The sequence below is a fragment of the Pedobacter sp. ASV1-7 genome (assembly GCF_040203335.1).
Lineage (GTDB): Bacteria > Bacteroidota > Bacteroidia > Sphingobacteriales > Sphingobacteriaceae > Pedobacter.
On record NZ_JBEHBV010000014.1, the window covers coordinates 1 to 41,979 of the forward strand.

General features: G+C 37.0%; 34 protein-coding genes. 25 read left to right on the plus strand and 9 right to left on the minus strand.

The features are described from left to right. The 4 genes from ABDJ41_RS22725 to ABDJ41_RS22740 form a co-directional block, all read right to left on the minus strand. Positions 1–1,154 (minus strand): hypothetical protein (locus ABDJ41_RS22725; protein ID WP_349788224.1); only part of this gene is annotated, 1,154 nt, incomplete at its 3' end. A gap of 308 nt (positions 1,155–1,462) precedes the next feature. Continuing rightward, positions 1,463–1,732: a hypothetical protein gene (locus tag ABDJ41_RS22730; RefSeq protein WP_349788451.1), complete on the minus strand. Its 270-nt coding sequence runs from the start codon at positions 1,730–1,732 to the stop codon at positions 1,463–1,465. 167 nt (positions 1,733–1,899) lie between these two features. Next, entirely contained in the window at positions 1,900–2,508 is a 609-nt protein-coding gene (prfH, locus tag ABDJ41_RS22735; RefSeq protein WP_349788452.1) for a peptide chain release factor H, read from the minus strand. A gap of 11 nt (positions 2,509–2,519) precedes the next feature. Beyond that, positions 2,520–3,920, minus strand: a complete 1,401-nt coding sequence (locus ABDJ41_RS22740) for an RtcB family protein (protein ID WP_349788453.1) — start codon at positions 3,918–3,920, stop codon at positions 2,520–2,522. A 443-nt stretch (positions 3,921–4,363) separates the two neighbouring features. Between ABDJ41_RS22740 and ABDJ41_RS22745 the strand changes: the two genes are divergently transcribed. The 5 genes from ABDJ41_RS22745 to ABDJ41_RS22765 all read left to right on the plus strand — a co-directional run bounded on the left by ABDJ41_RS22745 (position 4,364) and on the right by ABDJ41_RS22765 (position 9,933). Further along, complete coding sequence (locus tag ABDJ41_RS22745; RefSeq protein ID WP_349788454.1) at positions 4,364–5,011, plus strand: hypothetical protein; 648 nt, start codon at positions 4,364–4,366, stop codon at positions 5,009–5,011. A 298-nt stretch (positions 5,012–5,309) separates the two neighbouring features. Next, the gene (locus ABDJ41_RS22750; protein ID WP_349788455.1) at positions 5,310–7,748 is read left to right on the plus strand and encodes a TonB-dependent receptor; all 2,439 of its coding nucleotides are present in this window, start codon (positions 5,310–5,312) and stop codon (positions 7,746–7,748) included. 11 nt (positions 7,749–7,759) lie between these two features. Further along, the gene (locus tag ABDJ41_RS22755) at positions 7,760–8,734 is read left to right on the plus strand and encodes an NAD(P)-dependent alcohol dehydrogenase (protein ID WP_349788456.1); all 975 of its coding nucleotides are present in this window, start codon (positions 7,760–7,762) and stop codon (positions 8,732–8,734) included. 63 nt (positions 8,735–8,797) lie between these two features. After that, the gene (locus tag ABDJ41_RS22760; protein ID WP_349788458.1) at positions 8,798–9,442 is read left to right on the plus strand and encodes a Crp/Fnr family transcriptional regulator; all 645 of its coding nucleotides are present in this window, start codon (positions 8,798–8,800) and stop codon (positions 9,440–9,442) included. Between the two features lie 104 nt (positions 9,443–9,546). Then, entirely contained in the window at positions 9,547–9,933 is a 387-nt protein-coding gene (locus tag ABDJ41_RS22765) for a hypothetical protein (protein ID WP_349788459.1), read from the plus strand. A 754-nt stretch (positions 9,934–10,687) separates the two neighbouring features. Here ABDJ41_RS22765 and ABDJ41_RS22770 read toward each other — a convergent pair. Continuing rightward, positions 10,688–11,215 (minus strand): hypothetical protein, encoded by a 528-nt coding sequence (locus ABDJ41_RS22770; protein ID WP_349788460.1) that lies wholly within the window; start codon positions 11,213–11,215, stop codon positions 10,688–10,690. Between the two features lie 569 nt (positions 11,216–11,784). Between ABDJ41_RS22770 and ABDJ41_RS22775 the strand changes: the two genes are divergently transcribed. After that, positions 11,785–12,456 carry an energy transducer TonB gene (locus tag ABDJ41_RS22775; RefSeq protein ID WP_349788461.1) on the plus strand — a complete coding sequence of 224 codons (672 nt, stop codon included), beginning with the start codon at positions 11,785–11,787 and terminating at the stop codon, positions 12,454–12,456. Between the two features lie 53 nt (positions 12,457–12,509). On the opposite strand, the gene ABDJ41_RS22780 is transcribed toward ABDJ41_RS22775, so the two are convergent. Continuing rightward, on the minus strand, positions 12,510–12,911 hold the full coding sequence (locus ABDJ41_RS22780) for a class I SAM-dependent methyltransferase (RefSeq protein ID WP_349788462.1): 402 nt from the start codon (positions 12,909–12,911) through the stop codon (positions 12,510–12,512). Between the two features lie 125 nt (positions 12,912–13,036). Here ABDJ41_RS22780 and ABDJ41_RS22785 point away from each other — a divergent pair, with 125 nt between their 5' ends. The 3 genes from ABDJ41_RS22785 to ABDJ41_RS22795 all read left to right on the plus strand — a co-directional run bounded on the left by ABDJ41_RS22785 (position 13,037) and on the right by ABDJ41_RS22795 (position 17,011). Beyond that, on the plus strand, positions 13,037–14,296 hold the full coding sequence (locus tag ABDJ41_RS22785; protein ID WP_502930359.1) for a DUF6934 family protein: 1,260 nt from the start codon (positions 13,037–13,039) through the stop codon (positions 14,294–14,296). 138 nt (positions 14,297–14,434) lie between these two features. Continuing rightward, positions 14,435–15,679 (plus strand): OmpA family protein, encoded by a 1,245-nt coding sequence (locus ABDJ41_RS22790; protein ID WP_349788464.1) that lies wholly within the window; start codon positions 14,435–14,437, stop codon positions 15,677–15,679. Positions 15,680–15,754: 75 nt separating this feature from the next. Continuing rightward, the gene (locus ABDJ41_RS22795; protein ID WP_349788465.1) at positions 15,755–17,011 is read left to right on the plus strand and encodes a hypothetical protein; all 1,257 of its coding nucleotides are present in this window, start codon (positions 15,755–15,757) and stop codon (positions 17,009–17,011) included. Positions 17,012–17,218: 207 nt separating this feature from the next. Here the strand turns inward: ABDJ41_RS22795 and ABDJ41_RS22800 are convergent, their stop codons facing one another. After that, the gene (locus ABDJ41_RS22800) at positions 17,219–18,094 is read right to left on the minus strand and encodes an AraC family transcriptional regulator (RefSeq protein ID WP_349788466.1); all 876 of its coding nucleotides are present in this window, start codon (positions 18,092–18,094) and stop codon (positions 17,219–17,221) included. Between the two features lie 220 nt (positions 18,095–18,314). Between ABDJ41_RS22800 and ABDJ41_RS22805 the strand changes: the two genes are divergently transcribed. The 16 genes from ABDJ41_RS22805 (at position 18,315) to ABDJ41_RS22880 (ending at position 39,580) form a co-directional block, all read left to right on the plus strand. Beyond that, the gene (locus tag ABDJ41_RS22805) at positions 18,315–18,701 is read left to right on the plus strand and encodes a RidA family protein (RefSeq protein WP_349788467.1); all 387 of its coding nucleotides are present in this window, start codon (positions 18,315–18,317) and stop codon (positions 18,699–18,701) included. A gap of 7 nt (positions 18,702–18,708) precedes the next feature. Further along, a complete protein-coding gene (locus tag ABDJ41_RS22810) occupies positions 18,709–19,668 on the plus strand; it encodes a 3-hydroxyacyl-CoA dehydrogenase family protein (protein WP_349788468.1) in 960 nt (319 codons plus the stop codon). Positions 19,669–19,676: 8 nt separating this feature from the next. Then, on the plus strand, positions 19,677–20,930 hold the full coding sequence (locus ABDJ41_RS22815; protein WP_349788469.1) for a sugar MFS transporter: 1,254 nt from the start codon (positions 19,677–19,679) through the stop codon (positions 20,928–20,930). A 26-nt stretch (positions 20,931–20,956) separates the two neighbouring features. Beyond that, the gene (locus tag ABDJ41_RS22820; protein WP_349788470.1) at positions 20,957–22,267 is read left to right on the plus strand and encodes an aspartate aminotransferase family protein; all 1,311 of its coding nucleotides are present in this window, start codon (positions 20,957–20,959) and stop codon (positions 22,265–22,267) included. 15 nt (positions 22,268–22,282) lie between these two features. Next, positions 22,283–23,200 carry a 3-hydroxyacyl-CoA dehydrogenase family protein gene (locus tag ABDJ41_RS22825; protein ID WP_349788471.1) on the plus strand — a complete coding sequence of 306 codons (918 nt, stop codon included), beginning with the start codon at positions 22,283–22,285 and terminating at the stop codon, positions 23,198–23,200. Positions 23,201–23,209: 9 nt separating this feature from the next. Beyond that, positions 23,210–24,292: a dipeptidase gene (locus ABDJ41_RS22830; RefSeq protein ID WP_349788472.1), complete on the plus strand. Its 1,083-nt coding sequence runs from the start codon at positions 23,210–23,212 to the stop codon at positions 24,290–24,292. 20 nt (positions 24,293–24,312) lie between these two features. Further along, entirely contained in the window at positions 24,313–25,671 is a 1,359-nt protein-coding gene (locus tag ABDJ41_RS22835; RefSeq protein WP_349788473.1) for a neutral/alkaline non-lysosomal ceramidase N-terminal domain-containing protein, read from the plus strand. A 23-nt stretch (positions 25,672–25,694) separates the two neighbouring features. Further along, complete coding sequence (locus tag ABDJ41_RS22840; RefSeq protein ID WP_349788475.1) at positions 25,695–26,546, plus strand: fumarylacetoacetate hydrolase family protein; 852 nt, start codon at positions 25,695–25,697, stop codon at positions 26,544–26,546. 9 nt (positions 26,547–26,555) lie between these two features. Beyond that, positions 26,556–27,671 (plus strand): D-TA family PLP-dependent enzyme, encoded by a 1,116-nt coding sequence (locus ABDJ41_RS22845; protein ID WP_349788476.1) that lies wholly within the window; start codon positions 26,556–26,558, stop codon positions 27,669–27,671. Between the two features lie 31 nt (positions 27,672–27,702). Continuing rightward, positions 27,703–28,593 carry a 3-hydroxyacyl-CoA dehydrogenase family protein gene (locus ABDJ41_RS22850; RefSeq protein ID WP_349788477.1) on the plus strand — a complete coding sequence of 297 codons (891 nt, stop codon included), beginning with the start codon at positions 27,703–27,705 and terminating at the stop codon, positions 28,591–28,593. 274 nt (positions 28,594–28,867) lie between these two features. Beyond that, on the plus strand, positions 28,868–32,023 hold the full coding sequence (locus ABDJ41_RS22855; protein ID WP_349788478.1) for a SusC/RagA family TonB-linked outer membrane protein: 3,156 nt from the start codon (positions 28,868–28,870) through the stop codon (positions 32,021–32,023). 11 nt (positions 32,024–32,034) lie between these two features. After that, positions 32,035–33,885, plus strand: coding sequence for a RagB/SusD family nutrient uptake outer membrane protein (locus tag ABDJ41_RS22860; protein ID WP_349788479.1), 1,851 nt, complete (start codon positions 32,035–32,037; stop codon positions 33,883–33,885). Positions 33,886–33,931: 46 nt separating this feature from the next. Further along, positions 33,932–35,563, plus strand: a complete 1,632-nt coding sequence (locus ABDJ41_RS22865; protein ID WP_349788480.1) for a right-handed parallel beta-helix repeat-containing protein — start codon at positions 33,932–33,934, stop codon at positions 35,561–35,563. A 43-nt stretch (positions 35,564–35,606) separates the two neighbouring features. Then, complete coding sequence (locus tag ABDJ41_RS22870) at positions 35,607–36,824, plus strand: DUF5000 domain-containing lipoprotein (RefSeq protein ID WP_349788481.1); 1,218 nt, start codon at positions 35,607–35,609, stop codon at positions 36,822–36,824. A 44-nt stretch (positions 36,825–36,868) separates the two neighbouring features. Then, complete coding sequence (locus ABDJ41_RS22875) at positions 36,869–38,506, plus strand: right-handed parallel beta-helix repeat-containing protein (protein ID WP_349788482.1); 1,638 nt, start codon at positions 36,869–36,871, stop codon at positions 38,504–38,506. 6 nt (positions 38,507–38,512) lie between these two features. After that, entirely contained in the window at positions 38,513–39,580 is a 1,068-nt protein-coding gene (locus ABDJ41_RS22880) for a glycoside hydrolase family 20 protein (protein ID WP_349788483.1), read from the plus strand. Positions 39,581–40,509: 929 nt separating this feature from the next. Here ABDJ41_RS22880 and ABDJ41_RS22885 read toward each other — a convergent pair. Both ABDJ41_RS22885 and ABDJ41_RS22890 read right to left on the minus strand, forming a co-directional pair. After that, the gene (locus tag ABDJ41_RS22885) at positions 40,510–40,749 is read right to left on the minus strand and encodes a hypothetical protein (protein ID WP_349788484.1); all 240 of its coding nucleotides are present in this window, start codon (positions 40,747–40,749) and stop codon (positions 40,510–40,512) included. A 26-nt stretch (positions 40,750–40,775) separates the two neighbouring features. Then, the gene (locus ABDJ41_RS22890; protein WP_349788485.1) at positions 40,776–41,942 is read right to left on the minus strand and encodes a hypothetical protein; all 1,167 of its coding nucleotides are present in this window, start codon (positions 41,940–41,942) and stop codon (positions 40,776–40,778) included. Between the last annotated feature and the right edge of the window lie 37 nt (positions 41,943–41,979).

Below are 41,979 nucleotides of genomic sequence, written 5' to 3' on the forward strand. Positions count from 1 at the left end.
GTGGCTGATGAGGCTTTGGGCCATTTTTCTTTCGTTAGCTGATATTTATACTCATCTACTGTACTGCCGTCTACTGTTACATCATTTTGGGTAAGCGTAATAATAATTTTATCAAAATCAAGACCTGAGGATGGTAGCTTTACAGGCTTAATCAGGATTGGTACATTAGTTTTATGATTATAGCTGTATTGTTTTATCGCTTGTATTGTAACTGGTGATGACCATTTACCTTTAAAAACCAAGACAAAGTTCTTTTTCCTATAATCCATTTTTGCTTCGAGATATTGGAATTTAAAACGGGCAATTGAATCAGATTTATTTAAAGGTTTGAGTATAGCTACAGGAAAATCAATGGTTGCAGTCGAGTCCAGACTCAGGTTGAAGCGAGGGTTAAAGTGATCATCTATTTTGGCTTTCATACCACCCTGAAAAAACCTGGTGACTGCATAGAAACGTTCAATTTTTTCCATGGTTTTTACAGAATCCTTTTGTTCAATGAACGTTTTGTATATGGGGTTAATGCGTTTTAAACCGAATGTCTGAATGTAGTATTTAAGATATTGGTTGATATCTGCATATGCCTTTTCAGGAACTATAATGTTGGTTTTCATCTTTTTGTTCACCATTTCATTAAAGATCTTCAGTTTTTCAATTGATCCGTCTGACTCGATTTCATAATTTAGTGTATTGGCTATCATTTGACCCGGTGATAGTTTGAGCATTTTATAAGCTATATAGAAAAAGTCTTCGTTTGTCTGTGGAAGTTCATCGTAGCGCACTTTGCCGAGATAAGATCTTATTTGCTGCGTGAACAGTACACTGATTTTTTGAGAACGTGCGCTTGGTGGCGGAAGTGTTGCAAAGTTTAGCTGCATTCCATTAGTGCCATCAAGCGGCACCAGAACAGGATTTCTTCCACGAAGAGAAAAACTCAGAAAGTTGTTATCTCCATAAGTTGATGTACTATACTGCAAATTCGCAATGTATAAAGGGCTGATAGATTTCTTAATCCACTCTTCTACTTTAGTCATGTCGCAAGGCATTTCGGTACAACTGGATAGATTGAAAAGTAAGTCTAAAGTGTTTTGAGCTGATGCTTTTGCTCCACAGATAATAATTAAAATCAGTACAAAGAGCGTTCTTCTAATTTTCATAGTTCAAATCTAAAGAAAAACAAGTGTTAATTTTTATGATAGAAACTTGATATTCCATTTTGGAACATCAAGTTGGGATGGAATGTGTCGTTAAACCTTCAATCCTGCAATGTTATAAAAACTCATTCCAATTTGTCTGTACTTAACAGTAAGGTCGTCTAGCGCAATGGAATTGAATTCTTTGCATCTATACCTATAGCTTTACTTTTTGAAGAAGTCATGGTAGTGGAGAATCCCCAAATTCAGCAGACACTGTCTTTTGAATCTGGGGATAGCTATTTACACTTGAATATCCATGTACGATATACCTAGTTTTCTTTTTTATTGTCTTTTCCTGTTTTATGAGTGCTATAAAAATCGCCTTTGATCCATTGGACTTTGCCGACGTCTCTCATATTTGGGGCAATGATATAGGCACCAGTTTGTGAATCCAGAATTACTATTCCGCTTTCGTTCATGACGGTTTTAAATTTGCCCTCATTTTCATCACCGTTGTTTTTGAAACTTATGAGAGAGATGAGCAAAGCTGCGCTGAAGAATCCAAGGATGGTGGACTTTAGATCTAATGTAATTTTCATAGTTTATAAATTAGGTTTTATATGTGTGTTTTAACCAATTTATAAAAATAAACGTTCCAAACCACGATTGATTTGTATCATTAATGATAAGTTTAAATCAACGGTTTGGATGGGTTTTTCCGTTCTGGTTTTAATAACAGGATTTTGAAGTATTCTAGTATAGTTGATTAAAGCAAATCTGCTTTTATAGTTTTCACAGGATTACCTCGTTCAAGAGCATTATGTTCTTGCCATTGGCTATGTTGTTTCTCCATTAGCTGCTCTGTCTGCCAAACCAATAGTTTGGCCTCAAGCCTGGCCATACAAAGTTTCTTATTTTCAAGTTGCGATCGCGTATCCATTGCCATTACCTGTATTCCGGATGGTAGGTGTGTACCTCTTACAGCTGTCTCTACTTTGTTTACATTCTGACCACCAGGCCCGGAAGAACGACAAGTTTCCAGCTTAACATCTTTGGGATTCCAAGCTATCAAATCCTGAATATTGAAGGCTGCTACACCAACAAACCAGTTTTTACGTTTATGGTACCTTCTATACGGGCTTTGTGCTATCCATTGTATAGTGCCAGCCCATTCGGCTATAAAAGTATCCAGACTATTCCCTGTGGCCATCATTGTTGCAGACAATAAGGTTCTGTTTAATTCAGCAGGTTTATTTTCCAACACCTGTAATTCAATGCCTTGCTGTTTAGCTTGTTTCATCATCAGGCTTTGCACGCAAGCTACAACCCGGCAGCATTCTGCCGGGCCTTTACCTGAAGTGATTTGTATCATCATCTTTTTCATACTTAATCCTTATTCATTCTTACGATCCTAGGAAAAAACTTGCCATGAATATCAACCAACTCTTGTTGAGCAGTAATTACAGCTTCAATGTCCTTGTATGCTAAAGGATTCTCTTCGACTGTTCCTCCAATTAAGCTGACGCCTGCATTGGCAAGCAACTTTTTCATGGCAGAAACCGTCATACTGTCTTTTGCTTTTTGCCGGCTCATGGAACGACCTGCCCCGTGCGAAGCGGAGTATAAGGCTTCTGGCGAACCTTTCCCTGATACAAGGTATGCTGGGGTAGTCATACTGCCCGGAATAATACCCAGCTCGTTACGATGTGCTGGTGTTGCGCCCTTACGGTGAAGAATAACCTCTCTACCATCAGATAGTTTGTCCTTCCATGCAAAATTATGGTGGTTCTCTACAACATGTATAGCAGTTAATCCTAATGCACTTAACAAGTTGGCATGTATACGCTCATGGCAGGCTTTTGCGTAATCGCCTGCTAAGGTCATGGTAAGCCAATATTCCTGTCCGGCCTCACTGTTCATATCCAACCAGGCCAATTGTTGTGCATGGCGGGGAAGTTTGCAAGTGTTCATGGCTATCTGGGTATAATGTCTTGCAATAGCAGATCCCAAACCCCTGCTTCCTGAATGGGATAATAAAGCCACATACTTTTTAGCAGGCAACCCCAAGGTGTTATCGGATAGCATTTCAATCTCACCGAACTCTACAAAGTGGTTTCCATTGCCAGAAGTTCCTAATTGTCTTACGGCCTTTCCCCGTAAAGGTTTTAGAAAAGGAATTTCATTAAATATAGGACTATCCAAAACTTCGTGTTCCTGTCTTATTTCCAGTCCACCTTCCATACCGAAATGGGTATGGTCTTTTAAAGCCTGTTTAATCTGGTATTCAAACCGCTTTATAAAACCATCACTCTCATCAATAATAGAGAGTGCCATACGACAACCAATATCCATTCCAACAGCGTAGGGGATTACCGCATTGTCGGTAGCCAACACACCACCAATAGGTAAGCCAAAGCCCATATGTGCGTCCGGCATTAATGCGCCCTGTACACTGATTGGTAACAGGTTGGCCAACTCCATTTGCTGTTTAGCTGATGATTCGATATGTTTAGCACCATAGGTTTTACAAAATACAGGTTCATCTCTCAACTCATAAGTTTTGAAAGATGGTGTATTGATCTTACCTATAATTTTTTCGGCTATTTTAGCCGTTAATTCATTATCCAGAAATGCTTCTGGATCGTTTTTTATATTTACCAACAGATCCAGCAACTGCTGTTTACTGTGGTGTTTGAAATTTTTAGAAGTTATGCCAATAACGAGGCTTCGCAGCTGATCATTGTGATAACCAATTTTACTTAAATCTTTTGTTCTTAAATTGCCCATGTGGGTTATAATTTCTGATTCGGGATAAGCTTTTTAAGTGCATATCCAGATATGTTATCCATTTTAATATTGATTTTTTGATTTCGATTCGTCCTTGAGAAGGATATACCCATTTTAAACAGGCTCATTGAGATTCAATGAATTTGAACAGGCAAAATAAGTCATGAGGTTACAATAGTAACTGACAACGTATTCAATAAAACACAGTGTTTGCCTGCCTAATTAGGCAATGAGCGAAAGGGGCGATATGTAGATTTGCTCTGTCATGATTCCTTGATATTTATTGTTAACAGATCAGGAATTAGGTGCAAATATAGAGAAATTCTTTTGATCCTTAATGCCATTTGAGAATAATACTTTATACTTACGTTGCAGAAATTTTTATAGTTGTTATCGGGGGGGATATTTTGGTTGTTACTTTTTTTAATTGAATTTTATCCAATATGACAGTTGATAATAAACTTAAAATCCTATTTGGAATTACATCTATGGTACTTTTGTTTACCTTGATTATAAAACTGAATTATGTTCCGGGAGGAATGATTTTATCGGGACTTTTTTTAGGAGGGATGTTGCTAATAGGAATTCTAATGGGATGTTTTGTATTAACGAGCATTTTAAAACTAGTATTTAAATACAACTCTTTTCTAACTTTATTTTCAATAGTGACAACGATTTCATTTTTGATCTTTCATTATAAATTGTACTCTCCAACGTTGAAAATAATTGTCCCAAATGGTTATAAGGGTGAAATTAGCTTAGTTCGTTCTAATATTGAAGAAAATATTTTAGTAGTAGATAGTAATGGGATTGGTTACTTAAATGAATGGACATTTAAAAAAATATATACTAAGCCAATTGTTGAACAGGTAAACGGAAAAAAACTTGAGAGCGAACTTGTTTGGTATAATTCATCAACTTTCTGGTCCTATGGAAGGACTTGTTGTCTTCATGGAAAGCACATCGAAAGTAAAAGTTTTAAGATAGTACCTGCAAATAATGATCCTGATAGATATTATCCAGCTGAGAGTTTAATAGAATTAGTTGATGAAAAACTTGTCGTCTTTTTTAATAGTAGTATCCCTCATTAAGGATTTCCTGACTTATCTGGCCGTAAGATAATTGAGTTTGACACTTTTCATTCTAACAGTTATTCTTTGCGAATAGAAGTTACGATTTTTCGCCTTTTATACAGTCCAATATTTTGGAAGGGTTACAGATCTCCGATAGTGTGTATGTAGGAAGGGTATCTATTGCACCAAAAAGTACTAATCACTTTTTATTTTACATCAATTATAAGACGGATAGAATTCATTTCATAACCCAAGTCAAGGAGTTTGTTTAAAACAAAGAGTTGTTTTGTACTTCAACATTTTAATAGGCAAATTCATGAAGCAAGCAGGAATAACCGTTTTATTTTTACTGTTTTTCTACTCAAACTCCTTTTCCCAGAGTATCAGTCAAACGATAAGGGGAGTCATAACTGATCAGGATAGCAAGTATCCCATAGCAGGCGCGACAGTTGCAATAGCAGGCAGCAATCCTCTAAAAGCGACAATAACAGATAAAGAAGGTAATTTTAGATTCGATCATATACAGGTCGGCAGAGTTACATTACAGATATCTAACGTGGGCTACGAAAAAATAATCCTTCCAAATATTGTTGTCAATTCAGGCAAAGAGGTTGTACTCAATGTCACCATGCAGGAAGCCGTAGCACAATTGAAAGATGTAGTGCTCACGTTTGATAAAAATAAAGCACAAGCTTTGAACGATATGGCTATTGTAAGTGGGCGGTCTATTTCTCCGGAGCAAACCAACCGATATGCAGGTGGTTTTAATGATCCCTCCAGAATATTATCTAATTTTGCTGGAGTAACCAGTTCGCAGGACGGGAGTAATGATATTATTGTAAGAGGTAATTCTCCAAAATATATTCAATGGCGATTGGAAGGTATCCAAATTACAAATCCTAACCACTTTTCCGATCAAAGTGCGGTGAGTGGCTCAATAAGTGCACTCAATAACAACTTGTTGGCGACCTCCGATTTCTATACTGGGGCATTTTCTGCTGAGTATGGAGATGTGTTGTCGGGTGTATATGATGTAAAGCTCAGAGAGGGGAATAATGAAAGGTTTGAGTCGACATTCGGGTTTGGTGTGATTGGTACAGAATTAACCGTTGAGGGTCCTTTTAAAAAAGGATATAAAGGCTCTTATTTACTTAATTATCGTTATTCTACCGTATCATTAATCAGTAATCTTGGCTTGTTCGATGATTTAAATGGCACCTTAAATTTTCAGGATGCAGCTTTCAAAGTAGTATTGCCCACAAGAAGTATGGGGCTATTTTCATTTTTTGGACTAGGGGGCTTTAGTAACTTTCTTTTTAAAGATGTTTCACCAGCATTGTGGCAAGCGCCCGGCAAAAGATTTATACAGAATAAAACAGGGGAGGATTATAAAAAAGGTTCTGGCTTACTCAATTTAGGAATGAACCATAGATTAACCCTCAATAAGAATAGCCACATTAATACAGCATTGGCGTTTTCAAGTGAGGGAATTAAAGATGAGGTTTTTGAGAACTTTTTACTTAGGGCCTCCAACAATAGTGGGGGACTGAACAGAGACTCGGTTGTAAATGATGTATTAAATTTCGACGGAAAGTTAATCAAGTCAACCTACAGGGGTGAGATCACTTATAACAATAAAATCAACTCAAAATATAAACTTCAGCTCGGTACAAAATATGCTTTGCACAATTATGATTTTACACAAAGCATGCTCCAGGACAGCAGTTCTACTAGATTTACGATGATTAATGTGAATGAAAATGTAAGTACAGTTAGAAATTTTGTGAGCATAAAATATAGATTAAATCGCAACATTACAACTGTATTTGGTGTGCAGAATATGAATGTTTTATTGAATAAAAAGAGCACCATTGAACCACGGGCAGCTATCAATTGGCAACTTACCAATAACAGTTCAATAAGCGGTGGATATGGTAAACACAGTACCATGGAGAGTATCCATCACTACTTTACAAAAGTAAAACTACCAAATGGCAACACTATAGAACCAAATAGAGACTTAGATCTATTAAAGGCCCATCATTTTACTCTTGGGTACGAAAAGCGACTCAATAAGAATATGCTGTTAAAAATGGAAACCTACTATCAGCGCCTCTATAACTTGCCAGTAGCAAATTCAGACACCAGCATCTTTGCTACAATTAACGAAGGACTCGATTTTCAATACCTTGATTTGGTTAACAAAGGAAGCGGAGAAAACTATGGTATTGAATTTACGTTGGAGCGTTTCTTTAATAAAAATTATTATTACCTCATTAATGCATCTGTTTATAATTCAACCTATAAAGCCCTTGATGGGATTGAAAGAAATACTAGATTTAATGGAAATTACTTAATTAACGTGCTTTTTGGTAAAGACTTTACCAAACTTGGTAAAAAGCAAAACAAGACGCTTAGCTTTAACAGTAGAGTGTTTTTTGGAGGAGGTAAAAAAATAATTCCCTTACTCAGGGGTGCCGATGGTAACTTGGCTGTAGATCCTGCTACTAACAGGTTTTATGACTATAGTAAGGCATATCAGCGGGACATAGAAGATATTTACCAAATAACAGTTTCTTTTAGTTATAAAATTAACAGGCCAAAGGCAACACATGAAATTTTTCTTAACGTAGATAATATTACGAATAATAGAGGTCGCCTAACTGAGTTTTATGATCCTGGCAAATCTGGTTCGATAGATTACATGCGCCAAACTGCCGCTTTTCCTAATTTGATGTATAGGGTTTATTTTTAATAGAGATATTTATGACTATGATGAAAGCAGCAATAAGATATCAGTACTGCAATCCGGAGCAGTTGAGAATTACAACAGTGCCTATCCCGTCACCCTTCGATGATGAGATCTTAGTGAAGGTAAAAGCGACAACCGTAAACCGTACTGACTGCGGAGTGCTAACGGGAAAACCCTGGCTGATCAGGTGTTTTATTGGTTTGTTCAAGCCAGCCCTGCCTGTTACGGGAACAGATTTTTCTGGCATTGTTGTGGCCAGAGGAGTCAATGTAAGCCAATTTGATATTGGAGACAATGTGTACGGTTTTTTTGACCAGGGCCTAAGTTCACAGGCAGAATATGTAGCTGTGCCAGTTAAGAAAGCGATTTTTAAGAAACCTGAAAACTTTACCTACGAACAAGCAGCAGCCAGTTTGGAAGGGGCTCATTATGCATTTTATTTTCTAAGTAAAATGAAGTTGAAAGCAGGAGATAATGTGCTAATAAATGGGGGTACTGGTGCCATTGGCAATGCTGCAGTACAATTTTTAAAGTATTTCAAAATGCGGGTTACCGTAACCTGCGAAACTGATTATACGGAGTTGTTGAAATTGCAGGGTGCTGACCGGGTGATTGATTATAAAAAGGAAGATTTCACAAAGCTTGATGAGCAGTTTGACTATGTTTTTGATGCAGTAGGGAAAAGTACCTTTGCACAATGCAAGCCGCTGCTTAAACCAAACGGAATTTACATATCATCTGAACTGGGCCCTAACTGGCAAAACCCGCTGCTCGCATTGGTATCTCCTTTTATGTCCGGCAAAAAAGTAAAATTCCCTATCCCTTTATCCGCGCATCGAAGTCTCAGGTTCATTGATGAGCGCATTAAAAGCGGAGAATTTAAGCCTTTAATAGACAGAAAGTATAGATTAGACGACATTGCAGAAGCTTACAACTATGTTTTGAGCGGAAAAAAAAAGGGCAATGTAATCATTACTTTCGATCAGTGATTTTAAATAGGATTTTCATTTATAGGTATTGAGATATTTCAGAATTATCGTAAATTTATTTTTATGATGAATCTTGATAATGATGTAACGTCTTCTGGTCAATTGGATCCTGACTTTGAGGTTTTGGAGATCATGAAATCGTTAGTAAGCTCCAACAGAAATACCCAGGAGGAAAAAGATTTTTTTGCTGAAAACATTCCTGTTAAAAGATTAAAAAAGGGAACGCTCCTGCTAAAAGAAGGACAAATACTCAAATCATCTTACCATCTGTTTAAGGGTTGTATCAGAGAATTCTACTGTAAGGATGGTGAAGAAAAAACGGTGGCCTTTTACACTGTTGGCGACAGTCTATATGATGGTGGACATAGATTGAATCAGACCCCAAGCAATGTTACCTGGGAATGTGTTTGCGAATGTATCATTTCAGTGTTCTCGTTTGAAGTAGAAAAGGAAATGTACAGCCGATTTCCAAGACTGGAATCTCTTTGCAGAATAGAGACTGAAAAGCAGTATTCCAGTTATAAAAATACGGTAAATAACTACCTTTCTTCCAGCCCTGAGGAGCGTTACGAAAACCTGATAAAAACCAAACCTGAACTTTTTCAATTTGTCCCGCTTTATCATATTGCAAGTTATTTAGGTGTCAAGCCCGAATCTTTAAGCCGGATCAGGGGCCGGTTACGTTCATCGGCATCATCCAAGGTGTAGCCTGTTCCTTGCGTAATTTCATTGATCAAATCATTTCTTAACCGAAGTCAAGAAGTTTGCTATTTCAGGGGTTTACTTTTGCATAGTAAACAAAAAATCCTATTATGAAAAAGTTAACTATTGTATTCCTTACAGTGCTCACGATTTTAGTATCTTGTAAAAAAGATAAAGACAAGACTCCAGTTCCAAAATCACGAACGCTCAGTTATGAGGTGGCGGGTAATTTTACCGGTACGTTTTTCATATCCTACACCACAGCATCGGGTGGTACGACTAATAATCAGATAACAGCCTTACCCTGGAAGAAAGAAATTACTTATGCCGACAACGTTACAGCGGCTATCATTGCGTTAACTGGAAATGGTGGAACGGCAGGACAGAAGGTTACTTTGGTTATAAAAAGAGGCGGGACCCAGGTAGGGACGCCTATTGAGGTAGTAGCCAATAGCTTCGGAGCTTTTTCGGAAGGAGCACCGGTTATCGTTTTCTGAAGCCTTTGAAACTGATAAATGATTTTGCCCACTTAAGCAAGGCAGATTTATTAAGACCCCCTTCAAGTGAAAATCTGAAGGGGTCTGGAAAACTAAGATAAAAGCTAATGCTTCTTTTTATCGAATAGGAAAGTTAGTTGAAGAAAGTAAAAAGTAAAAACCAGAAGACTTGGAATCTATTAACACTCAAAACTACTCATTGTCATTAATAGAGTTTTACGGGAAACCGTAAGTTGCAAATCCCTTGGATATTTGTTTGCCAGATCTTCCTGGAGTTAAATTTATACCTATTGTAGTTTTCGCTGAAGATGCAACGATCAAGGTCAAATCAGTTTCGCACGTAGTATAGTGTGCTATTAGTTATGCATTAATCACAACCGCAAGAAGTGCAGAAAGAAGATTGATGATAAAAGGTTGTAGAGCATTATTGACTTATTTTTGAATTAATTTAGACAGAAAAATATCGCTAGAATCATTATAACTGCGAATAATAAACCGATTATTCCGGAATAAATATTAATTACAGAATCCTTTTGATGACTAAGTTTTCTTGAAAGTATCTTCTTACTTATTAAAAATCCAAGCGCGATGAATATGAATATAACTATAAGGAAAGATCTGAGATCAATGTTTACAAAGGCTGATAAGGTATAAGACATGTACTAATGAATTTAATTGTTGATTTCAGACTATTTTTTTTCTTTTATTTATGGAGTAGCATTAAGCTACCGTTCAATTTCACATAGAGCTTTTGTTAACCATTCGTTTGATTTTCTGAACTTTCTTTAATAATGAGTTTGGTTAAAACCTTACTGTTTGTTAATAGTAAATAGCCAATAACAACCTTTATGAAATAATATATTAACCAAGCTGTTTCATTATACGGTGTTAATTGATTTTTTAGCCGATAGTATTCAAATAGTCTTGAACAAAAATTAGGTAAACTTTCGATAAGGATTAAACTACCAATTACAATTATAGCAATTGTAATTACTGTTGTACTTTTCATATTTAAATCAATCCTGTTTTCATTAAAACTGTTCTCAAGTTTTAGTTTTTCAATAATGTAATCCGTTTTAAATAGAAATAGTCGAATGATTAAAATATAAATAGCTATTACGCCAAAAAGTGTTAACCAGAGCATTAATAAACCGTCAATATTTAATTCGCCATTTATAAAAGAGATGGCTGATAAAAATTGTGGAATTATTGATATACAACTAAACAAAAGCCATAAGCCTATAATCTTTATAACTATTTTCCAGAATGTGTTAATGAGCATTTTTTAATGGTTAATTGGGTTGGTGTTTTTTCTAAATTTATATTGTTGCTGCTATATAGCTCGTTGTGCGAGCAGATATGCCGGCCTTGTTGTTATAGCAGCGTTATGCATTCATCACAACCGCAAAATTGCAGGAAGAAGATTGATGGTAAAAGATTGTAAAGCAGTATTGACTTGAGAAGGTATTTCATGATTGAGTAGCGTTTAGTTTATCTGGTTATCTCAAAGTTTAAAATTTTATTCCATAATAACAATGGTTAATTTGGAATAATGGGAATAAATCCATTTAAGTGGATTTTTATAGGCTTGATTTAATGTATTTTGTGCAATAAAATAGTTGCGGGGGAATGAGTAGGAGAGTTAATGATGTTTGACATTGGATTGTAACAGATGTATGACTGAAACTGCTCTACGACTGCTTTAATACTGGTTTTTACTGCAAAAGCAGTAGCAGAGCAGTAGCTGACCAGTATCTGACCAGTAACTGAGCAGTAGTTGGTATACACCAAACTGCATAAATTAATCCTGTTTTTTACGCTATTTTCCTTCAATACGCTTATTTTTATGCTATGAATTTACGCATCTCTATTTTAATGCTTTTTATGTCTTTGGCATCTCTATGTTACGGTCAGAATCTGGATACTGTTTATTTCGATGCAGACTGGAAAACTACGATAAAAGCCAATGCCTCTTACTATCGAATAGTAAAGTTAGTTGAACAAAGTAAAAAGTATGAAGTTACCGATTTCTATATGTCCGGAAAGATTCAAATGACAGGTACTTTTTCTTCTATGTCACCCGAAATAAAGGATGGTATTTTTACGTGGTATAAAGATGATAAAAAGATAAATGAAATCATTTACGAGCAAGGGAAGGCGAGATCGAGAGCTTATTTTCTAGACGATGGCAGTCCTGATACTACCGTTAGAATATTTGGTTCAAATCCTGGAGAAGAGAGGCCTGAATATCCGGGAGGCATAAATAAGCTCTACAAGTATATAAGTAAGAGTTTTAATTATCCTCAGTCCTTGCTTAAACCCAGGCTTGTCGGCAAAATTATTCTTTCTTTTGTGGTTGAGAAAGATGGAAGTATTGGGGATGTGTATGTTAAACAATCTTTCCATCCATTACTGGATGCAGAAGCTATTAGGGTTGTTGAAAATATGAAAAATTGGAAACCAGGTCGTAAAGACGGCGAGCCGGTAAGGGTTGTGTATGAATTACCACTTGGCATGAAATAACAATGTGGGTGAATAGAACCACTCTATCGCAAAGAAAACATTAAAAACTGTATTCAGTTCAGGATTCCACCGGATACTGCTATATGATAAAGTGGTCCATGCAGGATTATTACATCAGCAAAATTATCTGGGAAGTCTAAATTTCGAGCCTCTCCTAAATAGACAGAATATTTATTTTTTAGTTTATTAGCTCTATCCTGAGCTATTCGAATATGTTTAAGTACTGGTTCAATTAAGTACACGTCATGAGCTTTTTTTGCAAGCCATTCTGAATATTTACCTGTTCCTCCTCCGACATCAATTATTTTAGAAGAAGTGGACGGAACATATTTTTCAATTAGTGATTTAATTCTTTCGAATTCAAATACTCCCATACCTTTGTTCAATCTGGTTTCTTCGGATGCTTTATTATAAAAGAGTTCTATATCCCTACTTATTAACTGTTTGCTATTCATCTTGAATATTTTTGCACTTCACCAGATTGCATGAGATACTTATCGTTTTTTAGCTTAAAGATGTAGTCTTTAAGGAAGATTCGGATAATATGTTAGATATAGAATAACAGGCTGTAAAGATAGAAATTAAGAATGAATTTGTACAAAGAGTTCTGGCTACAGTTGCAGATACGGTTTTGGATTTCCTAAAAAGCCATCCTCATGCATCTGTATTTGCAAGAGGTAGCACGACATCTCGCACGAGACTATATCAAATGAATATTTCTGCATTCTGGAGAGAAATTTCAGACGCATCCTTTATTGTAAAGGGATACCTAACATTTCAAGTACTTGAAAAAATCAAAAGACATGATAATACACCTCCTATGCCTCTCTTAGAAGCACACTTGGGAGGTTTTCTCTTTTTATATGAGGTTAGCTTTTGCGTAATCGCCTGCCAAGGTCATGGTAAGCCAATATTCCTGTCCGGCCTCACTGTTCATATCCAACCAGGCCAATTGTTGTGCGTGGTCTATTGCAATCTTTTATTTATCTTTATTATTAAATTTAAAATGAAATTGCAGTTCAGCTCATACATACCCCATATCGCTTTGCAACCTTATGTTGAAGCAATTGGCTATGCCCATATGCAAACGGGAAATGGAGAAGAGCAACAACGTATCGACCTTTTTCCGACAGGTTATAGTGTACTAAACTTTACGCTTTGTGAACCGTGTCGTCTGGTTGATACCGGAAAGTCTAAAAATCTTGACCGTTTCAATTTTGCCGGGCAAATGAGTAAACATCAATTTCTGGTCGCTTCCAAAATTTCAATGGTATTTGTGTTGTTTCGTCCGTATGGAGCCTATCGTTTATTGGGTATTCCTCAAAATTCACTTAAAAATGAATGTCCGCCGTTAAGTTCTTTATTAGGTTCTCAGATTATTGAATTGACCAATAGAATGGAAGATCAGGCAGACAACCATTTGGCAGTTCTTCAGCTTCTGCAAGAATGGCTTTTGAAGCAGCTGGATCAAAATTCCAACAGACCGACCGACAGGATTTCGTTTGTTTGCCAAAAAATAATGCAGCATAGGGGAGCTTTACCCATATTGGAACTCAACAGGTTAAGTTGTATGTCAAAACGTTCTATGGAACAGCATTTCAAAGAGCAGGTCGGGCTTTCCCCAAAAACATTCAGCCGAATTATCCGTTTCAATCTGGTCTATAAACAGATTCAAAATATGCAACACGGCGATTGGATGAACATCGTAGAACATTTTGATTATTTTGACCAGTCTCATTTTATACACGAATTCCGAAATTTCTTCGGTTATACACCTTCTCAAAATCATCTGAGTACCCAAAATATTTCCCGCCAAGTTAGTTCTATTATATTTGACTAACTTATTGAACCCTATGATGGTATAGCGAAAATTTGCGTTTTTTTACAATGGGCAATGTCTCTTTTACAGTTTCTTTGTATTGTAATGAGCTTCGTTTTGGACAATTGAACCTTTCGGACGGAGGCAAATATTTTTGTTATGAGAACTACTGTGATGTTATCTATCGCTGGAATGCTGATGCTTCCGAATGCTGGCGATGCCCAGATTTTAAAAAAGTTGGAAAAGAAAGTAGAACGCAAGGTCAATCAGCGCATCGAGCGAACGACCGACAAAGCCATCGACAAAGGACTGGACAAAGTCGAAGGTTCGGTAAAAGAAAGCGCAAAAAGTAAAAAAGCCGAAAAAACGAATTCGCCAATCTCCCCAACTATGGGAAGCACCGGAAATTATGCTTCCTCGAAATTCGATTTCGTTCCGGGCGACAAAATCCTGTTTTATGATGACTTCGAGCAAGATGCAATCGGGGATTTTCCTGTAAGATGGAATACCAATGGAAGTGGTGAAATCGTTACCCTTAAAAGTCAGGACGGAAAATGGTTGAAAGTACCGGACAATACCATAAGTTTCCCCGAAACAAACGGCAAGCTACCACAAAATTTCACTATCGAATTTGATTTGCTATATCCTGTATCTGGACAAAGACCACCCGTTACGTTTGGGTTTTCGGAAGTAAGCAACCCGGCGAAAAATACCATACAGCACAAAAATATTTTCTATTTTCTTATTCCGACTTCTGTAAAGCAGTTCATTGGCTATTCTAGCAGTTTGTATTCGGGCCGGGAAAACACGATGGAATGGGCGGTAGATAAAATGAAAGGCAAGAAAATCAGAGCCAGTATTGCCGTAAATGGAAACCGCATTCGGTTGTATATGGACGAGCAGAAGGTATTCGACTTGCCTAAAGGATTTGACAATAACGCCTATCGCAACAACTTTCATTTCAGGGCATCGCCTCTGATCCCAAAACCTACAGATGCTTTCTACATCAGTAACCTGCGAATCGCCGAAACAGGCAAAGACGCAAGAAGCACCCTGCTGAAAGAAGGAAAGTACAGTACCTCCGGAATTTATTTTGCCACTGGCTCGGCACAGATAAAACCTGAATCGCACGGTGTTATCAAAGAAATAGCCGATGTATTGAAAGAAAACGGTGATATAAAGATTGAAATCATCGGACATACTGATAATGTCGGAACCGACCCTTCTAACCAGAAACTTTCGGAACAAAGAGCCGAAGCAGTAAAGACCTACCTCAGCAAGAATTTAAAAATCGTTGAAGACAGAATTTCAGTTTCAGGGAAAGGAGCAAGCGAACCAGTAGCCGATAATTCTACCACGGAAGGAAAATCGAAAAACCGAAGAGTGGTTTTTGTTAAGAAATAAGTATAAACCCAAATTTTTCATCAAATAATTATCAATCAATGAAAACCCAGCAATTTGGTTAAAGAAACGAAAATCATGAGATATTTTTTAATAGCCTGCTTCCTATTGCTTGTTCATTACACCAATGCACAGGAAAAGAAGAAAGTGGAAGTTTTCGAGCAACCTGAAAAAGCCAAACCTTTTCATCCGAACGACAAAATCTGTTTCGACTATAAAGTAATGTTTAAAGGAAGCTTTAGCGGAAGAGAAGCAACAGGATGTTTTTTCATCAATACAGAAATAGGTGCAGTTTTGGGTTTTGGATTTGATATTGCTGGAAAATCCGGCTGTAATTACGATTTTAACAATTCAAATTTTAATGCTTCCCTACAGACACTCAATGGAAACCTTTACCTCTATCACAATAGCAAAGAAAAAATTCCCGGCAAAAGCGGAGATGGTTTGCTGAAGCATTATGTACGAACCTCCAATACAGAACCGGGAAGTACGGAAAGAATTCTTACCGGAAAGAAGTTTTTCTATAAGGACGAATTTCGGGAGTTCTCCGGTGGCGAATATAAGGGAAGAAAATATATAACGGATGATGGTTTTGTGGTCTATATTCTCGTTGACGGTAATTTTCCGGAAACTTTTGAATCTTTTCAGTTTTTGGGTGCGTATGGAATTGGGTTTCTTGAAACCTCAAAGGGAACTTTCCTCATTTTAGGTTATGATGCGAATGGTAAAAGCCAATCGGAAACAGTTTCTTTCCAGAAAGTAGCAGGAAGCGAGTGCTTTTATGCGCCACAATTCAAAAAAGAAGAGATTACAAAGATTATCACCCATATTGGGGAGAATGAAACCGAATCTACTGAAATCGAAAAGAAAATAAGTAAAGCAAAAAAGCTTACCGAAACAGGTAAAAATCCCTGTGCTGCCTTAAAATTGAAATTTCATGGAGAAGAAAAACGGCAAAATGACCTGCAGAAAGAACAGTTTGAATATTTGAAAAATAAAAAAGTTAACCATCAGAAAAAACAGGATATGCAATCCGCATACGGAAAATATGATCCTTTTTCGACGTTCAAAACACATAGGATGGAAGCACAATACAAGTTTTGCGACCTACTAGAAAACATCATAAAAGAACGCTATAAAAAGGACTCGGAAAAAGCGAAGGCAATTGAGAAAAAAAACTGTCTTGAAGGTAAAATCATTGAACTTGAAAAACTTGAAGCAAAATGGGAAGCGGCAAAAAACAATTATCGGAATAACAATACAGGACTTCAGCAAGAACAGCGAAGAATAATGATGGAAACTGTTGAAGTCATGAAAAAATACAAATGTGGTTAAGTTTTTCTCTGCTAATATTAGTTGTAATGCAATAAACATACACTATTGGCAAAAATATTCTAATGGGTAATGACGTTCCGGAGTTTATATGGTTCAAATCCGAAGGGGTTGAATTATGATTTTGTTGCTGATGGGGCAGTTGATAGCAATTTCATGTAAAACCTATAATAGATAGAAAGTTATTACTAGTGATTTTTTATAATTGAATTATGTCGTTTTTGCTTCCAATGTACGTCTATATTCGCTGGGCGACATACCTTTTATACGCTTAAATTGCCTATTGAAGTTAGCTAAGCTGTTAAAGCCGCATTCATAGGCTATAGACACAACATTATGATCCCTTTGTGCTAGTAATTTGCAAACATGACCAATGCGGATTGTATTAAGATATTCTATAAATGTCATTCTATAATGCTCTTTAAAGAAATTACAGAAGGTAGTAGTTGCCATACTAGCTTGCGATGCAACCTCATTCAGCGTAATTTCTCGTTGAAAATTGCGAAGTATATAATCTGTAATTTTACCATATCTGTCTGAGTAAAATTCTTTTGTGTTTTTCATATAAGTAGGACTAGCCAATGGCTCGTATTCACTGGAATGACCAAGAATATCAAAAATGGAAAATAGTGAAGACAGACGCCCTAATCCTGATTGCGACGTCATCGATTTCATTAGGGAATTAATCTGCTTTTTTGTGTTTCCTTTTATGAGTAGTCCTCGCTGCGAAAGCTGTAAAATTTTTGTAAGTGGCTCCATCTCTGGTAAGTGTAGTATATTCTCTCCCAAAAATGTATCCAGGAAATGTATAACAACGGCATCAGCTTCCTCATTCGCTTGACCATTTATATAATTAGAATCGTTAATCCATACATGGGGTAGCGAGGGTGCCATAAACACAAGATCGCCAGAATCAAAAAAACCAATATGATCACCAACCATACGTCGACCTGTACTTTTGTCTACCATTACAAATTCATATTCAGGGTGGTAATGCCAAGGACAAGGGAAATAGGGACCTCTTTCTTCAAAAACAATGAAAGATTTGTCGAACTCTTTTGGAAGACGGTATTCTACTGGATTCATGTTGGGAATGTTTGGTAATACTAACTTACATTTAAAAAAACTAAATATGAGAGGTTAGATTATTATATTGAAAAATAATATCGTTTTTATATAGAATTATATCAAGTATTGGTAATGCTTGAAAAATAGTATTACTATTCCATATAAATGGAATATACTACCCAGCCTTAACTCCATACATTTGTTTTATACATTCCTTAAAACAGGTAAAAATAGAACTATGAGCAAACAAAAAATTATTCATCCAGACAGGAATCCAAATTTTGTTACTGGTGCTTATTCAGATGGTGTAATTGCAAACGGATTTCTTTTTGTAAGTGGTCAGGCTTCGGTAGATTTTAAGACTTCGCGATTTGTTTTAGGTACTATTGAAGAAGAAACCAAACGTACGTTAGAGAATATAAAGGCAATTGTAGAAGCAGCAGGGGCGACATTAGATGACATCGTTAAATCAACGGTACACATTATAGATATCAATGAGTTTGATAGGTTTAATTCGGTGTATGCTAATTATTTTACAGGGATACGTCCAGCTAGAACTACGGTACAATCTGTTTTAGCAGAAGGTATACGTGTAGAGATTGATTGTATTGTGAAACTTCCATAATCAAAAAATGATAGAGGAAATTAACGTAGAATGCGCAACTATTGGTGTAGTCGGATTAGGCCTGATGGGTAGTAGTATCGTTGTATCTCTCTTAGCTTCTGGTCATCACGTCGTAGCTTTGGCGCCAATCAGAGGAGAAAAGGCAAATGCGAAGAAGCATATTTCCGATTTGTTAGATCATGCTAATTCTGCTGGTTTATTGAAAAAAGGACTGAAAGAAAGTACGCGATCGCTTTTTATTTCTGAAGATTATAATTGCCTAAGCGATTGTGCAATTGTGATTGAGTGTGTTATTGAAGATAAAACCATTAAAAGTAAGGTGTATCATGAAATAGCTTCTGTGGTAAGACCCGAGACTATAATAGCCTCAAATACCTCAGCCATACCTATTAGTGTTTTACAAGAATATGTGGAGAAGCCCGAAAGGTTTATGGGGATCCATTGGGCGGAACCTGCATATGCTACAAGGTTTTTAGAAATAACTTGTGGAAACAAAACCAAAGTAGAAAATGCGGAAATGGTGTATAAAATGGCAAATAACTGGGGAAAAGAGCCAACACTTCTAAGGAAAGATATCAGAGGTTTTATTACCAACAGGTTAATGTATGCTATTTACAGGGAATCATTCGCTTTGGTAGAAAGTGGTAAAGCAACTATGACAGATGTTGATAAAGCGTTTAAATATGGTGTAGGTTCATGGATCACGCTAATGGGGATTTTTAAAAGAATGGATGTGGAAGGGCTGGAAAACAGCGCGAAAATCATTAATAGCATATTGCCTGTTCTAAGTAATAAAACTACTGTACCTAAAGTGATGCAAAAAATTGTAGAGGTAAAGGGAAGGGGAATTTATAACCAATCAGGTCTTTTCGATTATACAGCAGAGGAATGTAAAGTATGGGAACAGCAATTTGCAAGCTTTATTAAAGACATTTCTCGTTTAGCCGAAAGGTACCCATCAATTTAATAAATAAAATGAGTAGGTCTTACATCTATCCAATGTTTATCATTGGGACGTTATTTTTTGTGTTTGGTTTTCTGACTTGGATAAATGGAATTTTGATTCCTTATTTTCAGATCTGTCTGGAGCTTAGTAATTTTCAATCTACTTGGGTAGCATTCTCTTCGTATGTAGCTTATTTTGTAATGGCAATTCCTTCTGCCAAAATATTGAAGCATACAGGTTATCGGAAAGGGATGTTTTTTGGATTACTGGTAATGGCGTTGGGAACTATGCTGTTTATTCCGGCAGCCTATTCAAGAACGTACGAGCTTTTTCTATTTGGTCTTTTTATTACAGGCTCTGGCCTGGCTCTTTTACAAACCGCGGCAAATCCTTATGTAGCTATTATTGGCCCAATAGAAAGTCATGCGCAAAGAATTGGGTTTATGGGGCTGGCAAACAAAATAGCGGGATTACTCAGTCTGGCAATTTTCGGTTCTGTTTTCCTTTTTAATGCAGATGAGGTTATTGCACAAATTACAGCCGTACCAGAATATGAGAAAAACCAAATATTAGATGCTTACGCCTTAAAAATAGTATTACCTTATATTATAGTAACCATAGTTTTGTTGGTGCTATCTGTTATGATTTATTTCTCAGGTTTACCCGAAGTAAACGAAGAAAGAGCGCATACTGCCTATGAAGGGGAAACCGTAAAAAATAAAATTGTAAATTATCCTTATCTGGTTTTGGGGGTATTAGCTCTTTTTTGCGCTGGTGCCTGCGAAGTAATTCCTATTGATGGGATCATATTGTACAGTAAATCTTTAGGTATTTCACTTAACGAGTCCCGGTATTTTGCACAGTATACCTTATACGCAATGATCGCTGGATATATAGCAAGTACCGTTTTAATTCCAAAGTTTCTCTCTCAAAATAAAGCACTAATGTCGTCAGCATTATGGGGGATTTTTTTTACAATTTCAGCGTACTTCACAGAAGGTGTAATTTCTGTAGGGTGTGTGGTTTTATTAGGCTTCTGCGCTTCAGTTTTTTGGGGGACTATCTGGGGTTTATCATTACGAGGCTTAGGAAAGTTTACAAAATTAGGCTCGGCAATGTTGTTAATGTCGGTTGTTGGTGGTGGTATTTTTCCAATGATTTTCGGAGGATTAATGGATATTAATGAACATCGTCCCCAAAATGCGATCCTGCTTCTTATACCGTGCTTTACGTTTATTCTGTTTTATGCTTTACGTGGATACAAGATTAAAAATTGGTCATAAATTTTATAAGAAATATAACAAAACATATGTCAGTTACAAGCTATAGTAAATCTCAATTACTCTTAGAAAGATCTAAAAAGGTATTAGCAGGAGGGGTTTCATCTGAATTTAGAAAATATAACCATCCGCATGCCTTGTTTTATACCCATGGTAAAGGAAGTAAAATTTACGATGCTGATGGAAACGAATATCTGGATTTTACTTTAAGCCAGGGACCTTTAATTTTAGGGCATTCGCATCCACATGTTTTAAAAAGTATTAATGAATATTCCGAACAAGGGCAGTTATATGCCGGGCAACATATTAAAGAAGTAGAACTGGCAGAGACAATTCAAAGATTAATTCCTTCGGCAGAATTAATGCGCTTTTGTTTAGATGGTTCAGAAGCAATTCAAACAGCTTTTAGATTGTCGAGGGCAAAAACAGGCAAACAAAAATTCTTACGCTTCGAGGGGCATTACCACGGATGGATGGATAATGTTTGCTGGGGCATATCAGCACCATCTGCAGCAGCTTTAGGTGATTTAGAGAATCCGGAAGTTTTTCCCTGGACAGAAGGTTTGCCAGGCCATTCTAAAGACGAATTCATCATTCTTCCCTGGAATGATTTAGATTTACTTAAGAAGGTGGTTAAAGAAAGGCACGAAGAAATAGCTGCAATAATTACCGAACCAATCATGTGTAATAGCGGTTGTATTCTGCCTAATGAAGGTTTTTTAGCAGGTATTAGAACAATTTGCGATGAGTTTAATATCACTTTTATTTTAGATGAAGTAATTACTGGTTTTAGGGTTTCTATTAATGGTGCTCAGAAATATTTCAATATCCTTCCAGATATCTCAATCTTCGCAAAAGCGATGGGTAGTGGTTATCCTATAAGTGCTGTGGTAGGTAAAAAAGAATGGATGGAATTAATCGTTCAGTCTAAGGTAATCCATGCGGGAACAATGAACTCAAGTAATGCTCCAATTGCGGCGGCATTGGCTACTATTGAGGTTTTGGAAAAAGAAAATCCTTATGAAAGAATGTATCGTTTAGGTCTTAAACTGATGGATGGTTTAAGAAAAGCAGCAAAAGGTACCGGACATAATTTATTAGTGCAAGGCTTAGGGCCAATGTTTAATACAGGGTTTACCGATCTCGGATCAGTTAATAATTACAGGGAAACATTCTCTTACGATAAAGCTAAATTGTCAAAATTTGTTGCTGCCATGCACGATGAAGGAATTAGAATTATAGGTAGGGGTTTGTGGTACATCAGTGCAGTACACACAGAAGAAGAAATAGACTATACTATTGAAGTTGTCAGGAACGTGCTTCAAAAATTAGATCGTTAACTTTAAAATATTCCATTGAAAGAGCCAAAATACACGAAAATACTTGTATCAAGCAATCATAAAGATGCTTTTAGCGTGGTAGTTTCTTTATTAAAATCTGGTCATGAAGTTATACTTTTTACAGATGATGTGAATAATGCCCGACATACAATTGATCAGCATTTTGAGGATATTCTGAAATTTACTCAAAAAGAATTTAACCATCATCTTCAGATTGTTAACGAGTTGACGCTCAAATCTGCATTTGATTTGGCTGTGATTTACACAAATGAAGACAAAAGCGAGAAAATCGCCGCTATTGACCTCATTCAAAATAAGTATAATTCTCTTAAAATAATAGTAAACTCAGAAAGCATAAGTTTAACAGAATTGCAGGAAGGGAGCAAATTTCCTGATAACATCATTATCGGAAATTGGTCTAATCCGGCCCATACAACCTATTTTTTAGAGTTGGTTACCAACAACGAAACTAATTATAGTTGGGTGAGTGAGTTAGATAGTTATGCAAGAGTATATTGGGAGAAAGATCCTTATGTTATTTATGACGAATTGGGTATCCGTTCGCAGATAATGACAGCGATGGTACGAGAAGCATTTTACCTTGTAGAAAATGGTTACGCGTCAATAGAAGATATTGACAGGGCTTGTAGGAATGATCCGGGCTATTATTTACCATTTTCAGGAAACTTTAGGTACATGGATCTGATGGGGACTTTTGCTTACGGAATGGTAATGAAAGATCTTAATCCTGAATTGGCTGCCGAGACAGTTTTGCCACGGTTTTTTAAAGACATTCTAGAAAAGAGAAAAGCAGAAGGAAAACAGGTTGGAATGTATACTTTAACAAAAAAACAGGCTGAAGAGCAAGAAAAACGTATCCGCAGGTTTAGTTACGAAATTAAGGCGATTATAGAGAAATATCCAGCATTATAATTTGTAAAAATGAACATACCATTTATTATAGATGCACATCTTGACCTCGCAATGAATGCCATTGAATGGAATAGAGATTTAAGCAGGCCCCTGGAAGAGATTAGACAAAGGGAGATGTTTATGAAAGATAAACCAGACAGGGGCAAGGGAACGGTTTGTCTGCCAGAATTGAGAAAAGGAGGCATAGGTTTGGTGGTAGCAACACAGTTATCAAGAGTTGCCCCTTTAGGCAGCTCTTTGTCCGGTTGGAATTCCCCCCAGCAAGCATGGGCAATGACACAGGCACAGTTGGTTTGGTATAAAGAGATGGAAGCAATGGGCGAAATGGTGCAGATCTGTAATCTGCAAGATTTAGATGCTCATTTAGCTTTATGGAATGATGTTTCTATTGCTAATGAAAAAAAACCTGTAGGATATATTCTAAGTTTAGAAGGGGCAGATTCATTGGTCGATGTTTCCTATTTGCATAGGGCTTACGATTACGGATTAAGAGCTGTAGGTTTATCTCATTTCGGACCCGGAAGATATGCACCAGGAACAAAAATGCAAGGCGAAATCACTCCTTTAGGAATAGAATTACTAAAGGAAATGGATAAGCTGAATATGATTTTAGATGTTACCCATTTAACAGACGAAGGTTTCGAACAGACTTTAGAAATTTACAACGGACCCATTTGGGCAAGCCATCATAATGTTAGGGATATTGTTCCAAATCAACGCCAGTTAAATAACAACCAGATAAAAAGACTAATAGAACGTGGAGCGGTAATTGGTGGAATGTTAGATTGTTGGGCAATGGACATAAGGTTTATCGATACCGTTTCGGATCCTTGGCAATTAGACATCAGATTAGAAAATCTGGTAGATCATTGGGATAAGATATGTCAGATAGCAGGAAATACAGAACATATAGCAATAGGCAGTGATTTGGATGGGATTTTTGGAACCGAGCAAAGTCCGTGGGACATGAATTCTATTGCCGACTTACAGAAATATCAAGATATTTTAATACGTAGAGGTTATACATTGGCAGATGTCGAAAATATATTTTATAAAAACTGGTTAAGATTTATCCGCAAAGCATGGTCGTAATTAATATCAAGCAATAATAAATGAGTAAACAAAATTTAAAAGCCGGGGTTGCCAAAGTTAATGTAACCCCTGTATTAGGCACAGTGATGAACGGCGATTTTGTAAATCATTACGCACAAAGAATTCATAGCCATTTATTTGCAAAAGCATTGGTGCTGTCAAATACAGAAAAAGTAATAGCTTTTGTTGTGGTTGATATCTGCATGATGGAGAAGGAGTTTGTAGATCAGGTTAAAAGTCAGATCACTGATAGTTTAGGTATTTTAAGAGAAAATATCATCATCTCTAGCACACATACACACGGCTCGCCTTCTATTGCAGGTCTGTTACTGGCATCATTAGATTTAGTTTATCGCAATAAACTTGCTAAAAATATATTAGAGGCAGTTAAATTAGCTAAAGAAAATACAAAAGACGCAAAATTTGCATACGGTTCTGTACAAGCACCAGAGCATTTGCTATGTCGCAGGTATTTAATGCAAGATGATTACATCTCTATTAATCCGGTTACAGGTTTAGCAGATAAGGTTAAAACGAATCCTGGTGGAGCAGAGGATAAAATTATTAAAAGTGTTGCGCCAGTAGATCCAGAGCTTTCTTTTATCGCTATAAAAAGTGTTGATGATGAATGGATTAGTCTTTTAGCCAATTACTCACTTCATTACGTGGGCGACTGGGCTGACGGTACCATCACATCTGATTATTTTGGCGAATTTGCCAAAGCATTGCAAACCGAACTTAATGCGGGGGATGATTTTTTAGGTATCATGACTAATGGTACCAGTGGTGATGTAAATATCTGGGATTTTAAAAACCCGGAGCGGTATCCAAAAGAATTTCATAGGAAAAGCGAATTGATAGGAAATGAATTAGCAATTAAAATTGAAGCTGTTGTTCATGATTTAGTTTGGGATATATCACCATTGCTATCAGGTATTTGTAAAGATATTACAGTTAAAACCAGAAAGCCTAAAAAAGAAGAACTACCTTATTACGAAGAGATTGTTGAGCGGTCTAAATTCGAGACTATTATAACCTTAGATGATGATACCCGTAAGCAAATATATGCTCGCGAACAGTTATTATTAAGTGAGTATACCGACGAAATTGCCTTTCCGATCCAGGTTTTAAAAATAGGAGATTGTACTATTGGAGCCTTAGGAGGAGAGTTTTTTTCTGAAACAGGGCTAAATCTCAAAAAAACAAAGTCAGCAAAAACTTACTTTACCATTACCATTGCAAACGGATATGTTGGTTATGTACCTCCAAAACATGAAATAGAAAAAGGAGGGTATGAAACCTGGAGATGTAGAACAAGCTTTTTAGCTGAAGATGCAGAAGAGATCATCAGTAATGAATTGAAAGCGCTGATAAATTAATTACAGATTTATAAATAACACAGATGAAATTATTTAGATACGGAGATCTGGATCAAGAAAAAACAGGCGTAATTATAGGAGGGAAATACTTAGATGTTTCAGGTTTTGGAGAAGATTATACGGAAAATTTTTTCGCTACAGATGGCATCAGCCGATTGAAAAAATATATTAAAGATAATAAAGCTTCACTAAAAGAAATAACTGCGGGAAGTAGGTTGGGAGCAATTATTAAACGTCCTTCTAAAATTATCTGTATAGGCTTAAACTATGCTGACCATGCAAAAGAAGCAGGTTCTCCAATTCCGGCAGAACCCATTGTGTTTTTTAAAGCAAGTTCAGCGCTATGTGGTCCTAATGATGATTTGATTATCCCGAAACATAGCGAAAAAACAGATTGGGAAGTGGAGTTAGCGGTTGTTATTGGTAAAAAAGCTAGCTATGTAGCAGAAAAAGACGCTGATGACTATATTGCTGGATATGTTTTACATAACGATTATAGTGAGAGGTCTTTCCAGTTAGAGCGTGGAGGGCAGTGGGTAAAAGGCAAGAGCTGTGATACTTTTGCTCCTTTGGGGCCATTTTTGGCAACAAAAGAAGAGATTGCTGATGTTCACAATCTCAATTTATGGTTAAAGGTTAACGGAAAAATGATGCAGGATAGTTCTACCAGTCAGTTAATTTTCAAAGTTCCATTTTTGGTACATTATTTAAGCCAGTTTATGACATTGTATCCCGGAGATGTCATATCTACAGGTACACCTCATGGGGTAGGTTTAGGGTTTAATCCGCCAATATACCTTAAAGCAGGAGATGAAGTTGAATTGGGAATTGAAGGTCTGGGATCTTCTAAACAAAAGGTCGTAGCCTACAAATAACAGTTTAAAATGGATTTCTTTAAAGAAGATTGGTGTTCCTTTAATGGCATTAACGAGGTAGATAGCCCTGCTTTAATTATTTATAAAGACAGAGTTGTTCATAATATCCTTCAAATAAAGACAATGATTAACGATGTTAATAGATTAAGGCCTCATGTAAAAACTCATAAAACAACAGAAGTTACCAATCTATTAATAGGAGAAGGAATAAATAGATTTAAATGTGCAACCATAGCCGAAGCAGAAATGCTTGGCATGTGCGGAGCAAAAGATGTTTTGTTGGCCTATCAGCCCACTAAGGTGAAGTTGATAAGGTTTATAAACTTAATTAAGAAGTACCAGGCAACCTCATTTTCTTGCTTAGTAGATAATAAGGCTACAGCCAATTTCATTTCCGAAGCCGCCAGAACTAACAATATTAGTCTTTCCGTTTACATGGATCTGAACGTAGGTATGGATAGAACTGGCATAAAGCCAGAAGCCGCATATGATTTATACTATGATATCAAAACTTTAAAAGGAGTTAATTTAATAGGGTTTCATGCTTATGACGGTCATATTTACGAGAAAGATTTGGTGAAGCGGAAAGCAAAATGGAGCAACGCCTTTAAAGCAACAGATGAACTTATAGCTAAGTTACGGTTGGAAGGGAATGATATAGCTTTAGTAGCTGGGGGAATACCTACTTTTCCCTTTCACTCGCAAAAGGACAAAAGAGAATGTAGCCCCGGAACATTTGTTTTTTGGGATAAGGGGTATGGAGACGATTATGAAGAACAGAAATTTTTACCAGCAGCAATTATACTTTGCAGGGTGGTGTCTATTGTTTCAGAAAATAAAGTGTGCATAGATTTAGGTTATAAATCTATTGCGTCTGAAAATCTTTTGAATAGACGGGTTCACTTTTTAAACCATCCGGAAGCAAAACCTATAAGCCATAGCGAAGAACATATGGTAATAGAGAAACCTATTGATAGCAATTTAAAAATTGGCGATCTGCTTTATGCTTTGCCTGGTCATATATGCCCAACAATAGCTTTATACGAAAAAGCGATTGTAGTAGATCAAGGGAGTTTTGTAGAATCCTGGAAGATTGTAGCTAGAAATAGAAGTGTTTCTGTATGACGAATGTTTTTAATTTTTTGTCAGCATAAATATGTGTAAACTAACAGAAATAAGCATAATTACCATATTAGGTAGCGGAAAAATGGGACGTTCTATTGCGTCTTTTTTTTCAGAGAAAGGAATTTATACCATATTGTACGATCCTTTTGAAGAAGCTCTGGGCTTAGCAAAAAGTGAGTTAACTGAACACTCGAAAGTAACGTTCACAACCGACTTAAAAGAGGCGGTTTCTAATGCCGATTTAATTATAGAATCTGCACCCGAAAATTTAGAAATCAAGAAAAATCTCTACCAGGAGATTACGCCTTATTTAAAAAGCAATGTAATTGTAGCCTCTAATACTTCAACATATCCTTTATTAGTCTTATCAAAAGGTCAATCTTTTAAAAATAGGATGCTGATTGTTCATTTCTTTAATCCTGCCGATTTAGTTCCGCTTGTGGAAATTGTAAAGCAAGATGATACAGAAGAAGGAATAGTTGAAAATGTAAAAGATTTTTTAAGCCATTGCGGAAAAGTACCTGTTGTACTTCAGAAAGATATAAAGGGCTTTATAGCCAATAGGCTCCAGTCGGCATTATTGCGTGAGGCTTGTTATTTATTGAAAGAAGGAGTCGCCGATGCCGCAAGTATAGATACTGTTGTAAAAGAAAGTATTGGTTTACGTTGGGCATTAAATGGCCCCTTTGAAATTACCGATTACGGAGGACTTGATATTTGGGCCAAGGTATTAAATAACCTATTGCCTTTTTTAGATAACAGCATTACGGTTCCGGATATTATAGCAGAAAAAGTAGCCCATAATAAAATTGGAGTTAAAACCGGAGAAGGCTTTTTTAATTACGAATGCAATATTTCAAACCAAGAAATATTAAAACAGCGGAAATTATTAAAAAGCGTTTTGGATATTAAGAAATCATAAACAACAATTGATTACGATTAAAGTGAAGCTAAATATCTCTGTTAGGTGATAAAGAAAGGTGCTGTGGTCGGGCAGTGGGAAATTGTACTGCGGTACTAAAGCAATAGACAATTCTCTCCTATTACAAAACTGTCGCAGCTGTTGGAATGATGCAGCAGTCACTACATTAGAAAAATTATATCAGCATTGTATAGAATAATACCACAATCTATTTTATGTCTATCTTATTTTTGATATGAATTAAACCACTTGATAAATTTTAACCTTTTTAAGAATGATGATAATAAGACTAAGTTTTTTCACTGTGTTATGGTCATTTGTTTTACTTTTTATTGCTCCATATTCCACTATCGCCAAGGATAGTAAATATGCTATATCACCAATGGAAACGGAGAAAATACTAAGTAGACAGAGTAGGACCATTACGGGAACGATCACAGATGCCAACCGAGGGGTTTTGCCGGGAATAACAGTATCTGTAAAGGGGGCAAACGTAAGTGCCGCGTCCGGGGCTGACGGTAAGTATAAGATTGATATACCCTCTGGTTTAGATACGCTGGTCTTTTCTTCGGTAGGATATTTAACCCAGAAGATAGGAATTGCAAGAAGGACGGTTGTGGATGTCTCAATGATTTTGGACAATGCTGGTTTGGATGAGGTTGTTGTGGTGGGTTTTGGCAAACAAAAAAAGGAGAGTGTTGTTGCCTCGGTGGCTACCATTAAAGGTGAGGAACTCCGTATGCCTAATCGTAGTCTTTCAAATAACCTGGCAGGACAGTTGCCTGGCTTAATAGCAGTTCAACGTTCGGGGGAGCCAGGGTATGATAATTCTGAATTTTGGATCCGGGGAGTAAGTTCTTTTGCTGGAGGAACCAATCCGCTGATACTGGTAGACGGTGTGCCCAGACAGATGAATGATATAGAACCGGATGAAATTGAAACATTTACTTTATTGAAAGATGCAGCTGCGACATCAGTGTATGGTTCTGAAGGGGCAAATGGCGTTATATTGATAACATCCAAACGTGGAAGGATCCAAAAACCGTCTATTTCTTACCGTGGAGAGGTAAGTCAATCTTCGCCAACCCGTATACCACAGTTTGGGGGATCTTATGATTTTCTCTCCTTATGGAATGAAATGCGTCGAAACGATGGAGAACCGGAAGAATTTGATGCGGCAGTCTTGCAAAAATACTTATCAGGTGAGGACCGTGACTTATATCCCAATACCAACTGGTGGGACGTCTTAATGAAAGATCATACATATAATAACCGTCATACTCTTAACTTTAGAGGAGGCAGCGAGCGGGTAAGATACTTTGTGTCGGGAGCTTACTTTGGAGAGACCGGGCTGTATGTCAATAGCGATGAATATAATAATAATGCAGGGCTGAGACGGTATAATCTTCGTAGTAATATTGATATCGATATATCAAAAACAACATTGTTAAGTGTTGATCTATCAGGACAATATCTATTGACAAACTATCCTAGATCAACAACGTATGATCTGATTCGATGGTTTACGCAAGTACCTCCATATTTAATCCCACACAAGTACTCGGATGGTACATTGGCCTCGTTAAGTGGAACGTTTGTGAACCCGTATAATTTGTTGGTTGAATCGGGTTATAGAAAAGAATGGAGGTTTGGCATTCAATCGAAAGTAAGTCTGGATCAAAAACTGAATTTTATTGTTCCAGGGTTAAAATTTCGCGGAGCAGCTAGTTTTGATTCTAATTCTCAATATAATATGAGTAGATCTAAAATACCAGCAGCCTATTACGCTGAAGGTAGAAATCCAGACGGTGGACTCATATATACTAAAGTGCAGAACGAAACGCCACTCGGAAACTCAATTACAACCAATACTGGAGATAAGAATATCTATTTGGAAGCAGCTATAAACTATGATCAGACTTTTGGAGCACATACAGTGGGTGGTATGGCTTTGTATTATCAAAAGGATAGGCAGCTTAGTGATAATGCGTTGGCTTATAGGAAACAGGCCTATATAGGGCGCGCTGCTTATAGTTTTGACCGCCGTTATTTTGTAGAAGGAAATTTTAGTTTTACTGGAAGTGAGCAGTTTGCAGAAGGTTATCGGTTTGGATTCTTTCCTGCGTTGGGTTTAGCTTGGAGTGTTACTAATGAGCCTTTTTTTCCGGAAGAACTAAAGAATGTACTTTCTAGTCTCAAATTTAGAGCCTCAGTAGGTAAAACAGGAAATGATAATACGGGAGGGGAAAGATTTATGTACCGTCCTACTTTCGGAAGTGGTACTGGCTATAGTTGGGGAATAGGCAATACAGGAGCATTGAATAGTATTTCGGGATTGATTGAAGGTCGATTCGAAGCGCCTTACCTTTCTTGGGAAATCGAAAGGAAAACAAATTATGGCATAGATATGCTATTATTCAATGGTAAAATCAATATACAAGCAGATTATTTTGACAATAAGCGGAGTAATATATTGATGCAAAGGAATACCGTGGCCGGTGCAGCTGGTTTTAGAGAGACTCCTTGGCAGAATTATGGAGTGGTCAATAATAAAGGGATAGATGGTAGCCTGAATGTAAAGCAGCAGTTTGGGAATGTGGGTATTGCACTTAGAGGAAACTTTACTTATGCCCGAAATAAGATTTTAGAAATGGATGAGGTGCCACAACCTTATCCATGGATGGTAAGAACTGGAACGAGGCTGAACTCGTTACCCGGATTGGTTGCTGAACGATTATTTAGAGAGGATGATTTTAATATCTCAATGGATCAAAATGGAAGTAAAGCTTATACCCTGAGGGATGGTATAGCACCTTTTTCTATGCATCCTAATCCGAAACCTGGAGATATTAAATATGTAGATCAAAATGGAGATGGCATAGTGGATATGAATCTTGATGTAGTACGCGATTATGTAAATCCGACAGTGCCTGAAATCATCTACGGCTTTGGAGCCAATGTTGATTATAAAGGTTTTTACGTTAATGTCTTTTTCCAAGGCGCAGGGAATGTATCGCTGAATTTAAATAATCAACCAGTTTTCTTCCAGCCTTTTGCTGATGGCTTAACACGATCTAGCGTGCGTAAAGAAATTGTAGAAAGCAGATGGACGGAAGAAAACCCTTCTCAAAATGTTTTTTATCCTCGATTGAGTTATAATGACCGGTCGAATACGAACCCTACAAATAATACTTGGTGGTATCGTAATGCTGCATTTATCCGCTTAAAGAACGTAGAGCTAGGGTATAATTTTACTACAGATCTAATGCAGAAAATAAAAATTAAATCAATGAGATTGTACGTGATGGGACAGAATATTGCTGTGTGGGATAAAGTGAAGATGTTCGATCCAGAGTTAGGAAGCCAAGGAGCAGGGACACAATACCCTATACCAAGTGTATGGACGGCAGGGCTTGATTTTACATTTTAAAAATTGTCAATATGAAATTTATACTAAATATAGCTGTTGTGCTTGTACTCATCTTAGGAGCTTGTAAGAAGGATTTTTTAAATGTGTCTGAAGAATTAGCACAGGAGCAGACTCTAGAAAAAATATTCTCTAATCCGCAAGAAGTAAGAAGATGGCACAGAACTATTTATACTGGGGTTCCTAATACAATGAATTTTCATTGGATAACGCTTGTTAATGGTTTGGGCAATCCATGGACGAATATGTCTGATGAACTTGTCGCTATTCATCGGGACCGATATCCTTATACGAGAAATGTCGATCCTACGGATAACGGTGTTTTAGGCAGATGGGAACTGTACAAATTGATTCGCCAAGCAAATGTTTTCCTCGAAAGAGCTCAGGAGATTCCTTTCTCGGGTGGTGCCGATTATATGAGTGCATCAGAGGTTGAAAGTTTGAAGAACCAAGCGAGGTTCTTTAGAGCATATTACCATTATTTGCTTTTTGAGTTGTACGGACCGATTCCTATAGTCAAAAATCTTGTAGATCCAGGAGCGTCTAATATTGATTTTGCTCGGAATTCGGTAGATGAAGTGGTGGATTTTATTTACAGTGAATTAACGGAAGTAGCGCCAAAATTAGATAACCCACAAATCTCGATACCGGATTATCTTGCTGTACCTACCAGAGGAACGGCATTGGCAGTGCGGGCAAGATTATTGGTTTATGCCGCCTCACCATTATTTAATGGAGGTTATGTCGAAGCGGTAGCACTACGTGATAAGGAGGGAAAGCAATTGTTCCCTAATTACAATTCACAGAAATGGAATAGGGCTTTAGCGGCACTACAAGAATTTATAGACTACGCCAATTCAGGGCATTATGAGTTGCACAAGGAATATACTGCAGGGCAACTGGATCCTGATAAAAGTCTATATGAGCTGCATATGAAGTATAACAAAGAAACAATTTTTGCGCGTTCCGATGATGATAAGGTCATTAGTAATGTAGGGGGGGTAGTCGGTAATATAGACAGGTACCTGCTGCCGAGAGGGGCTAGAAGTGGTACAGTGAATACGGGAGGGAGTGGCGTGTTGCAAGAGCTTATAGACGATTTTCAGATGAATGATGGCTTGAGCATTACGGAATCACCTTTGTATACTGAGAGTGGCTATTCAGTAGCAGGAGACGACCTTACCGGGAGAACGACGGTAGGTACACAGAAGATGTTTATCAATAGGGAACCTCGTTTTTATCAGACAGTATTCTATAATGGAAGAAAATGGCATGTAGGGGGAGAGACTATTTGGTTTAATAGAGGTGGGAATTCGGATAATAGTGGTATTACTCCATTCTCGGGGCACTTGATCTATAAACGGGTGAGCCGCAGAGTATATCATCAATCTCCCCATCCTAGCACAGAGTATAGACCAGTCATAATACATCGGTTAGCGGAGTTTTATCTGTTGTATGCGGAGGCCCTTAATGAAGTCGATCCTTCTGATATACGGATAATTCAATATGTAGACAAGGTGCGGGAAAGAGCAGGGATACCTCTATTGATGCAAATTAAAGCCAATATTATCGGTAACCAACAATTGCAGCGGGAAGCTATCCGTCAAGAAATGCGAATTGAGTTAGCAACTGAGGGACAACGCTATTTCGATGTAAAACGGTGGATGATAGCTCAAAATGCACCAGATAAAGGGGGGCTTGGTGGTGACTTTTATGGGATGGATATGTTTGCGTCAACTTTAGATGGGTTTTATACAAGAAAAGTCATTCAGAAAAGAGTTTTTGAAAAGAGAGGCTATCTCTTTCCTCTACCACAGGATGAAGTTCAGATTAGTAGGAAGTTGGTTCAGAACCCAGGCTACTGATAGTGGAGGCTTTCAGTTTTTTATTTTAAAGTTTTAGACATAATATATGAGAATCATTAGAAACAGTATGTTTTTTTTAGGTATGCTATTGTTATTGAAGGCCACAGCATGTGGCAAATCTTCTGAGACAGATTTAGATGTTAAGCCAGGTGTAGGGACGCAGGAAGAGGTAAATGTGACAATATTTAAAGGTTCCTCGAAGAATGATCATGAGATGATTCAGAAGGCTATCGACTATGCCAGCGCACAACGTATCTATAAAGTTTATATTCCCGATGGTGAGTATATGATCAGTGCAGCTGCAATAACAGGACAGCCGGGACTGCTGCTTAGGGATAATATTAAATTGAGATTATCATCGGGGGCAAAGTTGCGGGCTATCCCCAACAATGCTGGAAATTATAGTATAGTGCGGATTCATAACGTTTCGAATGTTTCTATCGAAGGGGGGACAATAATAGGAGAAAGGCAAGAGCACGTTGGTACTAGCGGGGAATGGGGAATGGGAATAGATATACGAAGGGGAATTGGAGTCGTTATTAAGGATATTCGTATTAGTGACTGTTGGGGTGATGGCATTTATATCGGGCAAGAGTCTAAGAATCTGCTTGTCGATAATATTGTGTGTGATAACAATAGAAGACAGGGGATTTCGGTGATTAATTGCGATGGACTGATCATTCAGAATTCAACTTTCAAAAATACAAACGGAGCAGCTCCAGCAGCCGGTATAGACTTGGAACCCAATGAAAATGACAAGGCTTCAAATATTCAAATTATGAAATGCCGCTTCGAGAATAACAGTGGTTTGGGGTTGCATATGTATGGCAAGTTCGGACCTGTCACTGGGGTTAAGGTTGAAGATTGTGTGATGGAAGGCAATCCCATAGGCTTGTCTCTTAGATATGCTGGAATCAGTTCAGTTGACATTAAAAATGTAACTATTAAGAATAGTGCAACAGAAGGATTGCGCATTTTCGATGGAGCACATTCAGTAATAGCGAATAAAGTCATTGTTAAAGATTCAGAGAAGATAGGAATACGAGTTGAGAATGCTGAAAATATTGAATTGAACGATGTCACTGTAGATGTTTTTCAAACTGGTTTTTTGGTAAGTAAGACAAAAATCCTGAAGAGTAAGAATGTTAGATTGACAAATGGTACGACAATTTCTTTGGCTGTAGACGTAAAGGATTCTCAGTCGATCGAATTTGACGATTTCGCAATTCAAGGAGGTAAAGCTGCAGTTAATAGTACTTCTAATACCAACTTTAAATTCACTAATTCAATAGTCGGTGAACAGTCTGATTATGGCATGAACCTTTCTAATACGCATGACTCATTTATGGAGAATAATTCTTTTAGCAAGATTGCGATGACTCCTGTCCAGCTGGTTAATAGTAACGGAAATAGTATTAAGAACAATTCCTTCACGGATAATTGTTATCAGGCACATAATCTTTACGCGCAGGTTACTATAACAGGGTCTTCTAGTAGAAACAGTATAGCCTTGAATAAGGCTTTAGCCTCGACCCTTGCAAATAAGCCAAAGCATGTTGTAAGAATGAGTGTGGGAACAACGGGGAATATAGTCGCTACAAGTAATACATTTAGTACGGGAGCCTACTTTACAAGTCCTGTTCAAGATGATACAAATGGCGCAAACCAAACAAACTAAAAGTTGAATAAACAAGATTTATTTTAATTTAAAGACGTTAACTATGAAATTAATTAATAGAACTGTAATGGTTATCATCACATCGTTAACTGTACTCTTCTGGGGATGTAAGGACGAAATGGCACAGGAAGATTTAATGGTAGTACCTACCGCTTTGTCCAATGTTTCGGTTAAGAATATCCCAGGAGGTATAGAAGTGTATTATAATCAGTTTGCGGATAAAAATGTAATGCTTGTGTCTGCAGAGTATCTTACGGATGAAGGAGGTAAGGAAATCAAAAGGTTTGATATTAAAAAGTTCGGGAGTAGTTTTGTGCTCACAGGACTGAGCAGTACAAAGAGAGCATTGGAATTGTATACAATCAGTTATAGTGGAGTGAGGTCGGAAAGTGTTTTTGTAGATATAAAACCTTTGTTATCACCGACTTTATCATATCTGCAGGATGTGTTGGAGACCATCAGTTTTGTGGGAATACCCAAGGGAATAGCTTTTGATTTTGAAAACCCGGATAAGAAGGCCTTAACTTTTGTAGTCGAAATAAAGGGAGGAGATAATGTATGGAAAGAGTATGCACGTTTTGATACAGAAGAAATCCAAAAGTTGTTTTTGCTGAAGAGTTTTGTCGATATGGAGTATCGTGTATATGTGAAATATACCGAAAAAGAAAGTGTCGAAAAATCGACGGCTAAAAATGGAGATGTTATAGCGCTGGTTGAAGTAGAAGTAAATAAGGGGGGATGGAAGCTTGGGCAGTTTATTGGCGATAACTGGGAGCCTAGCTCAAACACATTTGGGTTAGCGAATTTATGGGATAAAAACTTTGATATGTTGACTGCCCCTCGTTTTGAGAATAAAAATCTTCCTTTGCCACACTCGTTTACCATCGACCTGGGGGTAAATCAAAATTTAGCATTGTCTGCCATTAAAATCTACCAGCATAGCAATTTCTTGCCGAATGTCTATACGCAATACAACCCGAAGACGATTGAGGTTTGGGGAAGTAATAATCCTGGTGCGGATGGCGGTTGGAATACGTGGACCAAGCTGGTAACTTGTACCTCACAAATGCCATCGGGAGGACCTAAGACGGCAAGTGATTTGGCTTATCTACAGGCAGGGGAACTATATGACTTTCCGTTGTTTAGTCCTGTTTATCGCTATTTGCGTTTTAAGGTTCTAGATACCTGGACACTAGGTCAAGGGCAGTCGACTAGTATCCGGTTGTCCGAAATTACATTGTACGGTGTACAGGTAGAATAGAAATGCTTAAATAAAAACGGGAGTTTAACCAAAAATATAATGTAATGAGAATTATTAATGTAGTCCTATTCGTGAGGCTTATCTGTTTAATGAATGTCGTATGTTTTACAACTTCCTGCAGAAAAGCGGATATTCAAAATATATCTTTCGAGGAGTTGTCAGCAGTTAATAATGAGGTGAATGTTTTGGATTTTAGAGACTCATCTATAAATGATCATGATATGATTCAGAAAGCTATTGATTATGCGAAATCTAATAGTATATATCATGTGTTCATTCCTGATGGGACTTATATGATCAGTGCTACTTCGGCGACAGGCCAGGCAGGTCTGGTATTGCGGGATAGTATTGCTTTGAGATTGGGTAATAATGCTATATTGAAGGCTATATCCAATGGCAGTGGTGCCTATGCTATAGTTAAGATTCATAATGTCAGGAATGTTTCGATTTCCGGAGGTAAGATAGTTGGTGATCGTTTGACTCATATAGGGACTTTTGGGGAGTGGGGTATGGGAATAGAAATTAGGAACTCGACTTGGATTAACCTTAATAACCTAACCGTAAAAGAATGCTGGGGAGATGGGATTTATATTGCAGGAGGAGCAACCCATGTGACCTTGGATAGTATTTTTGCAGACAATAATCGTAGACAAGGCATGTCGGTAATTAATGCTAAAGAATTATTGGTCACTAATTCGGAGTTTAATAATACTAATGGAGTAGCTCCAGAATCAGGTATAGATCTGGAACCCAATGCAGGTGATAGTATATCGGGGGTACGGATTGTCAATTGTGCTTTTAGAAACAATAATGGTTTAGGTTTACACATGTATGGCAATTTTGGTCCTGTAACGGATATTTCGATTGAAAACTGTCAAATGACTAATAATCCTATTGGTCTATCGTTAAGGTATCAAGGAGTACGTGATGTAGAAATAAAAGATGTAACCATCTCGCAATCGGCAAGTGAAGGTTTTAGAGTTTTTGATGGATCGTATGATATCAGTGCTTCAAATGTGAAGATTTATCAGTCTCCAATGACTGCAATACGCTTTCAGAACAGTAGAGATATTACACTGGTAGGTGCTGAGTTAGATTCTTTCAGTGTCGGAATGAATGTGGTTAATGTGGGGCAACTCCTTGTCAAAAATACTTCGCTAAAGGCTAAGTTAAGTACAGCTTCAGGTATTTTATTGAACAATTCGGATACGTTGTTATTTGATAATGTTGATTTGATTGGTGGTAAAGATGGTTTACGTACTTCAGGGGTGAACTATTTACGGTTTTTAAATGGTAGTATTTCAGATTTTTTAGAATATGGTTGTTTTCTGGGAAATACTCACTTTTCGTTGTTTGAAGGCAATATTATCTCAAATAATCGGAAGACACCCTTTTATTTTACAAGTAGTCACGATAATGAGTTTAAGAATAATGAATTGTTAAATAATTGTTTTTTGATAAATAATAATTATAGTCAGTTTAATCTGGAGGGAGCTTCAAAGCGGAATGTATTTCAGAGTAATATAGCTAGAACTTCTAGCTATGCCAATAAACCAAAATATGTGATAAGGTTAAGTAGTTCAACGCAGGGTAATCAGGTGTTTGGAAATACTTTTGAACCAGGGTCTTACGTAACTGCTGGTGCTATAGATGAAACAGGGGGACTCAATTCAATTTTTTAATGATATATGGAAAGAAGAGATTTTGTTAAGCAGTTTTTAGCTGCAGGTACCCTTAGTGCGATCGGAGGGGATTTTGTGAAAGCATCTGTAATTCAGGAGAAAAGAATAGACAATGTAAATAAGCAAAAGATTTGGGCGGCATTGATACATTTAAGCTTTAACATGTGGGAAGACCATAATCGATTTGTAGGTGATAGCAACATTAATTTACACTGGAGAGGTTTTGAGTCTAAATTGAGATTCAGTGATCCTATGTGGAGAGATATATTGATGACTATGAAGAATCAGGGATTAAACATGGTCTTAATTGATGTTGGTGATGGAGTTAAGTTGAATAGCTGCGGCGAAATCGCTGTAGGAAATGCATGGAGCATTTCGAAACTAAAGTCGGAACTCGATTATATCCGTAGCCTAGGATTGGAGCCCATTCCTAAATTCAACTTTTCCGCTAGTCATGATACCTGGTTTGGTTTATATGGACGGATGTTGTCTACTCCTGTTTATTATGAAGCATGTAAGCGGTTGATTGCTGAAGTTATTGATTTGTTTGATAGACCTCGTTTTTTTCATTTGGGATTTGATGAAGAGGTTTATGGGCATCAAACCAGATATGATTATGCTGTAGTTCGACAAAATGATCTTTGGTGGAAGGATTTACTCTTTTTAGTGAACGAAGTGGAAAGAGGTGGAGCTCGTGCGTGGATCTGGTCTGATTATTTTTGGAAACATGAAGGAGAATTTTTAAAGAAAATGCCGAAAAATGTGGTGCAAAGCAACTGGTATTATAAAGAAGACTTTAAAGATACATCCAATTTTCAGGTGCAGGCATATCTTAAGTTGGCTGATGCAGGGTTTGATCAGATTCCCACAAGTGGCTATTACCAAAGTGATCTCAATACAATGACTTCGCCATTGGGTATAAATAATACGGTCGAGTTCTGTAAAGATAATTTGAATACAAAGCAGCTGTTAGGATTTATGCAGACCAATTGGAGGCCAACGATTGAAGATCATCGAAAAGATATCTTGAAGTCTATCGAACTCATAGGGGCAGCAAAAAGAAAATTTTATTAAACTAATGAGAATACAGATTATAAGCGGTTTTCTATCTCATCTAGTCTGTCAGAGCCAATCTGTGCAAGCCATTACTTAAATGGTTCAGCTTTAGTCGAGGGAACTGATTGGATAATTCGTAATAAGCCTTTTGAGTCTGAACATCCCATTTTTTGCTTGCCGCCTAAAGTTTAGACGGCAAGGGTGGGTACAAATTGTACCCACCCTTTGGCAAGTTCTTTATCCCGTTGCCTCATACGTTTAATGTATTGCTTTGGATCTTTGCTGTTTGTAAGGATGGCTATTACATCCTCAACTACAAAATATCACTTCTTTTCAGCCTCACTCCAAACTGAGCGGATCTGCTTGCTTTCAAATAATTTGATATCCATTTTATAAAGATTAAGAGCTAAGTTAAGCAACTTTAAATCTCATATCCACAGGTAATACATTATTCTTCTTTTGTCGAACAATATATAGCATATTATAAGTTTACTATATTCGATTGATGGAATTATTAGAGGTGGGAGTGTAATTGTCTGATAATTAAGTTGTTAATCTAGGTGAGGATTATGATTTGTATGAGTCTTGTATGAGTCTCATATGAGTATGGTATGAGCCTGTATGGGTTTAAGGCATTTAAAACCCATTTTTTAGTAGTTTAAAAGCCTGTTGTGTTTTCTAATTGGTATTATTCTTTTTAAGGATTTATCTTGCAGATCAGTTATAACATAGTTCTTCCTTGTCAAAACATGGCTAAATATCTGTGTTTGAAATCTGAAATTCAAAATAATCTCTTGTTAAAGCATTTTGAAATGATTGCTTTCGGAATTCTATATTGTTTTTTCGCGTCGTTTGGGTGGAATCCACCAACTTTGTAGTAAAGTAACACTTTTGTTCCAAAGCTTATTACGGTTGTTGCTGAGCAATTCCTAACGAAAGATCTCAAATTACTCCGTGTTTTTATGCTCATTATATCTAACCTCATCCCTGATTGTCAGTAATATTTTCCAATACGAAGCAGAGAATTCACTTGCTGGTTCAATAAAACCGATTAAATGCCCTACTGGTGTATTTAAACTTCCGCCAAAGCTATTTTTAACAACGAAAAATAATTCGCCAATAAATCCTGATTTAGATACATCTCTCCAGTGCACTTCGTAATTTAGAATATTAGTGATATCTTTCATTTTAGGTCTTGGTGATTCGCAATTTGTTAGTTTTTTTTTGTGGCTGATGAGGCTTTGGGCCATTTTTCTTTCGTTAGCTGATATTTATACTCATCTACTGTACTGCCGTCTACTGTTACATCATTTTGGGTAAGCGTAATAATAATTTTATCAAAATCAAGACCTGAGGATGGTAGCTTTACAGGCTTAATCAGGATTGGTACATTAGTTTTATGATTATAGCTGTATTGTTTTATCGCTTGTATGGTAACTGGTGATGACCATTTACCTTTAAAAACCAAGACAAAGTTCTTTTTCCTATAATCCATTTTTGCTTCGAGATATTGGAATTTAAAACGGGCAATTGAATCAGATTTATTTAAAGGTTTGAGTATAGCTACAGGAAAATCAATGGTTGCAGTCGAGTCCAGACTCAGGTTGAAGCGAGGGTTAAAGTGATCATCTATTTTGGCTTTCATACCACCCTGAAAAAACCTGGTGACTGCATAGAAACGTTCAATTTTTTCCATGGTTTTTACAGAATCCTTTTGTTCAATGAACGTTTTGTATATGGGGTTAATGCGTTTTAAACCGAATGTCTGAATGTAGTATTTAAGATATTGGTTGATATCTGCATATGCCTTTTCAGGAACTATAATGTTGGTTTTCATCTTTTTGTTCACCATTTCATTAAAGATCTTCAGTTTTTCAATTGATCCGTCTGACTCGATTTCATAATTTAGTGTATTGGCTATCATTTGACCCGGTGATAGTTTGAGCATTTTATAAGCTATATAGAAAAAGTCTTCGTTTGTCTGTGGAAGTTCATCGTAGCGCACTTTGCCGAGATAAGATCTTATTTGCTGCGTGAACAGTACACTGATTTTTTGAGAACGTGCGCTTGGTGGCGGAAGTGTTGCAAAGTTTAGCTGCATTCCATTAGTGCCATCAAGCGGCACCAGAACAGGATTTCTTCCACGAAGAGAAAAACTCAGAAAGTTGTTATCTCCATAAGTTGATGTACTATACTGCAAATTCGCAATGTATAAAGGGCTGATAGATTTCTTAATCCACTCTTCTACTTTAGTCATGTCGCAAGGCATTTCGGTACAACTGGATAGATTGAAAAGTAAGTCTAAAGTGTTTTGAGCTGATGCTTTGGCTCCGCAGATAATAATTAAAATCAGTACAAAGAGCGTTCTTCTAATTTTCATAGTTCAAATCTAAAGAAAAACAAGTGTTAATTTTTAT

Bases quoted from the DNA above. Each gene is read 5' to 3' on its own strand.
- ABDJ41_RS22730 (WP_349788451.1), bottom strand. From the start codon at position 1,732: ATGAAAATTACATTAGATCTAAAGTCCACCATCCTTGGATTCTTCAGC.
- prfH (WP_349788452.1), bottom strand. From the start codon at position 2,508: ATGATGATACAAATCACTTCAGGTAAAGGCCCGGCAGAATGCTGCCGG.
- ABDJ41_RS22740 (WP_349788453.1), bottom strand. From the start codon at position 3,920: ATGGGCAATTTAAGAACAAAAGATTTAAGTAAAATTGGTTATCACAAT.
- ABDJ41_RS22745 (WP_349788454.1), top strand. From the start codon at position 4,364: ATGACAGTTGATAATAAACTTAAAATCCTATTTGGAATTACATCTATG.
- ABDJ41_RS22750 (WP_349788455.1), top strand. From the start codon at position 5,310: ATGAAGCAAGCAGGAATAACCGTTTTATTTTTACTGTTTTTCTACTCA.
- ABDJ41_RS22755 (WP_349788456.1), top strand. From the start codon at position 7,760: ATGACTATGATGAAAGCAGCAATAAGATATCAGTACTGCAATCCGGAG.
- ABDJ41_RS22760 (WP_349788458.1), top strand. From the start codon at position 8,798: ATGATGAATCTTGATAATGATGTAACGTCTTCTGGTCAATTGGATCCT.
- ABDJ41_RS22765 (WP_349788459.1), top strand. From the start codon at position 9,547: ATGAAAAAGTTAACTATTGTATTCCTTACAGTGCTCACGATTTTAGTA.
- ABDJ41_RS22770 (WP_349788460.1), bottom strand. From the start codon at position 11,215: ATGCTCATTAACACATTCTGGAAAATAGTTATAAAGATTATAGGCTTA.
- ABDJ41_RS22775 (WP_349788461.1), top strand. From the start codon at position 11,785: ATGAATTTACGCATCTCTATTTTAATGCTTTTTATGTCTTTGGCATCT.
- ABDJ41_RS22780 (WP_349788462.1), bottom strand. From the start codon at position 12,911: ATGAATAGCAAACAGTTAATAAGTAGGGATATAGAACTCTTTTATAAT.
- ABDJ41_RS22790 (WP_349788464.1), top strand. From the start codon at position 14,435: ATGAGAACTACTGTGATGTTATCTATCGCTGGAATGCTGATGCTTCCG.
- ABDJ41_RS22795 (WP_349788465.1), top strand. From the start codon at position 15,755: ATGAGATATTTTTTAATAGCCTGCTTCCTATTGCTTGTTCATTACACC.
- ABDJ41_RS22800 (WP_349788466.1), bottom strand. From the start codon at position 18,094: ATGAATCCAGTAGAATACCGTCTTCCAAAAGAGTTCGACAAATCTTTC.
- ABDJ41_RS22805 (WP_349788467.1), top strand. From the start codon at position 18,315: ATGAGCAAACAAAAAATTATTCATCCAGACAGGAATCCAAATTTTGTT.
- ABDJ41_RS22810 (WP_349788468.1), top strand. From the start codon at position 18,709: ATGATAGAGGAAATTAACGTAGAATGCGCAACTATTGGTGTAGTCGGA.
- ABDJ41_RS22815 (WP_349788469.1), top strand. From the start codon at position 19,677: ATGAGTAGGTCTTACATCTATCCAATGTTTATCATTGGGACGTTATTT.
- ABDJ41_RS22820 (WP_349788470.1), top strand. From the start codon at position 20,957: ATGTCAGTTACAAGCTATAGTAAATCTCAATTACTCTTAGAAAGATCT.
- ABDJ41_RS22830 (WP_349788472.1), top strand. From the start codon at position 23,210: ATGAACATACCATTTATTATAGATGCACATCTTGACCTCGCAATGAAT.
- ABDJ41_RS22835 (WP_349788473.1), top strand. From the start codon at position 24,313: ATGAGTAAACAAAATTTAAAAGCCGGGGTTGCCAAAGTTAATGTAACC.
- ABDJ41_RS22840 (WP_349788475.1), top strand. From the start codon at position 25,695: ATGAAATTATTTAGATACGGAGATCTGGATCAAGAAAAAACAGGCGTA.
- ABDJ41_RS22845 (WP_349788476.1), top strand. From the start codon at position 26,556: ATGGATTTCTTTAAAGAAGATTGGTGTTCCTTTAATGGCATTAACGAG.
- ABDJ41_RS22850 (WP_349788477.1), top strand. From the start codon at position 27,703: ATGTGTAAACTAACAGAAATAAGCATAATTACCATATTAGGTAGCGGA.
- ABDJ41_RS22855 (WP_349788478.1), top strand. From the start codon at position 28,868: ATGATGATAATAAGACTAAGTTTTTTCACTGTGTTATGGTCATTTGTT.
- ABDJ41_RS22860 (WP_349788479.1), top strand. From the start codon at position 32,035: ATGAAATTTATACTAAATATAGCTGTTGTGCTTGTACTCATCTTAGGA.
- ABDJ41_RS22865 (WP_349788480.1), top strand. From the start codon at position 33,932: ATGAGAATCATTAGAAACAGTATGTTTTTTTTAGGTATGCTATTGTTA.
- ABDJ41_RS22870 (WP_349788481.1), top strand. From the start codon at position 35,607: ATGAAATTAATTAATAGAACTGTAATGGTTATCATCACATCGTTAACT.
- ABDJ41_RS22875 (WP_349788482.1), top strand. From the start codon at position 36,869: ATGAGAATTATTAATGTAGTCCTATTCGTGAGGCTTATCTGTTTAATG.
- ABDJ41_RS22880 (WP_349788483.1), top strand. From the start codon at position 38,513: ATGGAAAGAAGAGATTTTGTTAAGCAGTTTTTAGCTGCAGGTACCCTT.
- ABDJ41_RS22885 (WP_349788484.1), bottom strand. From the start codon at position 40,749: ATGAAAGATATCACTAATATTCTAAATTACGAAGTGCACTGGAGAGAT.
- ABDJ41_RS22890 (WP_349788485.1), bottom strand. From the start codon at position 41,942: ATGAAAATTAGAAGAACGCTCTTTGTACTGATTTTAATTATTATCTGC.